This window comes from Thermodesulfovibrio sp. 3462-1, from assembly GCF_040451425.1.
In the GTDB taxonomy this organism is placed as follows: Bacteria; Nitrospirota; Thermodesulfovibrionia; order Thermodesulfovibrionales; family Thermodesulfovibrionaceae; genus Thermodesulfovibrio; species Thermodesulfovibrio obliviosus.
The window spans coordinates 1,262,503-1,318,093 of sequence record NZ_CP144374.1; the positions used below are offsets into that span (position 1 = coordinate 1,262,503).

The following is a 55,591-nucleotide window of genomic DNA, read 5'->3' on the forward strand; positions in this document are numbered from 1 at the left end:
ACCTGTGAGCATCTTCAATTATGATAAAATATTTAAATGCAGAGTTTAATTATAATTATTTTATTGCTTCTTCCATCTCTTATTTTTGCCAGTGAATCAGCCTATGTTTTTGTTATTGACGAAAACTATAATCCAGTGCAAGGTTATAAACTCCTTGAAACTCAGAGAGATGATATTTATATCAGTAAGATAGAACCTATAAAAAAATGGATTACTACTTTGCGTTCGCAATTAATTGTTGTACAGGATGGTTATATTTATCCTGTAAGAGATTCCATTATTGTGGATAAAAAAAAGGGAATTGCATTGCTACTGATTGATTTTTCACAGAGAAAACCTCTTTATTTTAATCCAGAAGAATTTTTAATTGACAGAGACATAAATGTGCTCATTGCAAATAAAAAGGTAACCTATTTAAAAGTTAAAACCCTATTTCCTTCAGAAATAAAGAAAGAAGCCAAAAAAGGAAAAATTTCTGATTATACTGCTTTAGCTGAACAATACGAAAAAACAGGGCAGTGGAACATGGCTTTATCAGTTTATGAAGACATACTCAAACAAAAGCAAGAGAGCAACATTATAAATAAAATTGGTGTTCTTTATTACCGTCTTGGCAATTTTAAGAAAGCAAGGGAATACTTTCAGATGCTTTCAAAGGATGAAAAGACTATTGCGAGGCTTGTTGGAATCTGTATTATTGAGAAAGATTTTGAAGAAGCTTTAAAACTTATCAATAACTCAGGCTTAAATTCTGCTTATATGCATTATCTTAAAGGTATTATTTATTATTTAATCGGCAATAAAGATAGAGCTTACATAGAAGTCTTCATGCTCATTCCTCTGAACAATGAACTTGCTCAAAACCTCAGAGATCTTCTGAGATAGGCTAATCTACAGGCTTTAAATCAAGAATTTTTTCCACATTGAAGTTTCTTTCCTCATTTCTGAGCATACAGAATGCTTTTAAACCAAGAAATGTCTTATCACCGTACTGCATTGGTCCTATGTAAATAGGCTTTAGCAGTCTTTTTGACTTTATATCTGTAGATTTAAGATAAACAATCTCTAATTTTTTCCCATTCTTTATGGCATTCTCTATTATTGAGATTTTTTCCTGAATGGGAAGATTTTTTTCTGCATGTTTATACTGAAATTGAGTGAGAAATCTCACAATTCTCCTGTCAAGAAGAACATGTTTCTGGCATACAGGTCTTTTTAATATCAGTCCGTCCAGAGAGCGACATCTTGAAAGTGCCACATAAAGCTGTCCATGAGAAAAAGTTCCTCTTCCTATGTCAAGTATTAATTTATCAAAAGTTAAACCCTGACTTTTATGAATTGTTATAGCCCATGCAAGCTTCAGCGGATATTGAGTAAACTGTCCAACAGTGTGAGTTAAAATTTTTTTCCTTTCTTTATCATAGTAAAATTCATACATCTCCCAGGTAAAAGGAGTAACCTCAACAGTTTCTCCATTTTGAAGTTCAACAACTATTATATCTGGTTCAATTTTTCTTGACTTTATCTCAACTATTTTTCCTATATCTCCATTTATCCATCTTCCTTTTAAATTATTATTAAGAAGCATTACCTGAGAGTCAACTTTAAGTATAAGTTCCTGTGATGTGGGAAGGTCCTGTTCTTTGAATTCTCCATCAACAAAGCCATAATACTTGAATTCTTTATTTTTTATCTTTGAAAGCTTCTCCGAATTTATCTTTTCTGCCATTTTATTTGTTGTCGTAAGATAAACATAAAAATCGTTCTCATCTGGCTCGAAATCAGGATTAAACCTTTTATTCAGTCTTTCAATGATTTCATCGTTAACAGTGTTGTTTCTTATTGAATTGAGAATTTCAAGGAATTGAATGTCAGACTGTCTATAAACCTTTTCAAGCTCAATGAATTCAAATTCAGATTCATTAAAAACACCGGAGCTAAAAAAATAGGGAGTTTTATAAAATTCTCTGAAAATGGTCTTTTCTTTTGATGTTACAACAGGAGGTAGCTGATATAAATCACCGATGAAAATCATCTGAATTCCGCCAAAGGGCTTCTTTTTCTTTGGACCATGGATTCTTAAAAAAGCATCAATGCAATCAAGAATATCAGCCCTTACCATTGATATTTCATCAATAACAATACAGTCAAGTTTTTTATAAAGATCTGGATGCCTTGGCTTTATCTCCTTTATTTTATGAATGGTGATGTCAGGTTTGAAATTAAAAAAAGAATAAATTGTCTGTCCTTTAACATTTACTGCTGCTACTCCTGTTGAGGCAAGAACTGCAACTTCTTTTTTTGTATTTTCTCTGAAATAATTTAAAAATGTTGATTTTCCTGTCCCTGCCCTTCCTGTTATAAATAGGTTTTTATCTGTGTTTTCCGCTAAGTTTAAAGCTTTAAGAAATTCATCATTTAACTCAATCTCATTCATGGCAGTATCTCTATTGTAGTCCCATCAGGAACCATCCTCCATATTTCATCCATTTCTTCATTTGTAACAGCAATACAGCCTTCAGTCCAATCATCAATTATGTGATATTTGCCAAGATATTCCACTTTTTTGGAAAGCCCATGTATCATTATTCCACCACCAGGGTTCACCTTCAGTCTTGCTGCCTGTTCAATATCTTTTTCATTGGGATACGATATCTTGAGTGCCTTATAAAAACTACTATTGGGATTTCTTCCCACTATGTAATATCTTCCTTCAGGAGTTTTTCCATCTCCCTGAGATGTTTTTCTTCCCGAAGGATTTTTTCCAAGAGCAACTCTATAGGCTTTGAGTATCTTACCCTCCTTCATGAGAAACATCACTCTTTTTGATTTGATAACAATAACTAAATCAGCTGTTTCATATGCAAAGGCATTGTTAAAAGAAAAAATGAAAATTAAAACGCTAAAAAGAAGCATTCTTAAGAGCATCTTTGCAAGAACAGTTCCTTTCATGGGGTAGTTTTTTGATAGTTTCTCTTATAAGTAAACCCAACGTATCAAGTGAATTTTTCATTGTTTCAACAACTTCTTTAACTGTGAGAGGCAGTTTTGATATTCCAGCAGCATAATTACCAACAACAGCAACTGCAGCATAGCAAATTTCTAATTCTCTTGCCAGCACAGCCTCTGGCATAATTGTCATACCAATAATATCAGCACCCATATTTTTAAAAAATCTTATTTCAGCAGCTGTTTCAAGTCTTGGACCAGTTACACATATGTATGTCCCATGGGGAATTACATCAATTCTAAATCTTTTTGCTGTTTCTAATAAATGCTCTCTCATTTCACTGCAGAACGGTTCTGTAAAATCTATATGAACGACCTTTCCTTCTTCATAGAAAGTATTAGGTCTCATTCCTTGAGTTAAATCTATTATTTGATGAGGAATCACAATACTACCTGGTGGTATGTTTTCGTTTAATGAACCTGTGGCAAAAACTCCGAATATCCTTTCTATGCCGCAGAGTTTAAATCCATAAATATTGGCTCTGTAATTAACTTTATGGGGTGGTATGCTGTGCCTTTCACCGTGACGCCTGAGAAATAGGACTTTTATGGTTTCAATTTCTTCTATTTCATAGGGAGAAGAAGGTTCACCATAGGGAGTTTTTATGGTGATTACTTCTTTTTTTACCTCTGATTCACTGAGTCCGCTACCACCAATTATTCCTATTTTCACCTGTTTTATGCTCTGCATTTATTTATAAATGCGCCCAGGAGGATTTGAACCCCCGACCTACGGATTCGTAGTCCGCCGCTCTATCCTACTGAGCTATGGGCGCTAAAAATATTATAACATAGTTTATTTACTCTCAGAGGAGACCTTTATTACTGTTTTTACATTTCCTCGTGGATTAAAATCACCTATTACCTCCAAGGCTCTTGGTTGAAGAAGGTTATATAGGTCTTCATAAATTTTATTTGTTACCGCTTCATGAGAGATGTATTTGTCTCTGTAGGAATTAAGATAAAGTTTTAAAGATTTAAGTTCAACAATTTTTTTATCAGGAATATAACTTATCCTTATTGTTGCAAAATCAGGATATCCAGATCTTGGGCATAAACAGGTAAATTCAGGAAAACTTATCTCAATTCTGTAATCCCTCTCTGGATATGGATTATCCCATGCTTCAAGTTTAGCTTCTTTTATAGCTTTTTCACCGTAAAGCATTTTCCATTTCTCCTTGTAAACATTCTAATACAAGATTTTTCAAAGCTTCAATGAATTTTGAAGAAGTATTCAATGAGTCAACCCGATAAAGTTGCAATCCTAAATCATTAGCCATTTTTTTATATACAAAATCAATCTCATAAAGAGTCTCAATATGATCAGAAACAAAACTTACAGGAACTATCAGAATTTTTCTTATTTCTGTTTTGGTTAGTTCTTTAATCACTTCTTCAGTTGAAGGCTTTACCCACTGAATAGGTCCTGTTGTACTCTGAAAGCATATTTTAAAATCTTTTAACCTCATTTTACTGGCAATGGCATTTACAGTTTTTTGCACTTCTGAAATATAAGGGTCTCCTTTTTTATGAAGGGAAAGAGGAATTCCATGGGCACTGAAAAGAACAAAACACTCACCACCATGCCTTTCAAATGCCTTTTCAATTTGTTCAATCCATGCCTCAATAAATAAAGGATAATCACACCAGGAACTTATTATCTTGAATTCAAAATTTCCCTTTGTAAGCTTCTTGAATCTCTCAACAGCTGAAGATGTAGTGGCACTGCAAAACTGCGGATAAAGTAAAACTGCCACAACTTTTTTTATGTTTGATTTTTTAAACTCCTCCACAGACTCTTCAATAAAAGGATGCCAGTATCGCATCCCAACGAGAACTTTAAATCCCTCTCCCAAGGCTTTCTGAAGAGCCTCTGCCTGTGCCTCTGTGATTTCTTTTAAAGGAGACTTTCCACCAATTTTTTTATAAGCTTTTTTTACTTTACCTGCTCTTACATTAGAAATAAGCCATGCAAGAGGTTTCTGCATAAATCCAAAGTTTGCTATGTAAGGATCAGTAAAAAGGTTATAAAGAAAAGGTTTAACTGCGGACAGGCTGTCAGGTCCGCCCATATTAAGTAACAACACTCCGATTTTATCCATTCCATCTCCTGTAAAGATTGTTTTCAATTCCCATGCTGTCAAGAAGTTTTCCCACTATAAAGTTCACCATATCATCAATTGTTTGAGGATTATGATAAAATGCAGGCATGGGTGGTACTATAATAACTCCAATTCTGGCAAGTTTCAGCATATTTTCAATATGAATGGCACTGAGGGGAGTTTCTCTTGGAGAAATTATAAGTCTTCTTCCCTCTTTAATTATTACATCAGCAGCTCTTGTTATTAAATTGTCAGCGTAACCAGTAGCAATTGCAGAGAGAGTTTTCATTGAACATGGAACAATAAACATCCCCCGGGTTTTATAAGAGCCACTTGCCACAGAAGCATCAATCTGATTTTCAGAATAAATTTTTATGTTTGGATCTCTAAACTTCTCTTTAAACTCATGTAAATTTTTAATTTCTGTCTCATGCTCCATTACCTTTATGGCAGAGCTGGATAAAATTACTAATACTTCAAAATTTTTAGAAATTTCCTCAAGAAGTCTTATTCCATAAATTATGCCTGAAGCTCCTGTTATTGCCAGTATTAATTTTTCCATTATTTTATCCTAACATATTGATAAACCTTCTTGAAAATAAATTAAAATAAAAGAGGCTGTTCAATAAAAATGATTAAATTATTATGTCATCCCGGGCGATGGCGAAGAATTATTTAGGCTTACAACTTCTTGATTTTTATGAAGTTGTAAATTTTTGAACAATCTCATAAAAACATTGGAGGAAAATATGGAAATTGATGCAAGAGGTTTAGGATGTCCAAAACCCATCATCCTTGCTGAAGAAGCATTGTCAAAGATAGAAGAAGGAATTGTAACAGTAATTGTTGACAATGAAGGTTCTATGGAGAATTTAAAAAAATATGCGACGAGATTTGGTTACTATTATGAAGTTGAGGAGAAGGAAAACTACTGGAAGGTAAAGATTGTTAAAGGTTATACCTGTCAGATTTCCCCAACAGTACAAAAGCAGACAAAAAAGGATTTACTGGTTATTATTTCATCAGATGTAATTGGTAAGGATGAAAAATTAGGAAGAATCCTTATGAAAGCTTATCTTGAAACAATGATAGCCACCCTACAACTTCCCCAGATGATTTTTTTAATGAATACAGCTGTTAAACTCTCTACCATAGATGAGGAGTTTATTCCACTTCTTAAAAAAATTGAAGAAATGGGAACAGAGGTATTCACTTGTGGAACATGCCTTAAGTATTACAATCTTGAAGATAGTTTAAGAGTGGGGTTCAGAGGCACAACAAATCATTTTGTTGAAGGAATGTTTGATTTTAATAAAACTGTATGGATCGGTTAATTTTTCTTGAAATAAAAATACAAAACAAAATAAAATTTAAATATGTCACAGGTAAAGAAAAATTTAAAATTTATAAAAAGAAAAAAACATGATATTGCAATTGCAAAATACACAAAAATAATAGAGAAAGAGCCAGATAATTATCAAGCTTATAAAGAAAGAGGGAATGCTTACTATAGAAAGAAACTTTATCACCTTGCAATAGCAGATTATACGAAGGCTATTGAGCTTAAACCAGATTATTTTCTTGCATACAATAATCGCGGAATAGTTTATTCAGTTTTAGGTCTATATGAGCTGGCAATTGCTGATTATAATAAAGCTATTGAATTAAAGCCAAACAATGGAATGCCTTACAACAATAGAGGATTCACTTATTTATTAATGGGCAAATTAGAAGAAGCTGAAAGAGATATTAGAAAATCAATTGAACTTAATCCTAACAATATATACGCATTAAACAGTATGGCAGAGCTTTTTGCCATGAAAGGAATGCCTGAAGAAGCCTGTAAATGGCTTATAAAAGCAATTGAGAAAGGTTATAACAATTGGAAATATCTTAAAACATCTAAAACATATGATCTTATAAGAAATCATCCGTGTTTTCAGTCTATTCTTGAAAAAATTTTTCATGGTCTTCCTACACTAAAATAACTAAATCCTGATTGTCTTACTTTCACTGGATCGTAAATGTTTCTGAAGTCAAAGAACAAACTTCCCTTCATAAGTTTTTTAATTCTTTCAAGATCAAGATTTCTGAATTGATTCCATTCAGTAACAACTACCACAGCATCAGCATCTTTTGCTACAGAGTAAGCATCTGAGCAGTAAATTATGTTTGGAAAAACTCTTTTGGTGTTTTCCATAGCCTGAGGGTCATAAACTTTAAGTGTTGCTTTTTTATTTAGCAGACTCTGAATAATATATAATGCAGGAGACTCTCTTATATCATCAGTATTGGGTTTAAATGATAAGCCAAGGATACCTATGATTTTTCCCTCAATTTTGTCGTTAAATGCTTTTATTATTTTTTGAGTTAATCTTTCCCTTTGATTTTGATTTGCCTCAATGGCAGCCTTAACAATGCGAAGCTCTACCCCTTTTTCTTCAGCAATTTTAACAAGTGCCATTGTATCCTTTGGCAAGCATGAACCACCAAACCCTATGCCTGCATGAAGAAATTTAGGGCCAATTCTTCCATCAAGCCCCATTGCCTTTGCTATTGTATTGACATTTGCACCCACTGCTTCGCAGAGTGCTGATATTTCATTAATAAATGAGATTTTTGTTGCAAGAAAACTGTTGGTAGCATACTTTATTAATTCAGCTGTAGCTATATCAGTGATTACAAAAGGAGTTTCTATCAAATACAAAGGTCTATAAAGGTCTTTCATTATGGCAACTGCCTGTTCACTTTCTGCACCGATTACAACTCTATTAGGACGCATGAAATCCTCAACAGCAGAGCCTTCTCTTAAGAATTCAGGATTTGAGACAATATCAAATTCAACGCTTTTTTCAAGATTTTTTTTGATAATTTCTTTTATCTTCAATCCTGTTCCAACAGGAACTGTGCTCTTCGTGACAATAACTTTGTAACTATTCATATTTTTTGCAATTTCTTTTGCAACTTCTTCAACATAATCAAGATTTGCAGAACCATCTCCCCTTGGAGGTGTTCCTACAGCGATAAATATTACAAGAGATTCATTAACTGCCTCATCAATGCGGGTAGTAAATTTTAACCTCTTTTCCTTTAAATTTCTTTTTACAATGTCCTCAAGCCCTGGTTCATAAAAGGGGATTATACCCTTTTTTAGTTTTTCAATTTTTTCCATGTCTTTATCAACGCATGTTACAAAAACTCCAAATTCAGCAAAGCATGCACCAGTTACAAGTCCTACATATCCTGTGCCGATTATAGCTATATGCATTAATTATCCTCCATAAAGATTGATAAATTATTATAACCCATTTTATTTATCAGTTTAAAACAGGTCTAATTGACTTTATAAATATTTTTATTTAAAATAAAGTAAAACTTACAAGGAGGTGAAAAAATGGCAATTTTTAAATGTAGCAATTGCGGGGCTACAAAAGAGGGAAAATGTAAACCTCAGAAATGTCCAAAATGTGGACAGAAAGGAACAATGCAAAAAGTATCATAAAAATGGAGGCTTAAATGATGGAAGAAAATAAGAAAAAACTAATATCTTACAGATGTTGTCACTGTGGATACATATATGAACCTTTAAAGGGATGTGAGAAAAATAAAGTAAAACCTGGAACATGTTTTGAAGAAGTACCACAAGATTACCGCTGCCCTGTATGCAAATCTAAAAAGTCAGGATTTGTTCCAGTAAAATAAAAAGCCGCAGATTTTCTCTGCGGCTTTTTAACGTCCCCAAGGGGATTTGAACCCCTGTTACCGCCTTGAAAGGGCGATGTCCTAGGCCTGGCTAGACGATGGGGACATATCAATGAGCCGCGTTGGATTCGAACCAACGACACCCGCCTTAAAAGGGCGGTGCTCTGCCTGCTGAGCTAGCGGCCCATGAATAACTTTAATAATTTAAACTTTTAAATAGATTTTTGTCAATCAACAGAATTAAATGGGCAGGGGCGGAATCGAACCGTCGACACGGGGCTTTTCAGGCCCCTGCTCTACCGACTGAGCTACCTGCCCATTTGAAACATCGTAGACTATTTAAAATAATACATTTTACCTTAAAAAGTCAAACAGAAACCCAGGGTTTGCTCATTAAACTCTGCCTTTAAATTTTTTCTTTAGTGCCTTTTCCACAATTGCAGGTACAAGATTTTTTACAGAGCCTCCAAAGTATACAATTTCTTTAACAATACTAGAGGAAAGAAAAGAGTATTCTTCAGAAGGCATTAAAAATACTGTTTCAGCCTCTTTAAAAAGTCTCCGATTTGCATGAGCAAGCTGAAGTTCAAACTCGTAATCTGATACTGCTCTTAAGCCTCTAACAATAGCTACCGCTTTTTTTTCTTTTAAAAAGTCAACGAGGAGACCATCAAAGGGTTCTACTTTCAAATTCTCAAGTTCCTTTGTAGTTTCTCTGATAAAATAGAGTCTTTCTTCAACAGTAAAAAGAGGATTTTTTTTATAACTTGACACAGCAACAGCAACTATAAGTTCATCAAAAATTTTAAGAGCCCGTTTTATTACATCAAGATGTCCATTTGTTACAGGATCAAATGTTCCTGGATAAACTCCTATTTTTTTCACTCTTGCCTCCTGTAAACTGTTAAAAGAGTATCTCCATATCTGTAACATTTATGTATTTTAAGAGTTTTAAGCTTTTCCCTTAATGATTCATTTTTGTAGTGCTGAAGTATCAACACCCCATTTTCTTTTACAATATTCTTTTTTTCAAGTATTTTAAACAGTCTTTCCAATTCTCCAGATTCATATGGAGGGTCTGCAAAAATTATATCATATTTTTGAGAACTATGGATAAGGAACTCTACTGCATCTGAGTTGTAAACTTTTGCTCTCTGAGAAAGTTTCTTTTTTTGAAGTGTATTTTTTATAAAAATGCATAAAACAGGGTCCTTTTCTACAAATATTACTTCACGGGCACCTCTTTTTAATGCCTCTATTCCAACAAAGCCTTTACCTGCATACAGGTCAATAAATGTTTTATCCTCTACATCCTGCAAAATATCAAAAATAGCCTTTCTCACTACAGAAGGAGTTGGTCTTACTGTATTTTGTGTTCTAAATTTATTCATTTCACTGTCCTAATTCAGGATTTGTAAAATGCTTTTGTGGAAGGCAATAGTTTAAAATTTTTACCTTTCTTCCCTCAACCTTAAGCCTTCCCTGAGCAAAAAGTCTTATTGCTTCAGGATAAATCTTATGCTCAAGTTTCAGAATTCTCTCAGAAAGACTTTCTTCTGTATCATCAGGATGAACTGGTACAGCTGCCTGAATAATTATAGGACCTGAATCAACTCCTTCATCAACAAAATGAACTGTGCATCCACTTATTCTAACTCCGTAATCAACTGCCTGTTTCTGTCCATGAAGCCCCGGGAAAGAAGGAAGCAAAGCAGGATGAATATTCATAATTCTCATTGGAAAAGCATCAAGCAATGGCTTTTTCACAATCCTCATAAAGCCAGCTAAAACTACCAGTTCAACTCCTCTTGCTAAAAGCTCATCCCTTATTTTTTCATAAAAGGCTTCCTTAGTAGGAAACTCTTTTGGATTGATGTAAAGATAAGGAATTCCATGCTTTTTGGCTCTTTCAATTGCGTAAGCCTCTGGATTATCAACTATAAGAATCTCTATCTTTGCTTGAAGCCTGCCAGCTTCAATCTCGTCAATTATTGCCTGAAAATTAGAACCTCTTCCTGATGCTAAAACTCCTATTTTAAGCATAGCAACCTCCTAAAACCTGAATTCATGAATAAAATCAACAACTTTTTTTAATACATCTACACTGGTATTAATATTAACTCCATGACCGAGATTAAAAATATGAGACTTTGCACATTGAGCTTGTATTAAAAGATTTTTAATTCTTTTAAAAATCTCGTTTTCTCTACCAAGAAGGACAAGCGGATCAAGATTCCCCTGAAGAGGCTGAAAGTTAAGAGTCAAGCATGCATCCCTGATATCACTTCTCCAATCAAGGCTTACAACATCTACTTCTAAATCTTTAATGTGATGAAGAAGTCCTGAAGTATTAGAGCAGAAATAGATTACTGGAACATAGGATTTTAACTTTTCCACAATTTTTTTTACATATGGTTTACAAAATACTTCATAATCATATGGAGAAAGAATTCCAGCCCATGTATCAAAAATTTGAATAGCATGAACTCCTGCTTTTGCTTGCTCAATAAGATACTGAATGGTTGCATCAGTAAGGATTTCCATGAGATTATGAAAGCTCTCTGGCTCAGAGAAAATAAATCTTTTTGTATTTATAAACTCTTTTGAGCTTCTACCTTCGATAACATATGTTGCAAGAGTAAATGGAGATGCAGAAAAACCTATTAGTGGGACATCAAGCTCTTTTGTCAAAATTTTGATTGTTTCAAAAACAAAGTTTATAATTGGTAGTTCCACAGGTCTTAAATTTTTTAAATCACTGCCTGTTCTTACTGTTGGTGAAACCTTTGGTCCAGAGGAATCAGCAAACTCAATTTTAAAACCCATTGCTTCAAGAGGAATCAAAATGTCGGAAAAAAGAATTGCAGCATCAACATTTAAAATTTTTACAGGCTGCATAGTTACTTCTGCAGCAATTTCAGGAGTTTTACACATTGTGAGAAAATCGTATTTCTGCCTTATTTTTTGATACTCTGGCATATATCTTCCTGCCTGTCTCATAAACCACACAGGAGTGTATGTAGGTCTAATGCCTCTGCAGGCTTGAAGAAATGCATCTTTCATTCATATCTCCTTGGAATGTATTTACACTGGGGATCTTCTTCCATGTAATCATCTTTTAGACAATATGCACGAGCTCTACATCCTCCGCATACATTTAAATATTCACAGACTCTGCAACGACCTTTGTAGGAAGCAAAGTCTCGTAAATCATTAAAAAGCTTTGAATTTTCCCATATCTCCCGAAAACTCTGTTTTTTTAAGTTGCCTGCTGAAAGTGGGAAATAACTACAAGGCATTACATCTTCATCAACATTTATAAGACATATAAGCTGAGCTGCCACGCATCCTTTGGCTCCTCCTGTGGAAAATTTAAGAGACCTCCTTTCAAACTTTTCACCTTCCTGTTTTGATCTCTGCAAAATAACTCTATAATACTGTGGAGCACATGTTGGTCTTACAAGTATATCCTTTTCATTTTTTTCCATATCATAATGCCATTGAAGGATTTTTTCATAGTCTTCTTCATCTATGAGCTCATTAAGTAAATTCTCACCTCTTCCTGTTGGAACAATCATAAACATATACCATGCAGTTGCTCCAAGCTGTTTTGCAAGACGATAGGTTTCAGGGATTGTATGCTGATTTCTCTTTGTAAATGAAGAATTTATTAAAAAGGGGATATCATATTTTTTTAAAAGCTTTGTAGCTTCAATGGTTGCAGTAAAAGCACCTTTTTGCTGCCGAAAGTTGTCATGGGTTTTTTCATCAGGACCATCAAGACTAAGAGAAATCATTTTTATATCAACATCTTTAATTTTTTTACAGACTTCGTCATTAATCAGTGTTCCATTTGTAGCCATACATACTCTTAAACCTTTCATCCTACCGTATTCTGCTATTTCAAATACATCCTCTCTTAAAAGAGGCTCACCACCTGTAAGAACTATAACTGGTTGAGCATATGAGGAGATGTCATCTATAATTCTAAAACATTCTTCCTTTGAAGGATCAGGGTGCTTCATCACTACTTCTTCTGAAGAGGAGCGGCAGTGAATGCAGTGAAGATTACATCTACGAGTTATTTCCCATGCTATCCATCTTGGCTCAAATTTCATTTTTTATTATAATATTTTTTATGCAACAGAGAGTATCATGGAATTCAAAATTAGGTTTAATTCTTGCTGCAGCAGGCAATGCTGTTGGATTAGGAAACATTCTCAGATTTCCTTCAAAGGCTGCCCTTTATGGTGGTGGAGCCTTTATGGTTCCCTATTTTGTTGCTTTAGTTCTTATGGGATTACCACTGATGATTATTGAATGGGTTATAGGAAGATATGCGGGCAGACATGGTCATGGCTCAATGACTGGAATCTTAGGACTTTTTTTTAATCATGCAAGCTGGGCAAGAGTGCTTGGCTCCATAGGAGTTGCTATACCTTTACTTATTTGCATGTATTACATATACATTGAATCTTGGACATTGGGTTTTGCTTTTCTTTCTCTTTTCGGCAAGATGCCAACTCCTGTAATCAATTCTGATGCTCATGAAGCAGTCAAGCCCTATGTGAATTTTTTTAAAGAATATACAAAGCCTTCTATTATGGCTTATTTTTTCCTTGTTTTAACTCTTTTAATTAACTGGTTTATCCTCCAAAAAGGTATAAGACGAGGAATAGAAATTACAGCAAAAATTGGTATGCCTGCAATAATTGTCTTTGGAGTTTTTCTTGGAATAATATGCATTTCAGCAAATAACTGGAAGGGATTTGAAGGTCTAAAATTTATTTACAATCTTAATTTTTCAGGAATTACAAATCCTGTTGTATGGGTTGAAGCAGCCGGGCAGATATTTTTTACTCTCTCTCTTGGAATGGGAGCAATTGCAGTATATGCAAGCTATGTCAATCCAAAAGAGGATGTTATAAAAGCAGGAATATGGACTGCTCTAATTAATGAATTTGTAGAAGTTGTTATAGGTGCTTCAATTGCAATTCCTGCAGCATTTGCAATGTTTTCTTCAGTAGTAATTCCTGAACTTGCTCAGGAAGGCACATTCAGACTTGGATTTATGACAATGCCTGCTGTGTTTATGAGTTTTCCACTTGGATGGCTTATTTCATTTATCTGGTTCATGTTACTTTTCTTGGCAGCTCTTACATCTTCCTTAGCATTGATACAGCCTCTAATAGCTCTTTTTGAAGATGAGATGAAGTGGGGGCATACAAAATCTGTCAGTGTATCAATGATTTTTGTGATCATAGGAGCTCATTTTTCAGCTTTTATACCAAATTTTATAGACGAGCTTGATTTCTGGGCAGGCTGTTTTATGCTTCTTTTATTTGGCTTGCTTGAAATAATTATTTTTATCTGGATTTTTGGAATGAATAATTTTTACAAGGAGCTCACACAGAATACTAAAATAATATTGCCAAAGGCTTTTTTTTATGTTGTAGCTGTTGTTTCACCATTTTTTATTTTTTCAATTCTTTATTTCTGGGTAGTTAAAGATTTTAAAAATATAGTTTTTACAGAGGAGCCTACGAAAATTGTAGCAAGACTATTTATTTTGTTATTTCTTGTATTTCTGTCAATCATTGCAGTAAAAAGTCGTAAGATTATCATGAGAGACATAAGATACACAAAGGTGATGAAAAAGTGATTGTAAAATTGCACTCAAAAGAGGAAGCATTAAATTTTTTAGAGAAAACAGATTTTTATGATTTGCTTTTTTTGGCAAATTCTGGAAGAAAAAAATACAAAGGCAACAAAATAGAGCTCTGCGCAATAGTTAATGCAAAAAGTGGAGCCTGCCCAGAAGACTGTTCCTTTTGCTGTCAATCTTTAAAATGGAAAACCCATGCTCCAGTTTATCCTTTGATGGACAGATATGAAATTTTAAAAAAAGCTCTGGAAGCAAAAAATTACAAAGTTAAAAGATTTTCAATTGTAATAAGTGGAATAAAGCCTTCAAAACAAGAAATGAAAAAAATTGCTGAGGCTATAGAGAGTCTTCGAAAAAATGGAATTAATAGTTGCGCTTCCTTAGGACTTTTAAACTATGATGAAATTTCATATTTAAAAGATTACGGACTTCAGAGACTTCATTGTAATATTGAAACTTCCGAAGAATTTTTTCCAAAAATATGCACAACTCACAAATTTTCAGATAAAGTTAAAACATTAGAAGCAGCTAAAAAAGCTGGTGTTTCAATATGTTCAGGTGGAGTTTTTGGAATGGGAGAGTCCTGGAAAGATATAGTTAGCATGGCATATTTTTTAAAAGAATTTAATGTAGATTCTGTTCCAATTAATTTTCTTACACCTATTAAAGGAACTCCTCTGGAAAACCAGCCTGTGTTGTCCCCTTTGGAAGCTTTAAAGATTATTGCAATGTTTAGATTGATTTTACCAGAAAAGGACATAAGAGTATGTGGAGGAAGACCATTGCTTGGTGAATTTTCTTCATGGATTTTTATTTCTGGAGCAAATGCTTTAATGACAGGTGATTATTTAACGACTCAAGGAAGAAGTTATATTGACGATTTGAAATTCATCGAGAACCACAATCTTGAGATTGATTATGTGGTCCCTTAGAATGAGAGCCTCAAGAATTGAAAACTCTAAAGAAATTCACATCTCTGGTGCTGAGGGAATTTATGAATTTTATGAATTAGAGAAGTTTCTTAAAAAATTTTTTAAAAGAGCCATTGAACATCCGAAAGGTTTACCTGACAAAATTGTTTTTACATTAGAGAAAATAAAGGAAGAAATTCAGCCTGTTGAAGCCCTTTCAGTAAAAACAGTGTTCTGCGAGTCTTCGGAGGAGGCTCAAAAAGTTATTAATGAGCATTTAATTAATCTTGGAATTTCAGAAAAAGCAATCACAGTAGCATGGAGTGTAATAAAAGGACAAAAAATGCGAGGAGCCACATTAATTGATTATTTAACTGCAGAGCGTCTTGAACCTGATAAAGAAAGAGGTGTGAGAGTTTCAAGAATTCAGATGGACAAAAAAAGAAGAATGCAGGTTTTAAAAAAAATAAAAAATCTCTCATCTGAGCCTCAAAGAGTTATTGAAGCAGTAACAATTGCATCAAAGGTAGCATTCTGTCCTGAAGTAGTAGCTGAAATTTGCGTTTCTGACAATCCAGATTATACCACAGGATATATTGCATCAAAGGAGCATGGATATTTAAGAATAACAAATATTAAAAAACAGGGAGAAAACACTGGAGGAAGAGCCTTTTTTGTTAAAACGCCACTGGATATTGAAAAACTGATAAAATTTCTTGAAAAAACCCCTGTAGTCGTCTTATGAAATACGAAAAAGTCTTTTTAATAGGAAATCCTATAGCAGGTGGAAGTGCTTTTAAGAAAATTACAAAAGCTGAAAATATATTGAAAAATAAAGGCGTTTCAGTAGAAACCCTGCTTACTGAAAAACAGGGGGATGCTGAAAGATTTGCAAAACAAATAAAAGGCAGTAAAATACTTGTTATTGCTGCAGGTGGAGATGGAACATACAATGAAGTTGTAAATGGGCTTGCTTTCTCTCAGATTCCAATGGCAGTTCTTCCCATGGGAACAACCTCAGTTCTTGCAAAGGAGTTGAAAATTCCTAAAAATACTGAAAAAGCAATTGATATTGCTCTTAAAGGAAGAGTTCAAAAAATTCATCTTGGAAGAATAAAAAATAAAGAAAAACAAAGACTTTTCATACTTATGGCAGGCATTGGCTTTGATGCACTGGCAGTATTTAATGTAGATTCACAGAAAAAGAGATATTTTAAGAAAATTGCCTATATTTTAAGCGGTATAAAAACTTTGCTTAATTACGCACCTACAGAGCTAAGAATTTCCAATTCAGAAATTAAAAAAGCATTCAGTGCTGTAGTATGCAATGCTTCATGCTATGGAGGCTCTTTTAAACTTGCACCAGATGCAGATTTAAGAAAACCCTGTTTTTACGCATTTCTTTCTCAAACTCGCTCTAAGTTTGAGCTTGCTCTTCAGATATCAGGAGTAATTTTTGGAAAGCATATCAAAATGAGGAATACTGAGTATTTTAGAACTGAATTCTTAGAAATCACAGGAGATGCCCATGTTCAAATAGATGGTGATTATTTCGGGAAAACTCCTGCCCAGATTGAAATAGTAAAAGATGCTCTTAACCTTGTTTTTCCTGAAGAGTAGAAACGCCCGCTTTTTGCCCCTTTTCAAACATTAAAATAATACTAATTCTACGATTTCTTGGATCTTTTGGATCATCCTTTATAAGTGGCATTGTATCAGCATAACCCACAACTCTTGCAATTTTTTCTGGTGCCACTCCATTTTTTTCAAGCTCTCTTCTTGCTGAAGATGCTCTTGCAGTTGAAAGCTCCCAGTTTGTAGTTTTACCTCCTTTGAAAGGCACAGCATCTGTATGTCCTTCTACTGCTATTTTTGCTGGTTCATCTTTTATGTTTTCTGCAACAACTTTTAAAATTTCCCGAGCCTTTTCAGTTGGCTCAGCAGAGGAAAGGGGAAACATTGGCTCACCTTCAAGGTCTACAATCTGGATTCTAACACCACCTTCAACTGTGTCTATCATAATGTGGTCTTTTAGTTCTTTAAGTTTTTCCTCGATTGACTTTTTCATCTGCTCTTTAAATCTCTCTGCAGGATTTTCTTTAACCTCAGGTTGTTTCATTTCTTCATGAATTGCTGATGTCTGTTGCATAAAAGACTGACCGGACTGAAAAAGATTAAAATTAGTAAAGTAATCGGCAATTGCAGCTCTTTTTGCAGGCTCAAGCATGGAAATTAACCACAGAAGTAAAAAGAAAGCCATCATGGCTGTTGTAAAATCAGCATAGGCTACTTTCCAACTACCACCATGATGGGCTTCATGTCCTTTTTTAATCTTTTTTACTATTATTGTTGTTTTAGATTTATCTGCCACTCTTTAATGCTCTTAGTTCTTCTTCTAATTCATGAAAACTGGGTCTCAAGTGCGGAGGAATATTTCTACGGGCAAACTCAACAGCAATCTGAGGAGCTGCTCCGCCTACAAAAGCTATTAATGCAGATTTTATCACCTGTAAATATTCTTTTTCATTATTTACACTTGCTTCAAGCCTTCTTGCAAGAGGACCAACAAACCCATAGCACATCAGCACTCCCATAAATGTTCCAACTAAAGCAGCTCCTACGGAATGGCCTATAACCTCTGGAGGCTCCTTCATTTTTCCCATAGTTAAAACAACTCCTAAAACTGCTGCTACAATTCCAAGACCTGGTAAACTGTCAGCAATATTAAGAAGATTTCTTACAGGTCCTGATTCTGTTTCATGGAGTGTTTCAATTTCACTGTCAAGAATGCTTTCAAGTTCATAAGAAGAAACAGTTGTTGTCATAACTGTTCTTAGTGTATCCGTAAGGAGGCTTAAAGCATGATGATTTTTCATAAATTTAGGATATTTAGAAAAAATAGCACTGTTTTCAGGCTCTTCCACATCCTGCTCAATTGAAATCAGTCCTTCTTTTCTGATTTTTGTAAAAAGTTCAGTTAAAAGTAATAATGTATCCATATAATCTCCTTTTGAATATCCGCCACCACCTGTGATTGTTTTAATTGTTCCTTTTATTACCCCCTTTAAAACATGAGGAGGGGAAGCTATTACAAGTGCGCCTATAGCAGCACCAAATATTATTATGACTTCTGCAGGCTGGAATAAAACTGAAAGATTTCCCTTTTCAAGAAGATAACCACCTACTATACTACCTAAGACAACCAGTCCTCCGACTATTACAAGCATTATATTTCCCTTTTTTGTCTTATTAGTTGTCTTTGACGATGGAAAACAAATCTTACAATATAGTCTCTGATATCTTCATCTATATTGATAAATTTTACAGCTATTTTATAGGAATTGTTTATTCTTTCACATTTTACAACTTCTCCGTAAACAAACATTGCAATAGATTGGGGGGACTCAAGAACCATTTTTAATTCAAGAATATCTCCTTTACTGTAGCATTCATGAGAGATAAAACTCATTCCACCTCCACTTATATTTACCTCAGTTAGTGGGAGTTCACAAAAACCTTCTTGTCTTAAGCTCCATAAACTAATTAGATAATCCAGTTTTGAATTGATTAACTTTATCCATTGAGCCAGTGCCTTATCAGCTGGTTCATCGACTGGAGCAGAAAAAAAACTTACTTCTCCAAAGATTCGTGCCTTTATCTTCTGTCTTTCTTCAGGACAAACCAATCTTACTTGAAGAGGTATAACAGCATCTACTCTTGAAAATTCTCTCATTTTCTGATATGATTCTTCCATATTTATCATTATACTTATCTCAGTATAATAAGTTCAACCCTTCTGTTTTTTGCCCTACCCTCTTCAGTATCATTGGAAGCTACAGGTCTGTATTCACCATAACCTGCAATCATGAATCTGTCTGGATTGAGTCCTTTTTGAAGGAGAAAATGAAGCACCGAGGAAGCTCTTGCTGCAGATAGCTCCCAGTTTGATCTGTAAACAGAAGAACTGATTGGGACATTATCCGTATGTCCTTCTATTGCCACTTTGCCTGGAATTTCTTTTAATTTTTCAGCAATTCTTGTAAGTGCCTCAGTGGCTTCAGGCTTTAGCTCAGCAGAGCCTGAACTGAACAAAAGAGTATCTGGCAGAGTTATTACTACACCTCTTGCATCTGACTTTATATTTATTCCTGAAATATCGTTCAAGAGTTTTTTGAGGTCTTCAATAATTGCTTTATTGCGATCTTCTTCAAAAGATATTGGTTCATCAATAACTTTAAATACTTTTCTTAACGAAGAGGTCATTTTTTCAGCCTTTGTAATGTCAACACTGGACAGAGCATAAAGAGCAACGAAAAATGTAAATAAAAGAGTTAAAAAATCAGAATATGATATGAGCCAACGATGAATATTCTCCTCTTCATTGTTATTATTTCTCTTTCTTACTCTCATATTCTTTCCTTCTGACGTTCTCTAAGGAAAGATTCAAGCTTTGTTCTTAAGAAGTAAGGATTCATTCCAGCTTCTATACCGAGAATTCCTTCCACCATGAGTTCCATAAGAAGAATTTCATCCTCAAGCTTGTTAATTATTCTTTTTGCTATTGGAATAAATATAAGATTTGCAGAACCAACTCCATAAATAGTTGCTACAAAGGCTGTTGCTATTCCTATACCAATTTTTGATGGATCAACAACATTTTTTAAAACATGAATGAGTCCCAAAATAGCTCCAATAATACCAATCGTTGGTGCATATCCACCAGCAGAATCATAAACTCTGGCAGATCTTCTTATAACTTCTTCATATGCATAAATTTCTTGTTGAAGTGACTCTTTAATAATACCAGGTGAAATTCCATCAATTACATATGTAATTCCTCTTTTTAGAAAGGGATCATCAATTCTGTCCAGCTCTTCCTGTAAAGCCAACAAACCTCTTTTTCTGGCTATAACCAGAAGATCAAGAATATCTTCTATACTTTTTTCAAAATCAATTTTTCTACTAAAAAATACAACCTTTAAACTAACAAAGGCTGTAATAAGGTCCTTAAAGGGAAAACTTAAGACAGTAGCACCAAAGGTTCCACCAAATACAATAATAGCTGCTGCAGCTTGAACAAGATGAGCTGTTGTGCCTCCTTCAGCAATATTTCCAGCAATAACAGCACCAATTCCTATCATTAAACCAAACAAAGCTATTAAGTCCATTGTTTAAATTATAAAGAGATTAATAAAATTTATCAATGGCTTTTCAAGTATAATAAATCCTATGGAAAGAAAAATTGTAATTCTTTTAGGTCCTACAGGAGTAGGAAAAACAGAAGTCTCAATCAGGCTTGCTAAGCTTTTAAATGCGGAAATAATAAGCTCGGATTCAATGCAAATTTATAAATATATGGACATTGGAACAGCAAAACCAACATTGGAACAAAGAAAACAAGTAGCTCATCATATGATAGATATTGTTAACCCATGGGAGTATTTTAGCACCGGAACGTATATTGAAAAAGTTAAAAAAATTATAGAAGAAGTTTTTCAAAAAGGTAAAATTCCATTGATTGTTGGTGGCACTGGGCTTTATCTCAGAGCTATGACAGAGGGAATTTTTGAAGGTCCTCAGGCTGATTGGCACTTAAGAAAAAAACTTTTACAGGAAGAAAAGGCACAACCTGGCAAACTTTATAAAATTTTAAAGGAAGTTGATCCTGAGTATGCTCAAAAAATTAATCCTGCTGATTTAAGAAGAACAGTAAGAGCATTAGAAGTATTTTTAAAAGAGAAAAAAAGCATAACTGAATTTCATAAAAAGTTTACAAAACCTCTGGTGTATGATTTTATAAAAGTTGGACTTACAAGAGATCGTAAGGAGCTTTATAAAATGATTGAGCAAAGAGTTGACAAAATGATTGAGGCAGGATTAATTGAGGAAGTGAGAAATGTTTTAAATTTAATAAAGAAAAATGCCTCTTCAGATATCGCGCTTCCATCGCTACAGGCAATTGGTTATAAGGAAATTGCAGGATATCTTGCTGATTTGTATTGTCTTGATGAAGCTATAAGACTTATAAAAAAGAGAACAAAAATGTATGCAAAAAGGCAGTTTACATGGTTTAAAAAAGAAAAGGATGTAAAATGGTTTGACATAACTGGAATTTATAATTGTCAAAGAATTGCAGAGAAAATTTTTCAATTTTTAAAAAGAGGATAAAAAGGCAGCATGACATCTACACCTTTAAGCCATGAAAAATGTCTTAACAAATAGATTGCAGTATAATCACCTCCTATTTTGCCTTTGATGGAGCAGGTTTGAACTGTAATTGACCTATTTCAAAGCTAATTCCATGATGTCTCTCGCCCCAATAGCTTGTATCTCCAACCGATGTGATTTCCTCATCTTCCTTACCAGATTTAGTCCCAATAAAAGTTCTCTTCCCAGGGTCATAACAAAGTTCAACCTTATTCCAGATTCCTGGGGCAAAATCAAGAGTGTTTTTAAATTCAAGCGTTCCAATTTTATACTTTTCTATCACTTCAATACTAATCGGGACTTTCTTGTATGATAGGAGCGGAATCTCAAATATTTGATCTTCGTATTCTCCTATTGCATTACCCCATATTCCATCTTTGTTGTAATCTTTCAAGGTTTTTGTATATGTTCTTCCATCAATATCAACAATAAGATCATAGCTTACGGGTACAATATCCAATTTCTCATTTCTTGCAGTGTAAGGGGTAATTCCGGTAATCTTGTTGATCTTTAGCCATACTTTATGGTCGCGTTCTGCAGGAACAGATATATTTTTATATGCAAAGCGAGGCTGATCAAATGTGAAGCCATCAAAATTGTAAAGTTCTATCTCGACTTTTTTTGAATCTATCCAATAATCGATTTCTCCCCAGATATAAAGTCTTCCTGCTAAAAGGGTCATATTGTTTTCCCCTATAACACTATATTTGAAATATGGTGGATTTGAATTTGTTAACTCCAACTGTCCAGTTAAACTTGGATTCCACTTAATTAATGTAAGTTCTCCTCCAACGCCTACAGAAACAATTTCATAACTAGCTCCCAATTCAGCATAGGCGTTTGCAGAAAGAGATGGGCTTAAGATTCCATTAGCATATGGCTCTAAGGAACAGATCCTCCCCAAAAAGCTAAGTTTAGCTTTCCCTTTAAAACCAATTTCTCCTACAATGTTAATAGGACCTACAGGGAACTCAATCTCTGTTGACCAGGCTACTCCCTTGTTAAATATTTCTTTATTAATATCAGCACACAAGACAATTTCTTCTTTATCTATTCCGACGGCCTTTAAGATGAGTGTGTCATTTTGTTTATCAATTTTTAAAACATCAATGTTCTCTCCAAATAGTGTAACCTCTGCATCTAAAAATGGGATAATATCTATCGTATTTTGATTATTCTTGCCTTTGTCTCCTTTAATCTTCATACTCGCGGCGAGATTAACCCCAAAATCGTCATTTCCAAAGGAAGCATTCCAATTCTTTTCCCAGTCAAGAGGCACAAAATCTTTTGGACCACTCGATGAAGCATCATATCCTTCTGAGTAACCTTCACAGGTAACCTGTGGAGGCGAAGGTATTGTTACCTTTTTCAGGAAATCCTTTGAAAGCATCTCTCTCTGAAGCTTAAACTGTTCTTTTGGATAAACATATTTAATTTTTATAGGTTCTTTATCTTTCAGAGTGTAACCCAATCCATTAAGCCACTCTTCTATAGCGTTTACTTCCTTTAGAAATTTTTCAACATCTATTGTCTTTGCTTTTCTGACAAGCAAAGGCTTTCCATTAACCATTATCGTTTTTTCTTTTAGAGTAATTGTCTTTTGCTCTACAGGGATTTTGAAATAGGAACGATCTAATGGGATAAACTTAATTGGAAACTTTTTTTCTATGAAAAATTTTTCAGCGGGTATACGCAGAATCTTCTTTGAGGAATATGCTGCCTCCGGTAATTTTGGTAGAGTTTTTGTTTCTGCTGGGCTTTCAGATTTTACAGGGGTTTTTGTCTTTTCTACTCCCTCTTTTATAGCCCCTTCAGGAATCTTTGGGACTTGGAGGCATTTTGGCTTGAAACTCTTTACATAGTCCCCTGATGGAAAACAACCTTTCTTGAGATAGTCAGGATCATTGTCCCCTTTTAAGGCATATCCATTTACATCCAGAGTAGCATAAATCTTAGCATCCCTGCATTGCAAAGGCTCTGTTGATGCCCATCCCCAGACATCTTTATAGCCCTTTTTTAAATCATTTTCTGTGACTACAAAGCCTATAACTGGAAATCCGCTGTAATCATAGGCACGAAAAGCTGGCGTGGGTCCGTAGTATTCAAGGAGATTGGTTTCTGTCTCTGAGTATTTAATACCGATTAGTCTCAAAGACATTGTCTTTGTCCAAACCTTTGCAAGATTGCCAGAAGGTCCTTCAAAGGCACAGTTGCAGAGTTTTGGACCTGGAGCGCCAGGAATTATGGTCATCTTTCTAAATTTAACCCTCACACCAACAGAGAGCTTTTGCCCCTGTTGAGGTTCCTTGGAGAAAAGAATGTCTTTTACCTCTGCGCACCAGTAAGTTTTTGATGGAATATTCGGCTTTACCTGGGCTGGAGTCTGTGTTTTCATTTGAGCATGGACAGTTGCAAACCCTAAAATTAAAAAGATTGAGATGAGAAAAACTGCTAATTTTTTCATGGCAACCTCCTTAAATTTTTGCCCAAAGTGAGTAAATAGTTTATTTACTTTCTCATGGAATGGGACAAATTAGAGAGTTTTTAAAGTCAAGCATGCTGTTAGTATTTGTAAATTCTTCAGGAGGGTATTTACAGCAATGAAAGAATGAAAGGTCAAAATTATAACAGAAAAAGAGTGAAATTTTGTCTGAATTGTCTTTACTAATCCTTATCCCGATTCCATGAAAAATTGTATCAAACCTTCTTTAAGTATGTCAATATCGTAGATATCTTTTTGGACATAAATTTTCCCATAACAGAGCATTCTTGAAATGTTTACAAAGTGAAGTAAAGGATTTGCCTGAGAAAGCTTTATTACAATTTCAGGCATGTCTTCAATGGGAAAAAATCCCTTAGAACAAGAAAAGAGGTGTAGCTGAAGACATTACAATAGCTCTTTTAAGGGCTTGTTTTTTACCAATGTCAAAGTATCTTGCATAAACAATAAGGTTTTCAAGGACATCAATGTCAGGGTCAAGATTGTTGTCCTGTGGAATAACTCCAATTTTTTTCTTAAGTTCTGGAAAAGTTTTTTCATCGGCTTTGATACCAGCTATTTCTATTTCTCCTGAAGAGGGTTTAATAAATCCATAAATCATTCCCATAAGGGTTGTTTTTCCAGCACCATTTGGTCCAAGAAAGCCAAAACATTCTCCCTGCCTTATTTCAAAACTGGCTGAATCAAGGGCTTTAAACTGTCTGTAATACTTTGTTAAATTTTTTCCTATAACTTTACCCACAATTTTTAGTATAATATTTTTGTGAAGCTGCTTAAAGTACTCATAGTTTTGGCACTTCTTTTTCCATTTAATTTGCATGCAGAAGTTTTACTTAACCAATGCAATGAAAGCGATATCAAAGGCAGTTTCAACTTAATTATATATTCAAACTCATTTATAAATGACCCTGAAACATTCATAATTCTTGATAGAGGTGATCAAATTAAAATAATTCCTTATGCGCCAAATTTTAAATACAGAGTAATTGAAAACTTGAATGAAAAAGAAGCTCTGAAAATCACCAATGAAATTTTAAAAGACAATTCATTTGTCAGTTTTATAAAATGTTCTGAAATATCTTTTAAAGGAAAAAATGTTGGCTATGAGCTGAAACCAATTTATTTTCCCTGGGTATTTGGACTTCTTGAACCGGTTGAAACAGTCTATAAAAAAGAAGGAGATTCCATCTTAATTTTTATAAGACTTAATCCAAATGTAGAAAGACAGCTTTACTTTGGTGGAGATACAGAGAGAGATAATTAGGTTCGAATAAATTCTCCGCTTTTTCCTCCTGATTTATAAATAAGCTTTATTTCTCCAATTACCATCTCTTTGTCAACTGCCTTACACATGTCATAAAATGTAAGAGCAGCTATTGAGGTAGCAACCATTGCCTCCATTTCAACTCCTGTTTGCGCTGTTGTTTTTACAGTGGTTTTTATTTTTACATGAGAGTTTTCTTCATCAGGTTCAAAATCAATCTCCACTGATGTAATTGGAAGTGGATGACAGAGCGGTATAAGATGGGGAGTCATCTTTGAAGCCATAATTCCAGCAAGACGGGCAACCTGAAAAACATCACCCTTTGCAATTTCCTTATTTAAAATCATTTTTAAGGTTTCAGGCTTCATCTTTACAATACCTTCAGTGATAGCAATTCTCTCTGTTACAGGTTTTCCTGTAACATCAACCATCCGTGCTTGTCCTTTTTCGTCAAAATGAGTAAGTGTCATCTTTCCTGCTCTGATGGCCTTATAAGTAGTTCATTTACACTGACATGCTCGGGCTGAGTTACCGCATAATAGATTGCCTCTGCAATATCGTGAGCTTTTAATGCTTTCATAGCACCTCTACTTTTTATCCATTCCTCTGGCATGTTTTCACCCCATTCAGTTGCAACAACACCTGGTTCTATTACTGTAACACGAATATTGTATTTTATCAACTCCTTACGAATTGATTCAGAAAAACCTATAACTGCCCATTTTGTAGCACAGTAAACAGACCATCCCGGAATCCCAACTCTTCCAGCTACAGAAGAAATATTCACAATATGACCACTTCTCCTGGGAATCATCATTTTTACAGCTAAATGAGTACAGTAAATAAGCCCTGTAAGATTCAGATCAATAACTTCTTTCCATTCTTTTGGTGAGCCATTTTCAATGTAATTAAAAATTCCTCTTCCAGCATTGTTAACTAAAATATCAAGCCTTTGAAAATAATCTTTCAATACTTTAAAAACTCTTTCAACTTCCTCAGGTTTTGTAAGATCAGCAGGAACATTGATCACATTTACTCCATAAGTTGTCAGCTTCTCAGTTACATTATTCAATAATTCCTTTGACCTAGCTACTAAAACAAGATTAGCTCCCTCATTAGCAAACTTTTCAGCAGTTGCCAAGCCAATTCCCTTTGATGCACCAGTTATAAGTGCAACTTGCCCTTTAATGGATTGCATCATGGGTACCTCCTTTCTTTTTATAAGTTGGTCTCCGGAAAAACATAATTGTTACAAGCATTGAAAGCATTCCAACACTGAGTATCCAGAAGGCTTCATTAAAAGCAATTGCCTGAGCCTGCCTTATGAGTTCTCTATAAATTGCTCCTTCAGGTGGCAGTAGCGTTCTTGGCTGAAGATACTCATTCAGTTTTTCCACAGCTATCTGATAGGGAATGTCATAGGGAGTGAGATTTTCTATAAGTCTGAACTGATGAAACTGAGCTCTCTGAGATACAATTGTTGTAACGATTGCTGTTCCAACAGATCCTCCAATGTTTCTTATCACTGCACTCAATGGTGTTGCATCCTGCATTTTTTCTTTTGGAATATAGGCTACTGTCATTACTGCCAGAGGAGTTATAACAAAAGCCATACCCAGGGCAAGAACAGCTCTTGGATATACAAAATCCCAAAACCCTGCCTGAAGATTGAATAAACTCATAATATGGGTTGAATATGCACACATTATAATTCCAAAGGCAAGAGGAATTTTTGGATTGATTTTATCTGATATTTTACCACTTAGTGGAAAAGCTATAAGCTGGACTATTCCTGCTGGTCCTAAAACCAGTCCTGCCAAGAATGCTGTATATCCCATTAAATTTTGAACATAAATTGGCAAAAGAATAATGCTTCCAAAAAGATTTACAAAGGTAAAAAACATCACTAAGTTGCCAAAAAAGAAATTTTTATCTTTAAAAAGCCTGAAATTAACAACAGGATGCTCTGCTTTCTTAAGCTCCCACCAAATTAACAATACTAAGCTTACAAGACTTATGATTGATAAAATGATAATAAATTTTGAGTCAAACCAATCTTCTCTTTCACCTTTATCAAGAACTATCTGAAGACATCCAATGCCGAGAGCTAAAAATATAATTCCAGGATAATCAATACGAAGCTTTTCTCTCTTTAAATATGGAGGATCCTCTATCACAAGATATGTCATCAGAATGGATACAATACCAACTGGAATGTTTATGTAATATATCCACCTCCATGAAAAATTATCAGCAATCCATCCACCTGCTATTGGACCAAGAATTGGTGCCATAATTATACCCATTCCATAAATTGCCATTGCTGTGCCGTATTTTTCTTTTGGAAAAATCTCAAGAAGTATGCTCTGACTCAGAGGCTGTAGTCCTCCTCCACCAATTCCTTGAAGAACTCTAAAAAATATAAGAGATGTAAGACTCCACGATATTCCACATAAAAAGGAAGAAATTGTAAAAAGAGCTATTGAAAAAATAAGATAATTCTTTCTTCCAAAAATCCTGCTTAACCATCCAGCCATTGGAATAACTATTGCATTTGATACAAGATAGGAAGTGATTATCCATGTTGATTCATCAACGCCTGCTGAGAGGCTTCCCTGAATGTGTCTCAATGCAACATTATTTATAGTAGTGTCAAGAATTTCAATAAAAGTTGGCAGCATTACTGTGAGAACTATCCAGAACCGTTTCATTTGAATATTATATAAAAAAATGAGTGTAAGTTAGCAATAACTTTATTAAGTCCACGATTGTCATACGGAATTTTCAATTTTTCGTATTTCTTCTTGTCTCGCTCCCGCCGCAATCCCTTTTAAATGAGGTCATGTTTCCAACGGTAGCCTTTCTAAGGCTTTGATTTTAAAAGCTTTTAAAGCCCATTTCGCGTTACCCCATTTTGAAGAAGGCAAAATGTAAGCGGTTATTTTCAATTTTTACCCCTTTTTAAGGGAGAACTTACTGCACAAAAAGTGCATAATTTGTAATTTTAAAGGAGAGTGTGATGTTTCATAAACCCTTGATAATTCTTGATGGGCGATACAGGGATCGAACCTGTGACCTCTTCCGTGTGAAGGAAGCGCTCTCCCACTGAGCTAATCGCCCAAAACTTTTGAAATATAACTGTTTTTATACATCTAAGTCAACTATTTTTTCTCAATTTTAAGAGGCTTCCTAAAATTGTTGATACAAAATTTACTTTCGCTTCGTTAGGAACTGTTACCAAAAAACGCTGCAGTCGCTTAAGACAGTGATTTTCTAATGGCAATCTGAAGAGGTTTGCAAATATTTGTTGGAATTTGCTATATTGCTACACAAATGAATAAAAAGCAAAAAGGATATCAGGATCATATTGTAAGTGAGCATAAAGTATTTGAAAGCTTTCTTAAAAGCAAAATAAAATTCAACAGAATTCAAAAGTTTTATCAGGGAATAAAAGTCAGAATTATCAATCTGAACCTGATTCCTAATATTAAATCTGCAAAGAAAATTTTAGATATCGGATGTGGTGAGGCAGAAACCTTAAAATTTATAAGACAACATATTAACTCTGATGCTGAGTTTTACGGTGTGGATTTAGAAAAAAACAAGAATCTACCTCCTTTTGTTAACTTTTATGAAGTTGATATAGAAGAACAAAAACTTCCCTTTGAAGATGATTATTTTGATATAGTTATTTCTACATTTTTATTAGAACATTTACAAAATCCACAACAATTTTTCTTTGAAACTAATAGAGTTTTAAAAAAGGCAGGTCATTTCTACTGTGTTACTGAAAATTACACTTCAGTTTTTTTACCAGGTAGATTCAATTTTTTCTCTGATCCAACCCATGTAAGACCCTGGACAAAAAAAAGTCTAAAAGCTCTTGCTGAGATGTCAGGGTTTAAAGTATTAAAAATTGGTCACTTTAGACCTGTAGAGTATTTTCTTCTTATTCCATTTGTGCCTATTCTAAGCCTGATTTTTGGTTCAGAATGCTTCATAGTGATTTATGAAGTATTTTTTGGAAAAAGTATTTATTGTCTTCTGAGGAAACCTTGAAAGTTAAAAATTCATTATTAATTATGTATGTTTAAAGATATATCTTCTGTCACGCTTGCCTTTGTTTATGTGAATATTCTTGGATATGTTTTTCATTCTGCTGTAAGCCGAAGTCTTGGTCCAGCTGTTTATGGAGAGTTTATGGTTTTGTATTCTTTTATGTTAACAGTGGGAAATATTACAGTGCTTCTTGGAACTGTAAGCATCAAAACTATAATTGAAAACTATCAAAGTAGATTTAACTTTTTTAATTCATTAAGATTAATGGGATTTGTAATTGGTGCAGTATTTGCTCTTTTAGTGTGTGCTTTCTCATCTTATCTTAAGGATTTTCTACATGTAACTGAATACTACTACTTCTTTATAATTGCTTTAGCATGGCTTGGAATGTCTTTAGTTGCTGTGGAAAGAAGCTTTCTTCAGGCAACTGGTAAATTCCCTCTCTTTGCCTTCTCTACAGCAATGGAGCTAACACTTAGATTAATTGCAGCATTAGTAGCAATTTATGTAGGGTTAAAAGTGGATGGAGTCCTTTTTTCTACAGTTGTTGGAGCATTTGCTGTATTAATAATTCTTCTTATAATAAATGGAAATCTTACAGTCAAAAGAGCACAATTAAATATAAAGAAAATGTTAATCATAGCTCTTTATGCTTCTCCTATTGGTTTTTTTATCTATGCAGATAACATATTTATAAAAAGAATACTTGATGAGCATACTGCAGGAATTTACTCAGCAGTATCAATTGTTGGAAAAGTGCTTGTATGGTTTATTTTAACAACTCTTGGCGTTTATTTCCCGAAATTTGTAGAAGCAAAAAAATCAGCATTTTTTAAAAAACTGGTATTTCATATGTTAGCAATAGTAATTGTCTCTGAAGTAATGGCTCAAATAGCCTGCCTTTTAATTGGTAAACCCTTATTTTTACTGCTTTTTGGAACGAAGTTTGAACCAGCTTTAAAATTCCTTCCCATTTATTTTATTGCTTTACTACCTCTTCTTTTCAACATAGTTTTTATCAGTATGGCAGTAGCCTTAGAGCGATATTTTTACATGATTTATGCGCATCTTTTTCTATTTTATGCAGGATTTCTTATGTTTCCCTTGAGAAGCATTTCTGATTATTTAGCTTACATTTTTTGCATAAATGCCTTTTTTGTTTTATTATATTTATTGAGATTTAAAAAGGAGTTAAAATGAATGTCCTCGTAATTCTGCCAACATACAATGAAGCGGAAAATGTAGAAAAATTGATTCCAAGACTGCTTGAGCATGAAGTGGATATTCTTTTTATTGATGATGCATCTAAGGATAATACAGCGGAAAAAATAAAAAAGTGGATAAAACAGTCCGAGAGAGTGAACTTAATACAGAGACCTGCAAAACTCGGACTTGGAACAGCTTATGTAACAGGCTTTAAGTGGGCTTTAAACAGGCATTATGACTGTATATTTGAAATGGATGCAGACCTATCCCATGACCCTGGTGATATTCCAAAATTCATAGAAAAATGCAATGAAGGATATGACCTTGTAATTGGCTCAAGATACACTCGTGGTACAATAAGCGTTGTAGGATGGGATTTTCGAAGGCTGCTGCTTTCAAAATTTGCCAATAAGTATGCCATAACAATATTGGGACTCAAATTTCTCACCGATGTAACAAGCGGATATCGCTGTTACCAGAGGAGAGTGCTTGAAGTTATAGAGCTTGACAGTATTAAATCAAATGGCTATGCCTTTCAGATAGAAATGATTTATAGAGCCTATAAACTGGGGTTTAAAATTACCGAAATCCCAATAATTTTTTATGAAAGAAACAGTGGCTCCTCAAAGATGAGTAAAAAAATCGTCAGAGAAGCAGCAATCATGGTGTGGAGATTGAGATTTGGTAAATAAAAAAGTGTTATAATTCAATTATGTTTAAGTATGAAAAAGATTCCCTTAAAAGAATTACAGAGAAGTTAAAAAATATCTTTTCCCACAGGCTTAAAGCTGTTGTGGCTTTTGGTTCAAGAATAAGAGGTGATTTTAACAGTGAGCTTGCAAATTATAGAATTAATGTGAAATCTGGACTTGTTGAGAATAAATATGTTGAATATTTTAAAATTCTGCTTAGCGGAACAACAGATGTAGACTATGGAGATTTTGAAGTTATTGATAAAGAAAGGGCTGAAGATTCTTTAAATAAGGCTTATGAATTTTTAATTATGGCAGAGAGCCTTCTGGAAAAATTAATGCCAGATGAGTAAAATTTTAATTGACGGATATAATCTTATCGGAATTTTTCACAGGGATTTAAAAAAAGCCAGAGATGAACTAATACAGGCACTTATTCAGTATCGCAACAAAAAAGGACATGACATTACCGTTGTCTTTGACGGATATAAAGAAGGACCTGGGAAAGAAACTGTGGAGTATCGTGCAGGAGTGAGAATAATTTACTCTGGAGCTAATGAAAAGGCTGATGATATAATAAAAAGAATACTTAGCACTGAAAAGTTTTCTTGGATTGTGATAACCTCTGATAAAGAAATAGAAAAAGCAGCATGGAAAGAAAACTGCGTTGCTGTTGATTCTTCAGTTTTTTTTGATATTCTTAATGGTGAAGAGTTTTATTTTGAGCAAAAAAGAGGTATGACTTTATCAAAAAAGCAGAAGGCAATACTAAAGGCAATATCAAAACTCTAATGATAAAGAGACTGTTCAGGCTTCAACCAGCATTTCAACTAAATATTGTTTTTTTTACATTTCTGTGCCTGATCTTGCTTATTTTTTCAGACAGACTGCCTTCTTTCAATTTTTTTATAATTTATGCCTCCATAGTTATATTCCAGATTTTTCTTTGTAAAGTTCCAGAAAATGCCTTTCTTTCTTTCATAAAAAACATCGGATTGCCTGTTTTTTCTGTTTTAATAGCCTTTGATACAATTGGGGAGCTTATTGCTTACATAAATCCAAAAGATATTGATGCAGTATTGCTTAAATTTGATTATTCAATCTTAGGATTCTATCCCTATGTGTATTTTGATAAAATAGCAAATCCTGCATTAACTGAATTAATGCAGCTTTCCTATTGTTTTTATTATATTCTGCCCTTTATGATTGGGATTTATCTAATTAAGAACGGAAATAAACAAGAATTTTATAGAGCCCTCTTTCTTGTGCTTTTCTGTTATTATCTTTCCTATATTGGATATATGCTATTTCCAGCACTTGGTCCAAGATATAGCATTCCTCATATGTTTCAAAATGAATTAAATGGATTATTTCTGGCTCATAAAATTAAAGATTTGCTGAACTCCCTTGAAGGGATAAAAAGAGATGCCTTTCCAAGCGGACATGTGGCTGTGTCATTGGTTGTATTAATTTTAATGTTAAAATATTCAAAAAAGCTATTCCTGCTGAGTTTTATTCCTGTGATATTTTTGATAATCTCCACAATATACTGTAGATATCACTATTTTACAGATGTTTTAGGAGGAATTTTACTCACAGTTGTAACTTTGCTTGTAGGTAATTTATACTATAGTTTTTGGTTATCAAAAAATGGAAATACCGTTATCAAAAGATAAAGATGGTTATACATTAAAAGTAATAGTCAAAACAGGAGCCAGAACTGCTGGAATAGAGGGAATTGAAGGAGATGTATTAAAACTGAAAATTAAATCTCAACCTCATGATGGATTAGCAAATAAAGAACTTGTTGAAATGCTTTCTGAGATATTGAATGTTCCAAAATCAAAAGTTGAAATAATCAAGGGTAAGACTTCAAAACATAAAGTTATTAAAATAAAGGAGAATTAGATTGATAGAAAGTCTTACAGGATACGGATTTTCTGAAAAAGGAACATTCAGAGTAGAGGCAAAATCTTTAAATCACAGGTTTCTTGAGATAAATTTAAAACTGCCTCAAATACTCTCAAAACATGAAATTGAAATCAGAAATCTTATAATGAAAAAATTTCACAGAGGCAAAATAGATGTTACTGTAACGATCAATCAGAAAGAAAAAACAGGCAGGGTTTATCTCAATAAAAATCTTGCAAAGCAGCTTTATGAAGCATTTATTGACTTAAAAAAAGAGTTAAGCATTTTAGGCTCTATTGATATTTCAATGTTTTCAAACTTCAGAGAACTTTTTATATATGAAGAACAACAGCCTGATGTAAATACCCTTATGCTTACCGTATCAGAGGCTCTTGAATCACTTCATGAGATGAGAAAAAAAGAAGGACAGATAATTAAACAAACTTTAACAGAAATTGCTGATAATCTTGAAAAGGATATAGCAACTTTAGAGAGTTTTGTGGATTTAGGTTATAATAATTATATTAACTCTTTGAAAAATAGAGTAAAACAGTTGATAACTGAAAACAACCTTGATGAAAAACGGATCTTAGAGCAGATTATTTTATATGCCCAGAAGACAGATATCAAGGAGGAAGTTGATAGACTTCAGAGTCATATTATTCAGTTTAAAGAAAATATCATGAAAGGTGGCAATGTGGGGAAAAAACTGGATTTTTTACTTCAGGAAATGAACAGAGAAATAAATACAGTGCTGGCAAAAACAGAAGATTTTCAGGTCAAAACTCTTGCGATTGAGATAAAAACAAACATTGAAAGACTTAAAGAACAGATTCAGAATATCCAATGAGTTTCATAAACATAGGTTTTGGCAATATAGTGTCTTTATCAAGAATTGTTGCAGTGGTGAATCCTAACTCTTCGCCTATGAAAAGAATGAAAGAGGAAGCAAAAAAAAGAGGGAAACTTATTGATGCAACTGAAGGAAGAAAAACCCGTTCAATTATAATTACTGATAGTGACCATATCATACTCAGTGCCTTACAGGTTGAAACAATTTTCCAAAGAATTAATGAAGCAAACACGGTGAATGATGGAACTTTATAAAAGAGGAAATATTTTTGTTATTTCTGCTCCTTCAGGCACAGGTAAAACAACATTATGTGAGAGACTGCTTAAGGCATTGCCTGATTTAAAAATGAGTATATCTCATACAACAAGAAAGCCAAGGCCTGGAGAGACAAATGGAGTTGATTATTTTTTTGTAGATAAAAAAACTTTTGAAGAAATGATATCTAAAGAAGAATTTATTGAATGGGCAGAGGTTTACGGAAATTTTTATGGAACATCAAAAAATGTTATATCTCAACTAATGAAACAGGGATATGACATACTGCTTGATATTGACACGCAGGGAGCAAAAAATATAAAAAAACTTTATCCTGAAAGTATTCTAATTTTTATTCTTCCACCTTCTATGAAAGAACTTGAGAGAAGACTTTTACAGAGAAATGAAGATAAGGATACAATAAAAAAGAGAGTGAGCAAAGCAGGAGAGGAAATCTCACAGTATAAACTTTATGACTACATTGTAATAAATGATAATCTTGAAAAAGCATTAAATGAACTGCTCTGCATAGTCTGTGCTGAAAGACTTAAAACAAAAAGAATAAAACATAATGAAATAGAAAAAATCTTTACAAAATAAGGAGGAAATAAAATGGAAAAAAAAGAACAAACTCTTGATATTATCTCTCTACCAATAGAAATTGACAGGACAAAAATTGATTCAAGATATCGTCTTGTGCTTATAGCAGCTCAAAGAGCTGCTGAACTTTCTCTTGGTGCTACATCAAAATTAGATAAAAAGGCAAAAAAAGTTACGACCACAGCAATTCTTGAGGTTTTATTAAACAAAGTAGAGTACATTACAGGTGAAGAAGCGTTGAAAGCCAAAGAAAAGATTAATCAGATTGATGTTAAAAAACTTCTTGAAGACAAAAGAAAAACAATTCCTGACCTCAGCGAACTTGAAAAGGATCTTAAAGTTTACTTACACGGTAAGGAATCTGCTGAAAAATTGCTTGAAGAATTATTTTCAGAACAACCAGAACAGCATTCTGATGAACAAGAATGATTAAAAGTGAAGGATCTTTTAAAAAATAAAAAAATTCTTATAGGCATAACAGGAAGTATTGCAGCATACAAAGTTTTTGAAATCATCAAGCTTTTAAAAGAAGCAGGAGCAGAAGTCTTTCCTGTTATGACTGAAAAAGCAACTTATTTTGTTACACCTCTAAGCATTGAAATATCCTGTGGCAACAGAGTTTTGATTGATATGTTTCAGGAACCTCTCTCTCATATTGAGCTTGCAAAAAAATGCGATCTCTTTTTAATAGCACCAGCCACTGCAAATTTAATCAATAAATATGCCTGTGGAATTGCTGATGATCTTCTTACAACCACTCTTCTTGCTTTTCGTGGTCCTGTAATTATAGCTCCTGCAATGAACTGGAGAATGTATCAGGCTGCACAGGTTCAAAAAAGCATTGATTACTTAAAAAGCATAGGAGTTGAATTTATAGGACCTGAACAAGGATCTCTTGCCTGTGGTGAAGAAGGGACAGGAAGGCTTGTAAGAGCAGAAAAAATTTTTGAAGCAGTGGTTTCAGCTTTAACTGAAAAAGATTTAAAAGGACAGCATGTCCTTGTCACAGCAGGACCTACACGGGGATACCTTGATGTCATAAGATTTATAACGAACAGATCATCAGGTAAGATGGGTTATGCCCTGGCAAAAGTTGCAAAAAGAAGAGGTGCAAAAGTAACCCTTATAAGTGGTCCTTCAAATATTGAACCTCCAGAGGTGGATAAATTTTTCAAAGTTGAAACAACTGAGGAAATGCTTGAAAAAGTCATGGAAAGTATAAATTCTGCCACAATTCTTTTAATGGCGGCAGCACCAATTGATTTTGAACCTGAAAAGATTTTTAATACAAAAATTGAAAAAAACTCAATAAATTCCATATCCCTCAGGCTATGTCCTGATATACTTAAAGAGATTTCAAAGCTCAAGAAAAAGCCTTTTACAATAGGCTTTTCTGCTGAAGCAGGACTCAATACAGAAAGAGCAAAGATTAAGTTTAAGGAAAAAGCCCTTGATATGATTGTTTTGAATGATATAATGAAAAAAAACACAGGCATGGAATCTGATACTAATGAAGTAATAATTATTTATAAAAAAAGAAACAAATTTTTTGAAGAAAATACATCCCTGCTTTCAAAAGAAGAAATTGCCAGCCTAATTTTATCCAAAGTTAAGGAGTTAATGCTTGAAAAATAAATATGAAAATAGGATCAAAAAGGTTTTTGACAAAATTAGTTCAAACTCTGAGGCATTTTTAATAACCAATCTTAAAAATATAAGATATTTAACTGGCTTCAGAGGAAATTTTGCAGTAACGCTTTTAACTCCTCAGGGATGCTTTCTTTTTGTTGACTTTCGGTATGTGGAGCAGGCAAAGAAAGAAGCTGTGGCTGAAGTTGTTTTTTTTAAAGACTCCTGGATTAATGCTGTGATGAAATTTATTAAAGATTTCGATATAAAAAGGCTTTCCTTTGAAGTTACCTGTCCCTTCGAGACTTTTCACAAACTAAGCAGCATTAAAATTGAAGTTGTTCCCCAGTACTATATTGTTGAGCATTTGAGAGCAGTTAAAGAACAAGAGGAAATTGACAAAATCAAAGTAGCAGTTAAAATTGCTGAAGAAGCTTTTTTAGAAACTAAACATTTTGTAAGAGAAGGTATTTCAGAAAAAACAATAGCAAGAGCTCTTGAAAATGAGATAAAAAAATACAGTGATACTTTACCTTTTCCTGTGATTGTAGCATCTGGAGCCAATTCTTCAATGCCACACTGGCGAAACTCTGACAAAACACTAAATTATGGTGATTTTGTTATAATTGATTGGGGCGCTGAGTATGAAGGTTATTTTTCTGATATGACAAGAACATTTATAATAGGAAATGCTGATAATAAAAAGAAAGAGATTTATGAAATAGTAAATAAGGCTAGGCAGGAAGCAATCATGGCATGTAAGGCAGGAATGCTTGCAAAAGATATTGACCATGCAGCAAGAAATCTGATAAAACAATCAGGTTATGAAGAAAATTTCGGGCATGCTACAGGTCATGGAGTTGGGCTTGATGTTCATGAATTTCCAAAGATAAATCATCAATCTGAAGAAATAATTGAGCCTGGCATGGTTTTTACTGTAGAGCCTGGAATTTATATGGAAGGCTTTGGAGGAGTGAGAATAGAAGATATGGTCGTTGTAAAAGGGAATTCAGTAGAAATTTTGACAACACTTTCAAGAGATTTAGAAATTTTATAGGAGGTAGAGCATGATTTCAACATCAGAATTTAAAAAAGGCTTAAAAATTGAATACAAAGGAGAACCATATGAAATAATTGACTTTCAACATGTAAAAATGCAACAAAGAGCACCAATTGTAAGAACTAAAATAAAAAATCTTAAAACAGGAAGGGTTCTTGAGGAAAATTTCCCTGCCGGAGAAAAATTTGAAAAACCAGAGCTTGAAGAAAAGCAAATGCAATATCTTTACTCTCAGGGAGACTCTTATGTTTTTATGGATATGGAAACTTATGAGCAGATTTCTATATCAAAAGATAAAATTGGAGATGCTTTGTATTACATAAAAGAAGAAATGATTGTTGATGTGATTTATTACAAAGGTGAAGTCCTTATTGTAGAGCCACCGATGTTTGTTGAATTAAGAGTTGTGGATACTGAACCTGCCTTTAAGGGCGATACAGCTTCAGGAGGAACAAAACCTGCCCGCCTTGAGACAGGGCTTACAGTAAAGGTGCCTTTTCATATTCAGACAGGTGATTTATTAAAAATTGATACAAGAACAGGAGAATACATTGAAAAGATAAAGGAGTGAATAATGGAACTTGAAGAAATAAAAGAAATAATATCTTTTTTGAAAAATACGGATGTAACAGAGTTAAACATTGAAAAAGAAGGTTTTAAAATTAGAATTAAAAGGGGATATGTCTATGCTCCTGTAGAAATTGCAACCCCCCCCAAACTATCAGCAGAATCTTCACAACCTTCTTATCATGCAGAAGTTTTAAAGGAAGAAGAAGTTCTTCACACTATTACCTCTCCATTGGTCGGAACATTTTATAGAGCCTCTTCTCCTGATGCTCCAGCATTTGTTGAAGTAGGCACAAAAGTTGAAAAGGGACAGGTCTTGTGCATAATAGAAGCAATGAAAATTATGAATGAAATTGAAAGTGATGTTTCAGGAATTGTAAGAAAAATACTTGTTGAAAACGGACAGCCTGTTGAGTATGGAGAGCCATTATTTTTAATTGAGGTAACTAAATAATGGAGTTATTCAAAAAGATTCTTATTGCAAATAGAGGAGAGATAGCTGTAAGAATTATCCGTGCCTGTAGAGAACTTGGTATAAAAACCGTTGCAGTTTACTCCGAAGCTGATAAAGAATCTTTACATGTGAAACTTGCAGATGAGGCAATATGTATAGGACCTGCAAGTCCTGCTCAAAGCTATTTAAATCTCACAGCAATTCTTTCTGCAGCAGACATTACAGATGCTGAAGCAATTCATCCAGGATATGGATTTTTGTCTGAAAATGCCCAGTTTGCAGAGGCTTGCGTGAACTCTGGAATAGTTTTTATCGGACCAACTCCTGAAAACATCAAAATTGGAGGAGATAAAGCAAAGGCAAGACAGATACTTAAAAGAAAAGGTATTCCTGTAGTTCCTGGAAGTGATGGACCGGTGAAGGATGAAGAATCCTGTATGAAGATAATCAAAAAAATTGGACTTCCTATAATATTTAAGGCTTCTGCTGGTGGTGGTGGAAGAGGAATGCGCATAGTAAATGACGAAAAAGATATTGAACAGGCTTTTTTCATGGCTCAGAGAGAAGCACTTGCAGCGTTTGGAAACGGAGAGCTTTATATTGAAAAGTATTTCCCGAAAGTAAGGCATATAGAAGTGCAAATACTTGCTGATAAACAAGGCAACATTATTCATCTTGGAGAAAGAGACTGCACAATACAGCGTAGACATCAGAAATTGCTTGAAGAAGCTCCTTCTCCAGTTTTAAATGAAAAACTAAGAAAAAAAATAGGTGAATATGCAGTAAAAGCTGCCAAAGCGTTGAAATTCAGAAATATAGGCACCTTTGAATTCATTGTTGACGATGAATTAAATCCCTATTTTATTGAGATAAATACCAGAGTTCAGGTAGAACATCCTGTAACAGAGGAAATTACTGATATTGACATTATCAAAGAGCAAATAAAGCTTGCGAAAGGATATCCTTTATCTTTCAAACAGCCTCAAATTAAATTTCGTGGACATGCCATTGAATGTAGAATTAATGCAGAAGATCCAGAAAAGTTTATTCCATCTCCAGGTACTGTTGAATTTATTCACTTTCCTGGTGGTCCTGGCATAAGAGTGGATAGCTATCTTTATCAGGGATGCAAGGTATCTCCCTACTATGATTCACTGGTAGCAAAAATCATCGCCAAAGGAGCGAACAGACAAGAAGCAATAGACAGAATGAAAAGAGCTCTTCAAGAGACAGCAATAAAAGGGATACAAACAAATATATCTTTATTTCTGAGAGTGCTTGAAAATCCTGATTTTATCAAAGGAAAATTTTTTACAGATTTCATCCAATTAATGAACAATAACAACAAATCCTGATTTAAATAAAAGCTCTATATGGCATTCCTCAGTGCGAGAAATCTCTGACTACCTTCAATGTCAATAAAAAGAAATGGTCATCAAGCTTCTTAAAAAATGCTTCAAGGGTCTTGATATTGATAAAAATAATTTGCTATTCTTTTAATAAAGCTTATGAAAAAAAATCTTGCAGATATTATTGACAATTTGTCCCGCACAAAAAGCACAGGATTGTTAACTATAAATTTTTCTTCTGAAAAGAATCTATTAAAGTTTTATTTAAAAGATGGAGAGATTTATCACATATCTTTCGGATTCAAAAAAGGATTGCAATGCCTGGATGATTTAGCTTCAAGACAACCTGTTTCATGCAGTTTTATTCCTCAGATTTCACTTGATATGACAAGCGATGATATCCCTTCCACTGAAAAATTAATAAAACAGTTAAAGGAGATGAACAAATTTATAGATTCTCAAGACTCAACATCTCTTTCTTCAGATTTTGCAAAAATAAAAGATGGCATAAAAACTGCATTAATCAGGCAAATTGGACCAATTGGAGGAAAAATTACAGAAAAATATATAAGTGAAAGATGGGTTCCTTCCAACCCCCCATCAAAAGAGGATTTTCTCAATTTGATTGATATGTTAAAAGAAGAGATAGAAGATCCCCAATCAAGAAGAGAATTTTTGCAAGAGGTCAATAAATTATTGGAGGTTTATAAATGAAAATAGAACTTGGATTAAGAGCAGGAATAGCTTTACCTCTTTTAGCAACTTTAATTATAGGAATGGCTGCTTTAGTTGTTTTCAATTATATCACACAGGTAAATCTTTTAAAGGAAGAAGAAAACCGAAACATTGAGGTATCAATCAATACAGCTCAAATTTTACTTGAAGCATCAACGATTCATTATCAACAAATGGCTCACTTAGTGGCACAAATGTCAGATGTTCAGGAGGCTGTTAATAAAAAAGACAGAAACCGCTTGATAGATAAATTCCTGCCTGCTTTTAATTCTTTAAAAGAAAACTTTGCTCTTGCTCAATTTCACTTTCATATACTTCCTGCGGTTTCTCTTGTAAGGCTTCATGACCTTAGTCATTTTGGTGATGATATCTCAAAGGAGCGTAAAACTGTAGTGCAAGTACAAACAACCCATAAAGGTGTAAGAGGTATTGAAATAGGTATTGGTGGAGTAGGATTAAGAGGTGTTGAACCAATTTTTTACAGAGGGGAGCTCGTGGGAAGTGTGGATGTTGGTGGTGGGTTAAAACTAATAATTGACCAAATTAAAAAAGCTATAAATACTGATTTAGGTGTTGTTATTTATAAAGATTTACTATCTGGTTGGCCTGGCTTAAAAGATATAAAACATACTTTTGGACAATGGGTTTCGCTTTATTTTACCCAGCAGAATCCAAAAATGTTTATATCTGAAGCTTCTTTAAAAAACGCTGCTCAATCAAAACAGAGATACTATACTGAAGTAGTGCCTCAGGCAGGGAAAGAGTATATTGTTGCTTATAGCCCTCTTAAGGATTTTTCTGGTCGAACTATAGGTTTTATATATATTGTAAAAGAAAGAATTCTCAATCCTGTTAAAGTTTTTACAATTCTTGGCATAAATGTGCTTGTTTATATTATAATGCTTATCATAATAGCTCTTTTAATTGGCTATGGTATGAATAAATATGTAATAAATCCTATAGTTGAACTTACAAAAATTACAGATGAAATATCAATGGGTAAAACATCTCAAAAAGTAGAGATCAAAGATGCTCGTGGAGAAATAGCTACACTGGCAAGGGCTGTGGAAAGAATGCGTATAACCATGAAAAAACTTCTTGAATAAGGAGTAAAAAAATGGCAGGGGAAAAAATATTAGTAATGGATGATAGCCCACTTGTAAGAAAGCTTGCAGAGGTTTCTTTACAAGAAGCAGGATATGAAGTCTATACAGCAAGTGATGGAGAAGAAGGACTGAAAATTGCAGAACAAATTAAACCTGATTTAATTTTAGTTGACTTTATAATGCCCAAAATGACAGGCTCGCAGGTTTGCAAACTCATAAGGGAGAATGAAACTCTTAAAGATATTCCCATTATTCTAATCACTGGAAAAGGTGAGACAGTAGGACAGGCATTGATTGAAAAATATGGAATTCTGGATTATTTTATAAAACCTTTTAAATCAGAAGAACTGGTAGAAAAAATCAATCAAGTGTTGAGTAAAGCACCGGAAGTTAAAAAAATTCCAGAAGAAATCCCTGTTTTTACTTATGAATCACCGGAAACAGAAATAAAGGAAGTGGAAGAAATAGAGCCTATTGTATTACCTGAAACAGAAGAAGAAGTATTCTCAGTTGAAGAAAAGGGAATTGAATTAACAAAAGAAATTGAATTAAAGGAAAAAATATTTGAAGAGCCAGAACCAATGCAAAAAACCCAGGATTTATTTGAAACACCAGAAATTGAACTCCCAGAAATGGAACTGCTGGGAAAAGAAGAAAGCTTTGGAACACAAGAAATTGAATCTATCCAGGACATATTGGAAGAGCCTCCAAAAACAGAAATTGAAGAAATTAAGCCTGCTTTTGATTTAACCATTCTGGAAAAATTAATAGACAACAAATTTAATAGCTTTTATGAAAAAATTATCCCCTTACTTGACAGCTCTGTTGAAGGAGTATTAAAAAAATACGGTTTGATAAAAGATTCTTCTGTGATTCTCTCTGGCAATTTAAATTTCTTTAAAGTTCAGGAAATTTTTACTCTAATTAATTCTAATAGTTTAAATGGTATCTTTTATGCTTACAGTAATGCAATAGCATACGAATTTTTATTTATTAGTGGAAAAATCATCTATGGAATCTCAAACCTTCAGAAACAAAAAATTGGTGCTAAACTATTAAATGAAATGGACCAGGAAGAAATTAAGGATATTACCATTGAAGCATTGAATTCTTTAAAGAATCTTCAAAATGGAAATTTTATTTTTGAAAAGAAAGATTTTTCAGATAGCTGGTTGCTGAATAAAACAGGCTATAATCCATTAGAGCTTGTTAAAGAAACATGAAAATGATATAATGTAAAGTTAAGGGAAGTTTATGACTAAAGTTCTTGTTGCAGAAGATTCAGTTACAGATGCAAAATATATTGAGTCCATTCTTAAAGAAGGTGGATACGAGCTTTTTTTTGCAAAAGATGGTGAAGAAGCTGAAGAATTGATAAAAAAAGAAACTTTTGATCTTGTTATTTTAGATGTGGTTATGCCTAAAAAAAATGGCTTTCAAATTTGTAGAGAGATAAAGAAAAATGAAAAAACTAAAGATATACCTGTAATTCTTGTAACTTCTAAAAAAGAAGAAGCTGATAAATTCTGGGGCAAGACGCAAGGAGCAGATGAATACATTACAAAACCTTTTGAACCAATTGATCTTTTGGTGGCTATAAAGAAATGTCTGAAGAAATAAAAGAAAAAACAGAAAAATCCTATTGTGTCTTAGGCGTAGGAGAAAGAGAGTTTCTTGTCCCAAAAGAAAGCGTTGTTCAGGTTTTGGATATTACGCGAATATTCCCCATTCCAGGAGCTCCTGATTACATTGTTGGAGCTTTACCTGTAAGAGGCAAAATCATTCCTGCTGTGGACCTGGCAAAGATTTACAATATTGAAAGATTAAACTATTCTGATAATAAATTGCTGGTTATTGAAGTAAAAGGTGAAAAAATAGGAATTTTATCGGATATTTCGCCCTTTTTTGTTAGTTTTGAATCCGATATAGTTGTTGAAGATTTTATTGATCCTGAAAAATTATTTGAACAACTTAAAGTGAGTTATCAAAAACCCGCTGAAAATCTAAAGAGTGGTTTTGCTGGTGAAACCAGCACAGGAAAACAGGAAAAATGACAAAACTCAGAAAAGATGATAGACAAATCTGAGCTTATAAAATATTTTTTATTGGAAGCAGAAGAACATGTAAATACCTTAATTGAAGGCACAGAGGAGCTTGAAACTAAAGGATACAACAAAGAAACAATAGAAAGCCTTTTCAGAGCAACACACACTTTAAAAGGTTCTGCCTCAATCGTTAAATTCAATAAAGTTGCTACACTATCCCATCGCCTTGAAGACCTTTTTGAAGCTCTTTTGAATGAAGAAATAAACTATGAAAATTCTCTTATTTATCCCATTAAACAAGTTATTAATGCAATAGTGGGATTTGTAAATGAAATACACAAGACAGGTGAGGAAAAAAGCGAGCTTGATGAGAAAGTTATAAAATCAATTGAAAATATTCTACATAAAAAACAAGCATTTGTTGAAGAATACGAACCTGTAGCTTTTAAAACCTTTCCTGTTAGCAACACTGTCAGAGTTGAGCTTGAAGTAATTGACCATATTCTCACTTCTCTGGGAGAAACTCTTGTTCAGAAAAATACGATAATGGACAAAGAAAAAGAACTATTAAACATTGTAGAAGAAATACACAACAGTGGAAAAAAACTTCTAAAAGAAATAACTGATTTTTCAAACAGATACTACTTATCTACGCAAAATAAAGATGAAAAAGTTATAGACAGTTTTTTTGTGGAGTTCAGTGATCTTGAATTTGACCGTTATGATGAATACCATATTTTTTTAAGAAAAATTCAGGAGATAACAAATGATATAACAGAGGGTATAAATTCATTGTTTACTTTTTCTGAAAATCTTTCATATCATTTCAAATCACTCAACAAAGAAATCAATTATTTAAAAGACAGCCTGGTTGAAATAAGAATGATCCCAATTAGCAGGCTTTTACACAGGCTTTCTGAAGCTGTTAAAGATACAGCAAAAGCTCATGGAAAAATTATTGAAATAGAGATTAAAGGAGCAGAAACAAAAATTGACAAGCCAATTTTTGACTCCCTGTATGAGCCAATTCTTCATATTCTTCGCAATGCTGTACAACATGGAATTGAGTATCCTGAAGAAAGAATAAGAAAAGGAAAAGACCAGACAGGTCACATACAAATTAATTTACAAAAAGAAGGGAGATATATTGTAATAAGTATCAAAGACGATGGTAAAGGGATTGATATTGATAAAGTTAAACAAATAGCTATTCAGAAAAAATTTATCGCGCCTGAATATGCTCCCTTTGTTTCAAAAGAAGAAATTCTATCTTACATATTTGCTCCTGGCTTTTCCACTGCAGAAGAGGTAGATTTCCAGAGTGGAAGAGGCATAGGACTTAATATTGTTAAGACAGCCATCTCAAAACTTAAAGGAACAATAGAAGTCTCTTCAAAGCTTGATAAAGAAACGACTTTTGTAATAAAAATTCCGCAGTCATTAACTATAAGCAATCTTTTAGTATTCAATTCCCATAATCTGGATTTTGCCATACCTATTAACTATATTGAAGAAATTTTAACACTGGAGGATTTTCCGCAGGCAATAATAGAAAGAAAAATTAATCATAAAAATAGAATTATTCCTTTGAAAGTATTTTCAGAAGTTTTCTTCTCTGTCAACGGTAAAAAAATTGAAAAAGGGTTTATAATTGTTTTTAATTTTTCAGGAATAAGAAAGGGACTTATTGTTGAAGAAATTCTGGGACACGAGGAAGCGACAGTTCATAGTTTTGGAAAATTTCTTGAAGGATTAACTCAATATCTTGGTTATTTTATATGTGGCAAAGGCTCTCCAAGATATGTAATTGATCCATTAAAACTATTTGAAGAAGAATTTATATTTACAACTACATTGTCTGAGAAAATTAAAGAACCTTTTACGTACAAAGGTTCTGTCCTGATTGTGGATGACTCTATAAGTGTAAGAAAGAGCTTACAAAGTATTCTTGAAGATAAAAAACTGAAAGTATATACTGCAAAAGATGGCGCTGAAGCATTAAATTTGATAGAAAAGGAAAAAATTGACCTTGTAGTAACTGACCTTGAAATGCCTATAATGCATGGCTATGAACTCATCAGCAGAGTAAGAAAAGATCCAAGATTCAAAGATTTACCAATTATAGTTCTTACTTCAAGAGGGACAAAAAAACATGAAGAAAAAGCCATTGCACTTGGAGCAGATGGCTATATTGTAAAGCCCTTTGACGAAAAAGCCATACAGGAACAAATTCTTAATCGCCTTATTTATTCAGAATTGCGTTAAATTCTAAATTTTTCAGTTACATTAACGAATTCTTTTGAAGTATCTGATAGAGAACGGGATATATCAATAAGCTCATGGCTTATTTCATAAATATTTTCAGTCACTTCTTTCACTTTTTGAGCTGAACTTACCTGCTTATCGGTTATTTCTTTTTGTTTCATAGTATATTCATTAATGTCATCTATAACTTGTCCTATTCTTTTTATGATTGAATCAATCTTTTCAAATATTTCTGTTGTTTGATTTACCATATTTGTTCCTATCTCAACATAGTTTGTTTCTTCTTCAAGATTTTTTGTAACAGCCGTTGCCTCTTCCTGAATTGCTGTAATAATTTCTGCAATATTCTTAGATGACTTAGCTGTTTTTTCAGATAAAGTTCTTATTTCTTCAGCAATAACGACAAATCCTTTACCCTCCTCACCTGCTCTTGCTGCTTCAATTGAAGCATTAAGTGCGAGAAGATTTGTTCTATTTGCAATATCACTGATTATTGTTGAAATTGTTCCTATCTCCATTAATTTTTCTGAAAAAAGTTTCATTCTTCTATTTATTCCCTGAACAGCTGTTCTGATTAATTGCATGCTGCTAATTGTCTCTGTAACAATTTCATTACCCTTCAGGATTGCATCAATGGCTTCTTTTGAAACATCTGTTGCAGCAGAGGTTTTATCTTTTGTTTGTAAAGCAATTTCTGAAGCATCTTCAATAAGGGATACTATTTTTTCAATCTCCTGTTTTTGTATTTCTGCGCCTGTTTGTAATTTTTGAATTATTTCATTGAGAATATTGCTTTTCTGTCCTACATCCTCTGCTGTATTTTTAACTTCTCTGACAAGCTCACTCAATCCATCTGTCATGAGATTGAAGGCATCTGCCAGAGAACCAAAAACATCTGGTGTGACTTCTGCTTTCTGCGTGAGGTCTCCTTCAGCTGCCTGAGTCATTATCTGTAGAAACTTTATAATATTGTTCTGCATCTCTTTTCTCTGTTCTTCTGTCTGAATGAGTGTAGAAAGTTTATCCATCATTTGATTAAAAGCATCTGCAATTGTTTCAAATTCATCACCTGTTTTCAACTTTATTCTTTTTTCAAAATTTCCTTTTCTTATAGCTTCTACTACATCTTCAATTATTGAAAGTGGAGATATAATCTGTTTTCTAAACCATAAAACATTGGCTGTTGATATCCCTATCAATGCTAAAACAAATATTGCAATAACAGGAGCAAATTTTAAAAGAGTATTTATAATTCCCATTTTTTTCATAATAAATTCTTCGCCATAAATTTCATATCCAGTAATAATGAGTCCAGCAATAAGAATAATGGTTGAAAGAACAATGGATAGATTAAATACAATAAGGAATTTTCTATAAAGACCTTTTGGTTTTTTAATTTTTGATTTAACTACCTCAGGCATAATTTCCTCCTATGTAAAAATTAAGTTTATACAGTATGTAAGAAAAATATAGCAATTGTCAATATTTTATTATAGCTAAATTCCAATTACTTTACCTGTTTGTAAATCCACATCTATTCTTCTGAAATTTGGATTTGAGGCAGTTCCAGGCATCAGATTTATCTCACCTGCTACAGGAACAATAAGTTTTGCTCCTGTAAAGATTAAAATATCTCTTACAAATAACTGCCATCCTCTTGGAGCACCTCTTAATTCTGGATTATCTGAAAGGCTTAGATGAGTTTTTGCCATACAAATGGAAAACTGAGAGAATTCAGGATTGGAGTTGATATTTTTAAGCTTCTCTAAAGCCTCGGAGGACAATTCAATAGAATCCGCTCCATATATCTCTCTTGCAATTAATTCTATCCTTGAAATATGAGGAAGATTGTTATCATAAAGAAATTTAAACAATGATTTATTTCTGCATGCATCAATAACCATGTCAACAAGTTCCAGAGCTCCAGCACCTCCTTTTTCATAGTGCTCTGAAATTGCCACTGGAATCCCTATTTCTTCACAGGCTTTTTTAACAAATTCCAGTTCATCATTATCATCTCCATAGAATTTATTTAAACAAACAACAGGATTCAACCCTGCCTTTTTAACAATATTGATATGATGAAACAGATTTTCAAGACCTTTTTCAAGCCATTTAAGATTTCTTTCAAAATACTTCTCTGGTATAGGATTTCCTGAAACAATCTTTGGAGCATCTTTATCTGCTCCATGATATTTTAATGCTCTTAGAGTGGCTACTAAAACTGCTGCATCAGGTTTTAATCCTGAAATTCTGCATTTTATGTTCCAGAATTTTTCAAAGCCAATATCTGCACCAAATCCGCTTTCTGTAATGTGATACTCACTGAGTTTGACTCCTATCCAGTCAGCAATAATTGAAGATTGTCCTATTGCTATATTAGCAAAAGGTGCGGCATGAACAAACACTGGTTGTCCTTCCATTGTCTGAATTAAATTGGGATTTATTGCAGGAAGCATAAAAGCTGTCATAGCTCCAGCAACTTCAAGGTCTTCAGTTGTTACAGGATTCCCTGATTTTGAATATGCTACCACAATTCTGCCAATTCGCTCTCTTAAATCCTTCAAATCTTTTACCAGTGATAAAATAGCCATCAATTCTGAAGAAGTGGCTATATCAAACCTTGATTCCATTGGTATTCCGTCTTTTTTTCCACCGATTCCAATTACGATTTTCCTCAATGCCTGAGCGCAGAAGTCAATAACCCATCCAATCTGCACTCTTTTTGGATCAATATCAAGCCTTTTTAATCCTTTTTTATTGAGAATCTCATCTGAATAGTTGGATTCATGAAGCATTCTTGCAGTAAGAGCTACCATTGCAAGATTATGGGCGTTCATAACAGCATTTATATCTCCTGTAAAGCCCAGGGAAAATTCTGTTCTTGGAATGCACTGGGAAAACCCTCCGCCTGCAGCGCTTCCCTTTATGTTCATTAATGGACCCGCTGAAGGTTGTCTTATAGCACAGCTTACTTTTTTACCTCTTTTCCCTAATCCCTGGGTTAATCCAATAGTTGTTGTTGATTTTCCTTCTCCAAACGGCGTAGGAGTTATTGCTGTCACAACAATATATTTACCATCAGGATTATTTTTGATTCTTGAGTAAAGTTTTTGATAATCAATTTTTGCCATGTAATAACCATATGGAATTAATTCATCCTTTTCAATACCTACTTCATCGGCAAGCTGAAATATTGTTTTCATCTGCTTTTCAGCTTGCTGAGCAATTAACCAGTCTGCAACCTCAGCAGGCATAAACTCTCCTGAATTAATTTTTTGGGTTTTATTCTGAAGGATTATCTATATCTGCAAGATAATCTTTAAGTTTCTCAATTAATGAATCCGGTAAAATCTCATCATAAAGTAAAGCATTCATTTCTTCAATAGTGAGTTTTTCTTTTATATCTCTTGGAAGCATTCTTACAATTGCAATTCTTTCTTTCAAAGGCTGTTTTTTCTCCTCCATTTTTTTCTCCTTTCTAACAGGTTAGATGAAAAGCACCTGCTACAGCTTTCCCTTCAGCTAAAAGTTGATTAAATACTGCTACAGCTTTTTCTGTTTCGTAAACAAAGGTTTCAATTCCCCTTTGTTTGAGCTCTTCTATTAAGCTCTGGGGCACCTGCATTCTTTCATAAGCTCCTGTTCCGACAACAAGAATTTTAACATCTTTTTTTAATACTTCTCCGAGGTCTTCTATACAAAGTGAATGTCCCTGTTTTCTCCACCATGATGGGAAAACAGAATCATGAAAAACAATAATATCCTGAGTGTATTCATTTCCATTAATCACAATTTTTCCAAAGGAATAATGAGTTATTTTCATTTCTGTCCCCTCCATTACAAAAGCTGGCGGGAGTGTGTGGGAATCGAACCCACCCTGCCTGCTCCTCGCAGGCAACACTGGATTTGAAGTCCAGGAGGGACACCAGAACCCCATACACTCCCAGTTATAGAATTTTACAGGATTTTAAGAAATTTTTCAAAACCTTTTTAATATGATAAAAACTTATCTCGTAAATATCTAAGAATATCATCATATGCTGAGGGAACAACAAGGAAGATTTCTATATCCTTTGAAAGGGAAAGCTTAATTCTGTCCTGATCCCTTAAAATTAAAACTGCTGATTCTCCTTCCTGAAGTTTATCTGAAATTTTATTGCTTATCTCTTTTATTCGCCTCTCGGTCACTTGATTAAAATAATCAAAAACTTTCTGCATTACGGCATTTGTTTTAACAACTCTGAGGCAATTCCCCCAATCAATAAATTCTCCAAATATTTCAGGATCTTCAATCCCTATAACAGTAGCTCCTTCAGAAACTTTCTTCTCTATAAATGGATAAAGATAAGGATTGGTCTCTCTTATGACATCAATTGCTTCTTGCCCTTCAATGAATATTGTTTCCACAAATATCTTGGTAACAAAGCCTAATTTTTCAAGCTTTTCAACATGAAGACTTGCTTCCTGCCAGTATCTCTCAATTAAATCTTTAAGTTTTTCATCTTCCTCATCAACAACAAAAATATTGGGAACGCAAAAAAGTCTTTTTTTGCCCTTGAATTCATCTACGCTGAGTCTCTGTATTTTACCTAATTCAGCCATGCTTAATTTAAGTTAGAAAACTTTTTAAATTCCTCAAATTTCCTGTAAGCTCTGCCGCTGTAAATGGATTCTCTGGCTATTTCAACTCCTTCTTTAAAATCTGATGCAAAGCTGCTCAACTGAAGTGCTCCAGAAGCATTAATTAAAACCATATCTAGACATGCAGATTTTTCACCTTTAAGAACACTCAAAAATATTTTGGCGCTCTCTTTTTTATCAAAACTTTTAATGTCCTCGAGGGATGCTTTTTTTAAACCCGCCTCTTCAGGACAAATCACGGTTGATTTTACCTCTCCGTTTTTAGCTCTTACAATGTATGTCTTCCCTGTAACTGTTATTTCATCAAGTCCATCTTCACTGTGGACAATCATTACATCCTCGGAGCCAAGTTTTTGTAAAACCTTTGCAATTGTATCCATGTATTGCCTTGAAAAAACGCCTAAAAGCTGACGTTTAACCTGTGCAGGATTAAGCATTGGACCAAGAATATTAAACATCGTCCTTATTTTAAGCTCTCTTCTTATAGGAGCAACTCTCTTCATAGCAGGATGATAAAGAGGAGCAAACAGCACCGTAATTGCACACTCAAAAAGACATCTCTCAGCAGTCTCAGGAGGCATATTAACATTTACACCAAGCTCCTCAAGAACATCAATACATCCACACTGGCTTGAAGCAGAACGATTGCCATGCTTTGCCACAGGCACACCAGCTGCAGCAACAACAAAGCTTGTTGCAGTGGAAACATTGAATGTTCCTGAATGGTCTCCCCCTGTTCCAACAATATCAATAGTATTTTCAGGAGCTTTAATTTTTATTGCATATTCTCTAAAAAGCTTTACTGCTTCAAGAATCTCTTCTTCTGTCTCACCTTTAATAGAAAGCCCCATAAGAAAAGCTGCAATTTGAGCCTCTGATGCCTTACCTTCAATAATTTCAATAAAGCTTTCTCTTAAGAGCTCAGGCTCTAAGTTTTCTTTTTTGCTTAATCTAAGTATTGCCTCAGCTATCATAGTCTTAAAAAATTCTTTAATAAATCCTTTCCAACTTTTGTAAGAATACTTTCAGGATGAAACTGCACTCCCTCAATTATGTATTCTTTATGCCTTATACCCATAATTATACCATTTGAGGTCCATGCTGTGATAGTAAGACAGTCTGGTAAACTTTCTTTATCAATAATAAGGGAATGATATCTTGTTGCCTCAAATGGATTGGGAAGACCGTTAAAAATCGTTTTACCATCATGATAAATGAAAGAGGTCTTACCATGCATTATTTCTGGAGAAAGAACTATTTTTGCACCAAAGGCTGCACCAATTGCCTGATGACCAAGACATACTCCAAGAATTGGTATTTTACCTGCAAAATGCCTTATTACATCACATGAAACTCCCGCTTCTTTTGGAGTACACGGACCTGGCGAGATTATTATTCTTTCAGGATTAAGCTGTTCAATCTCTTCTATGGTAATCTGATCATTCCTGTAGACAACAATATCTGGATTAAGCTCCCCAATGTATTGATAAAGATTGTATGTAAATGAGTCATAGTTATCAATTAAAAGAATCATTTTCCTCCTTAAACTCTAAAAAACTTACTGCTTTAAGCATGGCAGTTGCCTTATTAACTGTTTCAGTATATTCCTTTTCAGTAACTGAATCTGCCACAATACCAGCACCTGCCTGAACGTATACTTTTTTATCCTTTACAACAAGCATTCTTATGCCTATGCACATATCCATATTTCCACTGAAACCAAAATAGCCCACTGCTCCAGCATAGGGGCCTCTTCTGGTTGGCTCAAGTTCTTCAATAATTTGCATTGCTCTTACCTTGGGCGCTCCTGTTACAGTTCCTGCAGGAAAACAGGACATAAAAACATCAAAAATATCAAGCCCTCTTCTCAGCCTGCCTTCAACATTGCTCACAATATGCATAACATGACTGTATCTTTCAATTGTCATAAGCTCTGTAACCGTAACACTGCCTATTTCTGCAACCCTGCCAACATCATTTCTTCCAAGATCAACAAGCATAATATGTTCAGCCTTTTCTTTTTCATCACTGAGAAGCTCTCTTTCAAGAAAGAGATCTTCCTCTTCAGTTCTTCCTCTCGGACGGGTTCCTGCAATGGGTCTTAAAGTAATTTTTTCATCTTCCACTCTTACAAGAATTTCAGGAGATGAGCCAACAAGATATCCTTCCTCTGTATCAATATAAAACATGTATGGTGAAGGATTTATTATTCTCAAAGCCCTGTAAATATCAAAGGGATGAACTTCTGAAGTAGTTTCAAATCTTTGAGAGATAACAACCTGAACAACATCACCTGAAAGAACATAGTCTCTTGCTTTTTTAACAGCTTCTATAAAATCTTCCTTTTTAAAGTTTGAAGTAAATCCGAGTAATGGTTCTTTAAACTGGCTTTCTGAAACATATAAATAGGATCTGAATCTTTCATCCTGATGGTTTTTAAGCTCTTTTATTATTGTGTCTATTTTATCCTGAGCTTTTTCATAAGCTTCTGCAGCATCTTCAGAATTAAGGAAAGCATTGTAAACGATTTTTATTGACTGTTTGAAATTGTCAAAAATTAAAAGGGTTTCTGGAATCATGAGAAATATATCAGGCATATCAAGATCAGAACGAGCAAGGTCTGGAACTTTTTCAAAAAGTTTTACAGTATCATAAGATATGTAGCCGACCATGCCTCCGAAAAATCTCGGAAGTGATGGTTCTATGTATGCTTTAAATTTTTTGAAAAACTCTTTTAAAAAATCAAAGGGATTTACATTATCAATGCGGGTTTGGATTGAACCTTCCAGAGTTATGCTTCTTTCCTTTGATTTTATTATAAAAGCAGGATTAAATCCAATAAAAGAATACCTTCCCCATTTCTCACCTCCTACAACGCTTTCAAGAAGGAAAGAGGGCTTTTTATCAAGTTTTAAAAAAGCACTCACAGGAGTATCAAGGTCAGCGATTATTTCTCTGTAAAGGGGAATAACATCGTACTGTCTGGCTAAAGACAGAAATTCCTCACGCCTCAGATTCATAAAATAGTTTAAATAATTAGCTTCAAAAAAGGCAAACTAAGCATGAATCTGTAAATATCTTCTTTCTCTGAATTCCTCTTTTTTACCATCATTCCAGTTATCCACAGGTCTAAGATAGCCAACAACACGAGAGTAAACCTCTGTAGTCTTGCCGCATTTTGGACAAATTTGATGTTGTCCTTCAATGTATCCGCACTCGGGACAAATGCTAAATGTAGGAGTAATACTTATGTATGGAAGTTTATATCTTTCAAAGACTGCTTTTATAAAGTTTTTAAGTTTTTCAGGCTCTGGTTGCTCTCCCAGAAACAGATGAATAACTGTTCCTCCTGTGTACCTACTCTGAAGTTCATCCTGATGGTCAAGTATATAGGAAATAGATTCCGTAAAATTCACAGGTAACCATGTTGAGTTAGTGTAGTATGGATGCTCAATACCCTGTGTAATTATATCAGGATATTTTTGTTTGTCTGCTCTGGCAAGTCTGTAACTAGTTCCTTCTGCAGGAGTCGCCTCAAGATTATAGAGATTGCCTGTTTCTTTCTGATATTCCATGAGTTTTTCTCTAATAAAATCCATTACTTTCAAAGCAAAGGCTTTGCCATGTTCTATCCATATCCCTTTTGCATTGAGCCACTTGGCGTTTGCTACTGCCTCATTCATCCCTATTATGCCAATTGTTGAAAAATGATTGCTCCAGTAAGCTCCTGTGCGCTCCTTAACTGCACTAAGATAATGCTTTGAATAAGGATATAACCCTGCCTCAGTAAATTTCTCAAGTGCCTTTCTTTTTATTTCAAGTGATGTTTTAGCTATATCCATAAGCTTACTTAAACGGTTAAAAAAGTCTTCCTCTGACTCACTTAAATAACCTAACCTTGGCATGTTAAGTGTAACAACACCAATAGAACCTGTAAGAGGATTTGAACCAAACAGTCCCCCACCTCTGTGTTTAAGCTCACGGGTAGTAAGTCTCAGTCTACAACACATTGAGCGGGCATCCTCAGGTTTCAGGTCAGAGTTTACATAGTTTGCAAAATAAGGAATTCCATATTTTGCTGTCGCCTCCATGATTAAATCAACAATACTGCTACTCCAGTCAAAATCCTTTGTTATGTTAATCGTAGGGATAGGAAATGTAAAGACTCTTCCCTTTGCATCTCCTTCACATAAAACCTCAAACAATGCCTGGTTAAACATATCCATCTCTTTTTGAAATTCACCATAGGTAGCCTCTTGAGGCTTACCACCAATAATAACAGCCTGGTTTTTCAAATGCTCAGGCACTCTGAGGTCAAGGGTAATGTTAGAAAAAGGTGTCTGAAATCCTACTCTTGTAGGCACATTTAAATTAAAAACCCATTCTTGAACTGCTTGCTTTACCTGTCTCTGGTTAAGCCCATCATAGGCAATAAAGGGAGCAAGGAGAGTATCTACATTGCTAAATGCCTGTGCACCTGCAGCCTCTCCTTGAAGTGTAAAAAGAAAGTTTACAGCTTGACCAAGGGCACTACGAAAATGTTTTGCAGGTTTGGATTCCACTTTTCCTGTTACTCCACCAAAACCCCTGATTAACAAATCCATTAAATCCCAACCAACACAATATGGTGCTAATACATTTAGGTCATGGATATGTAAGCTTCCATTTATGTGAGCCTCTCTTACCTCAGGTGGATAAATCTTATGAAGCCAGTAGCTTTTACTTATCTCACTTGATATGTAGTTATTCAATCCCTGAAGAGAAAAGCTCATGTTGGAGTTTTCTCTTACCCGCCAGTCAA

Annotated in this window: 65 protein-coding genes and 6 tRNA genes (1 of these 71 cut by a window edge); 33 read left to right on the top strand and 38 right to left on the bottom strand. The window is 34.0% G+C overall.

All coding sequences use genetic code 11. The features are described from left to right. Positions 1-36: 36 nt before the first annotated feature. Positions 37-885 carry a tetratricopeptide repeat protein gene (locus V4D31_RS06375; protein ID WP_353685621.1) on the top strand — a complete coding sequence of 283 codons (849 nt, stop codon included), beginning with the start codon at positions 37-39 and terminating at the stop codon, positions 883-885. A 1-nt stretch (position 886) separates the two neighbouring features. Here V4D31_RS06375 and V4D31_RS06380 read toward each other — a convergent pair whose 3' ends face one another. The 7 genes from V4D31_RS06380 to V4D31_RS06410 form a co-directional block, all read right to left on the bottom strand. Further along, positions 887-2,437 (bottom strand): AAA family ATPase, encoded by a 1,551-nt coding sequence (locus V4D31_RS06380; protein ID WP_353685622.1) that lies wholly within the window; start codon positions 2,435-2,437, stop codon positions 887-889. Continuing rightward, positions 2,434-2,952, bottom strand: coding sequence for a L,D-transpeptidase family protein (locus V4D31_RS06385; RefSeq protein ID WP_353685623.1), 519 nt, complete (start codon positions 2,950-2,952; stop codon positions 2,434-2,436). Before V4D31_RS06385 ends, V4D31_RS06380 begins: the two co-directional genes overlap by 4 nt. Continuing rightward, a complete protein-coding gene (mtnP, locus tag V4D31_RS06390) occupies positions 2,903-3,682 on the bottom strand; it encodes an S-methyl-5'-thioadenosine phosphorylase (RefSeq protein ID WP_353685624.1) in 780 nt (259 codons plus the stop codon). Before mtnP ends, V4D31_RS06385 begins: the two co-directional genes overlap by 50 nt. 29 nt (positions 3,683-3,711) lie before the next feature. Further along, positions 3,712-3,785: transfer RNA gene (locus V4D31_RS06395), tRNA-Arg, on the bottom strand. A gap of 20 nt (positions 3,786-3,805) precedes the next feature. Then, positions 3,806-4,174, bottom strand: a complete 369-nt coding sequence (queF, locus tag V4D31_RS06400) for a preQ(1) synthase (protein ID WP_353685625.1) — start codon at positions 4,172-4,174, stop codon at positions 3,806-3,808. Continuing rightward, positions 4,161-5,153, bottom strand: coding sequence for a ferrochelatase (gene hemH / locus V4D31_RS06405; RefSeq protein WP_353685626.1), 993 nt, complete (start codon positions 5,151-5,153; stop codon positions 4,161-4,163). The genes queF and hemH overlap by 14 nt, the downstream gene beginning before the upstream one ends. Further along, a complete protein-coding gene (locus tag V4D31_RS06410; RefSeq protein WP_353685627.1) occupies positions 5,104-5,673 on the bottom strand; it encodes a flavin prenyltransferase UbiX in 570 nt (189 codons plus the stop codon). Before V4D31_RS06410 ends, hemH begins: the two co-directional genes overlap by 50 nt. A 187-nt stretch (positions 5,674-5,860) precedes the next feature. Between V4D31_RS06410 and yedF the strand changes: the two genes are divergently transcribed. Together yedF and V4D31_RS06420 are read left to right on the top strand one after the other, a co-directional pair. After that, positions 5,861-6,445, top strand: coding sequence for a sulfurtransferase-like selenium metabolism protein YedF (gene yedF, locus V4D31_RS06415; RefSeq protein ID WP_353685628.1), 585 nt, complete (start codon positions 5,861-5,863; stop codon positions 6,443-6,445). 42 nt (positions 6,446-6,487) lie between these two features. After that, complete coding sequence (locus V4D31_RS06420; protein ID WP_353685629.1) at positions 6,488-7,099, top strand: tetratricopeptide repeat protein; 612 nt, start codon at positions 6,488-6,490, stop codon at positions 7,097-7,099. On the opposite strand, the gene V4D31_RS06425 is transcribed toward V4D31_RS06420, so the two are convergent. Continuing rightward, a complete protein-coding gene (locus V4D31_RS06425; protein WP_353685630.1) occupies positions 7,075-8,379 on the bottom strand; it encodes a UDP-glucose/GDP-mannose dehydrogenase family protein in 1,305 nt (434 codons plus the stop codon). The genes V4D31_RS06420 and V4D31_RS06425 overlap by 25 nt on opposite strands. A 126-nt stretch (positions 8,380-8,505) precedes the next feature. Here V4D31_RS06425 and V4D31_RS06430 point away from each other — a divergent pair, with 126 nt between their 5' ends. Both V4D31_RS06430 and V4D31_RS06435 read left to right on the top strand, forming a co-directional pair. Further along, on the top strand, positions 8,506-8,613 hold the full coding sequence (locus tag V4D31_RS06430; protein ID WP_059175495.1) for an RCKP-type rubredoxin-like domain-containing protein: 108 nt from the start codon (positions 8,506-8,508) through the stop codon (positions 8,611-8,613). 14 nt (positions 8,614-8,627) lie between these two features. After that, entirely contained in the window at positions 8,628-8,813 is a 186-nt protein-coding gene (locus tag V4D31_RS06435) for a rubredoxin (RefSeq protein ID WP_353685631.1), read from the top strand. Positions 8,814-8,844: 31 nt separating this feature from the next. On the opposite strand, the gene V4D31_RS06440 is transcribed toward V4D31_RS06435, so the two are convergent. From V4D31_RS06440 to V4D31_RS06475, 8 genes are all read right to left on the bottom strand, one after another. Continuing rightward, positions 8,845-8,919, bottom strand: a tRNA-Glu gene (locus tag V4D31_RS06440). 7 nt (positions 8,920-8,926) lie between these two features. After that, a tRNA-Lys gene (locus V4D31_RS06445) sits at positions 8,927-8,999 on the bottom strand. A gap of 59 nt (positions 9,000-9,058) precedes the next feature. Beyond that, positions 9,059-9,131, bottom strand: a tRNA-Phe gene (locus tag V4D31_RS06450). A gap of 75 nt (positions 9,132-9,206) precedes the next feature. After that, positions 9,207-9,698 carry a pantetheine-phosphate adenylyltransferase gene (coaD, locus tag V4D31_RS06455; protein ID WP_353685632.1) on the bottom strand — a complete coding sequence of 164 codons (492 nt, stop codon included), beginning with the start codon at positions 9,696-9,698 and terminating at the stop codon, positions 9,207-9,209. After that, on the bottom strand, positions 9,695-10,204 hold the full coding sequence (gene rsmD, locus V4D31_RS06460; protein ID WP_353685633.1) for a 16S rRNA (guanine(966)-N(2))-methyltransferase RsmD: 510 nt from the start codon (positions 10,202-10,204) through the stop codon (positions 9,695-9,697). Before rsmD ends, coaD begins: the two co-directional genes overlap by 4 nt. A gap of 1 nt (position 10,205) precedes the next feature. Further along, positions 10,206-10,856, bottom strand: a complete 651-nt coding sequence (purN, locus tag V4D31_RS06465) for a phosphoribosylglycinamide formyltransferase (protein WP_353685634.1) — start codon at positions 10,854-10,856, stop codon at positions 10,206-10,208. 9 nt (positions 10,857-10,865) lie between these two features. Next, positions 10,866-11,876 (bottom strand): uroporphyrinogen decarboxylase, encoded by a 1,011-nt coding sequence (gene hemE / locus V4D31_RS06470; protein ID WP_353685635.1) that lies wholly within the window; start codon positions 11,874-11,876, stop codon positions 10,866-10,868. Continuing rightward, the gene (locus V4D31_RS06475; RefSeq protein WP_353685636.1) at positions 11,873-12,931 is read right to left on the bottom strand and encodes a radical SAM protein; all 1,059 of its coding nucleotides are present in this window, start codon (positions 12,929-12,931) and stop codon (positions 11,873-11,875) included. The genes hemE and V4D31_RS06475 overlap by 4 nt, the downstream gene beginning before the upstream one ends. A 20-nt stretch (positions 12,932-12,951) precedes the next feature. Here V4D31_RS06475 and V4D31_RS06480 point away from each other — a divergent pair, with 20 nt between their 5' ends. The 4 genes from V4D31_RS06480 to V4D31_RS06495 are packed head-to-tail and all read left to right on the top strand — an operon-like array spanning position 12,952 to position 17,009. After that, entirely contained in the window at positions 12,952-14,475 is a 1,524-nt protein-coding gene (locus V4D31_RS06480; protein ID WP_353685637.1) for a sodium-dependent transporter, read from the top strand. Further along, positions 14,472-15,410, top strand: a complete 939-nt coding sequence (bioB, locus tag V4D31_RS06485; RefSeq protein WP_353685638.1) for a biotin synthase BioB — start codon at positions 14,472-14,474, stop codon at positions 15,408-15,410. The genes V4D31_RS06480 and bioB overlap by 4 nt, the downstream gene beginning before the upstream one ends. A gap of 1 nt (position 15,411) precedes the next feature. Continuing rightward, on the top strand, positions 15,412-16,134 hold the full coding sequence (locus tag V4D31_RS06490; protein WP_353685639.1) for a 6-carboxyhexanoate--CoA ligase: 723 nt from the start codon (positions 15,412-15,414) through the stop codon (positions 16,132-16,134). Next, complete coding sequence (locus tag V4D31_RS06495) at positions 16,131-17,009, top strand: diacylglycerol kinase family protein (protein WP_353685640.1); 879 nt, start codon at positions 16,131-16,133, stop codon at positions 17,007-17,009. The genes V4D31_RS06490 and V4D31_RS06495 overlap by 4 nt, the downstream gene beginning before the upstream one ends. Here the strand turns inward: V4D31_RS06495 and V4D31_RS06500 are convergent. The 5 genes from V4D31_RS06500 to V4D31_RS06520 are packed head-to-tail and all read right to left on the bottom strand — an operon-like array spanning position 16,984 to position 20,557. Further along, positions 16,984-17,760, bottom strand: a complete 777-nt coding sequence (locus V4D31_RS06500; protein ID WP_353685641.1) for a flagellar motor protein MotB — start codon at positions 17,758-17,760, stop codon at positions 16,984-16,986. The genes V4D31_RS06495 and V4D31_RS06500 overlap by 26 nt on opposite strands. Beyond that, positions 17,750-18,616 (bottom strand): flagellar motor stator protein MotA, encoded by an 867-nt coding sequence (motA, locus tag V4D31_RS06505; protein ID WP_353685642.1) that lies wholly within the window; start codon positions 18,614-18,616, stop codon positions 17,750-17,752. The genes V4D31_RS06500 and motA overlap by 11 nt, the downstream gene beginning before the upstream one ends. After that, positions 18,616-19,152 (bottom strand): PilZ domain-containing protein, encoded by a 537-nt coding sequence (locus tag V4D31_RS06510; protein WP_353685643.1) that lies wholly within the window; start codon positions 19,150-19,152, stop codon positions 18,616-18,618. The genes motA and V4D31_RS06510 overlap by 1 nt, the downstream gene beginning before the upstream one ends. A 5-nt stretch (positions 19,153-19,157) precedes the next feature. Further along, positions 19,158-19,799 (bottom strand): OmpA family protein, encoded by a 642-nt coding sequence (locus V4D31_RS06515; protein WP_353685644.1) that lies wholly within the window; start codon positions 19,797-19,799, stop codon positions 19,158-19,160. Then, a complete protein-coding gene (locus tag V4D31_RS06520) occupies positions 19,796-20,557 on the bottom strand; it encodes a flagellar motor protein (protein ID WP_353685645.1) in 762 nt (253 codons plus the stop codon). Before V4D31_RS06520 ends, V4D31_RS06515 begins: the two co-directional genes overlap by 4 nt. Positions 20,558-20,618: 61 nt before the next feature. Here V4D31_RS06520 and miaA point away from each other — a divergent pair, with 61 nt between their 5' ends. Further along, positions 20,619-21,557: a tRNA (adenosine(37)-N6)-dimethylallyltransferase MiaA gene (gene miaA / locus V4D31_RS06525; protein ID WP_353685646.1), complete on the top strand. Its 939-nt coding sequence runs from the start codon at positions 20,619-20,621 to the stop codon at positions 21,555-21,557. 73 nt (positions 21,558-21,630) lie between these two features. On the opposite strand, the gene V4D31_RS06530 is transcribed toward miaA, so the two are convergent. The 3 genes from V4D31_RS06530 to V4D31_RS06540 all read right to left on the bottom strand — a co-directional run bounded on the left by V4D31_RS06530 (position 21,631) and on the right by V4D31_RS06540 (position 24,838). Further along, entirely contained in the window at positions 21,631-24,060 is a 2,430-nt protein-coding gene (locus V4D31_RS06530) for a hypothetical protein (protein WP_353685647.1), read from the bottom strand. A 207-nt stretch (positions 24,061-24,267) separates the two neighbouring features. Then, positions 24,268-24,429: a hypothetical protein gene (locus tag V4D31_RS06535; RefSeq protein WP_353685648.1), complete on the bottom strand. Its 162-nt coding sequence runs from the start codon at positions 24,427-24,429 to the stop codon at positions 24,268-24,270. A 22-nt stretch (positions 24,430-24,451) separates the two neighbouring features. Further along, positions 24,452-24,838 (bottom strand): ATP-binding cassette domain-containing protein, encoded by a 387-nt coding sequence (locus V4D31_RS06540; protein ID WP_353685649.1) that lies wholly within the window; start codon positions 24,836-24,838, stop codon positions 24,452-24,454. 21 nt (positions 24,839-24,859) lie between these two features. On the opposite strand from V4D31_RS06540, the gene V4D31_RS06545 reads away from it, so the two are divergent. Further along, positions 24,860-25,360: a hypothetical protein gene (locus V4D31_RS06545; protein ID WP_353685650.1), complete on the top strand. Its 501-nt coding sequence runs from the start codon at positions 24,860-24,862 to the stop codon at positions 25,358-25,360. Here the strand turns inward: V4D31_RS06545 and moaC are convergent. From moaC to V4D31_RS06565, 4 genes are all read right to left on the bottom strand, one after another. Further along, on the bottom strand, positions 25,357-25,830 hold the full coding sequence (gene moaC, locus V4D31_RS06550) for a cyclic pyranopterin monophosphate synthase MoaC (RefSeq protein WP_353685651.1): 474 nt from the start codon (positions 25,828-25,830) through the stop codon (positions 25,357-25,359). The two genes, V4D31_RS06545 and moaC, sit on opposite strands and share 4 nt — an antisense overlap. Beyond that, positions 25,827-26,561, bottom strand: coding sequence for an SDR family oxidoreductase (locus V4D31_RS06555; protein WP_353685652.1), 735 nt, complete (start codon positions 26,559-26,561; stop codon positions 25,827-25,829). Before V4D31_RS06555 ends, moaC begins: the two co-directional genes overlap by 4 nt. Next, a complete protein-coding gene (locus V4D31_RS06560; protein WP_353685653.1) occupies positions 26,545-28,071 on the bottom strand; it encodes a DHA2 family efflux MFS transporter permease subunit in 1,527 nt (508 codons plus the stop codon). Before V4D31_RS06560 ends, V4D31_RS06555 begins: the two co-directional genes overlap by 17 nt. Before the next feature lie 337 nt (positions 28,072-28,408). Further along, a tRNA-Val gene (locus V4D31_RS06565) sits at positions 28,409-28,480 on the bottom strand. 213 nt (positions 28,481-28,693) lie between these two features. Here V4D31_RS06565 and V4D31_RS06570 point away from each other — a divergent pair. From V4D31_RS06570 to V4D31_RS06675, 22 genes are all read left to right on the top strand, one after another. Then, on the top strand, positions 28,694-29,419 hold the full coding sequence (locus tag V4D31_RS06570) for a methyltransferase domain-containing protein (protein ID WP_353685654.1): 726 nt from the start codon (positions 28,694-28,696) through the stop codon (positions 29,417-29,419). A 27-nt stretch (positions 29,420-29,446) separates the two neighbouring features. Continuing rightward, a complete protein-coding gene (locus V4D31_RS06575; protein WP_353685655.1) occupies positions 29,447-30,619 on the top strand; it encodes an oligosaccharide flippase family protein in 1,173 nt (390 codons plus the stop codon). Then, the gene (locus V4D31_RS06580; RefSeq protein ID WP_353685656.1) at positions 30,616-31,317 is read left to right on the top strand and encodes a polyprenol monophosphomannose synthase; all 702 of its coding nucleotides are present in this window, start codon (positions 30,616-30,618) and stop codon (positions 31,315-31,317) included. Before V4D31_RS06575 ends, V4D31_RS06580 begins: the two co-directional genes overlap by 4 nt. A gap of 20 nt (positions 31,318-31,337) precedes the next feature. Next, the gene (locus V4D31_RS06585) at positions 31,338-31,670 is read left to right on the top strand and encodes a hypothetical protein (protein ID WP_353685657.1); all 333 of its coding nucleotides are present in this window, start codon (positions 31,338-31,340) and stop codon (positions 31,668-31,670) included. Further along, on the top strand, positions 31,663-32,109 hold the full coding sequence (locus tag V4D31_RS06590) for an NYN domain-containing protein (protein ID WP_353685658.1): 447 nt from the start codon (positions 31,663-31,665) through the stop codon (positions 32,107-32,109). The genes V4D31_RS06585 and V4D31_RS06590 overlap by 8 nt, the downstream gene beginning before the upstream one ends. Beyond that, positions 32,109-32,993, top strand: a complete 885-nt coding sequence (locus V4D31_RS06595; protein ID WP_353685659.1) for a phosphatase PAP2 family protein — start codon at positions 32,109-32,111, stop codon at positions 32,991-32,993. Before V4D31_RS06590 ends, V4D31_RS06595 begins: the two co-directional genes overlap by 1 nt. After that, positions 32,968-33,225, top strand: coding sequence for a DUF167 domain-containing protein (locus V4D31_RS06600; RefSeq protein ID WP_353685660.1), 258 nt, complete (start codon positions 32,968-32,970; stop codon positions 33,223-33,225). The genes V4D31_RS06595 and V4D31_RS06600 overlap by 26 nt, the downstream gene beginning before the upstream one ends. Position 33,226: 1 nt before the next feature. Next, a complete protein-coding gene (locus tag V4D31_RS06605; protein WP_353685661.1) occupies positions 33,227-34,078 on the top strand; it encodes a YicC/YloC family endoribonuclease in 852 nt (283 codons plus the stop codon). After that, the gene (locus V4D31_RS06610; protein ID WP_353685662.1) at positions 34,075-34,335 is read left to right on the top strand and encodes a DUF370 domain-containing protein; all 261 of its coding nucleotides are present in this window, start codon (positions 34,075-34,077) and stop codon (positions 34,333-34,335) included. The genes V4D31_RS06605 and V4D31_RS06610 overlap by 4 nt, the downstream gene beginning before the upstream one ends. Then, a complete protein-coding gene (gmk, locus tag V4D31_RS06615; RefSeq protein WP_353685663.1) occupies positions 34,319-34,936 on the top strand; it encodes a guanylate kinase in 618 nt (205 codons plus the stop codon). Before V4D31_RS06610 ends, gmk begins: the two co-directional genes overlap by 17 nt. A gap of 12 nt (positions 34,937-34,948) precedes the next feature. Next, positions 34,949-35,365: a DNA-directed RNA polymerase subunit omega gene (rpoZ, locus tag V4D31_RS06620; RefSeq protein WP_353685664.1), complete on the top strand. Its 417-nt coding sequence runs from the start codon at positions 34,949-34,951 to the stop codon at positions 35,363-35,365. A gap of 6 nt (positions 35,366-35,371) precedes the next feature. Continuing rightward, a complete protein-coding gene (gene coaBC, locus V4D31_RS06625) occupies positions 35,372-36,571 on the top strand; it encodes a bifunctional phosphopantothenoylcysteine decarboxylase/phosphopantothenate--cysteine ligase CoaBC (RefSeq protein ID WP_353685665.1) in 1,200 nt (399 codons plus the stop codon). Beyond that, complete coding sequence (locus V4D31_RS06630) at positions 36,561-37,622, top strand: Xaa-Pro peptidase family protein (RefSeq protein ID WP_353685666.1); 1,062 nt, start codon at positions 36,561-36,563, stop codon at positions 37,620-37,622. The genes coaBC and V4D31_RS06630 overlap by 11 nt, the downstream gene beginning before the upstream one ends. A gap of 10 nt (positions 37,623-37,632) precedes the next feature. Further along, positions 37,633-38,196 carry an elongation factor P gene (gene efp, locus V4D31_RS06635; RefSeq protein ID WP_353685667.1) on the top strand — a complete coding sequence of 188 codons (564 nt, stop codon included), beginning with the start codon at positions 37,633-37,635 and terminating at the stop codon, positions 38,194-38,196. A gap of 3 nt (positions 38,197-38,199) precedes the next feature. Further along, entirely contained in the window at positions 38,200-38,646 is a 447-nt protein-coding gene (gene accB / locus V4D31_RS06640) for an acetyl-CoA carboxylase biotin carboxyl carrier protein (RefSeq protein WP_353685668.1), read from the top strand. Further along, complete coding sequence (gene accC / locus V4D31_RS06645) at positions 38,646-40,001, top strand: acetyl-CoA carboxylase biotin carboxylase subunit (protein WP_353685669.1); 1,356 nt, start codon at positions 38,646-38,648, stop codon at positions 39,999-40,001. Before accB ends, accC begins: the two co-directional genes overlap by 1 nt. A 153-nt stretch (positions 40,002-40,154) precedes the next feature. Beyond that, positions 40,155-40,709 carry a hypothetical protein gene (locus V4D31_RS06650; RefSeq protein WP_353685670.1) on the top strand — a complete coding sequence of 185 codons (555 nt, stop codon included), beginning with the start codon at positions 40,155-40,157 and terminating at the stop codon, positions 40,707-40,709. Further along, on the top strand, positions 40,706-41,836 hold the full coding sequence (locus V4D31_RS06655; protein WP_353685671.1) for a cache domain-containing protein: 1,131 nt from the start codon (positions 40,706-40,708) through the stop codon (positions 41,834-41,836). Before V4D31_RS06650 ends, V4D31_RS06655 begins: the two co-directional genes overlap by 4 nt. 11 nt (positions 41,837-41,847) lie before the next feature. Continuing rightward, complete coding sequence (locus V4D31_RS06660) at positions 41,848-43,059, top strand: response regulator (RefSeq protein WP_353685672.1); 1,212 nt, start codon at positions 41,848-41,850, stop codon at positions 43,057-43,059. Between the two features lie 31 nt (positions 43,060-43,090). Next, entirely contained in the window at positions 43,091-43,456 is a 366-nt protein-coding gene (locus V4D31_RS06665) for a response regulator (RefSeq protein WP_353685673.1), read from the top strand. After that, positions 43,441-43,890, top strand: a complete 450-nt coding sequence (locus tag V4D31_RS06670; protein ID WP_353685674.1) for a chemotaxis protein CheW — start codon at positions 43,441-43,443, stop codon at positions 43,888-43,890. Before V4D31_RS06665 ends, V4D31_RS06670 begins: the two co-directional genes overlap by 16 nt. Positions 43,891-43,905: 15 nt before the next feature. Beyond that, complete coding sequence (locus V4D31_RS06675) at positions 43,906-46,146, top strand: response regulator (RefSeq protein WP_353685675.1); 2,241 nt, start codon at positions 43,906-43,908, stop codon at positions 46,144-46,146. Here the strand turns inward: V4D31_RS06675 and V4D31_RS06680 are convergent. The 10 genes from V4D31_RS06680 to V4D31_RS06725 all read right to left on the bottom strand — a co-directional run. Beyond that, on the bottom strand, positions 46,143-47,567 hold the full coding sequence (locus tag V4D31_RS06680; RefSeq protein ID WP_353685676.1) for a methyl-accepting chemotaxis protein: 1,425 nt from the start codon (positions 47,565-47,567) through the stop codon (positions 46,143-46,145). The two genes, V4D31_RS06675 and V4D31_RS06680, sit on opposite strands and share 4 nt — an antisense overlap. Positions 47,568-47,642: 75 nt before the next feature. Further along, positions 47,643-49,403: a formate--tetrahydrofolate ligase gene (locus V4D31_RS06685; RefSeq protein WP_353685677.1), complete on the bottom strand. Its 1,761-nt coding sequence runs from the start codon at positions 49,401-49,403 to the stop codon at positions 47,643-47,645. Between the two features lie 28 nt (positions 49,404-49,431). Further along, positions 49,432-49,614 carry a hypothetical protein gene (locus tag V4D31_RS06690; RefSeq protein WP_353685678.1) on the bottom strand — a complete coding sequence of 61 codons (183 nt, stop codon included), beginning with the start codon at positions 49,612-49,614 and terminating at the stop codon, positions 49,432-49,434. A gap of 13 nt (positions 49,615-49,627) precedes the next feature. Continuing rightward, a complete protein-coding gene (locus V4D31_RS06695) occupies positions 49,628-49,972 on the bottom strand; it encodes an Mth938-like domain-containing protein (protein WP_353685679.1) in 345 nt (114 codons plus the stop codon). 24 nt (positions 49,973-49,996) lie between these two features. Beyond that, positions 49,997-50,094 (bottom strand) — tRNA-Sec (locus tag V4D31_RS06700). A 45-nt stretch (positions 50,095-50,139) separates the two neighbouring features. Continuing rightward, positions 50,140-50,751: a hypothetical protein gene (locus tag V4D31_RS06705; RefSeq protein ID WP_353685680.1), complete on the bottom strand. Its 612-nt coding sequence runs from the start codon at positions 50,749-50,751 to the stop codon at positions 50,140-50,142. A gap of 2 nt (positions 50,752-50,753) precedes the next feature. Further along, complete coding sequence (trpD, locus tag V4D31_RS06710) at positions 50,754-51,764, bottom strand: anthranilate phosphoribosyltransferase (protein ID WP_353685681.1); 1,011 nt, start codon at positions 51,762-51,764, stop codon at positions 50,754-50,756. Further along, positions 51,761-52,324, bottom strand: coding sequence for an aminodeoxychorismate/anthranilate synthase component II (locus V4D31_RS06715; protein ID WP_353685682.1), 564 nt, complete (start codon positions 52,322-52,324; stop codon positions 51,761-51,763). The genes trpD and V4D31_RS06715 overlap by 4 nt, the downstream gene beginning before the upstream one ends. Then, positions 52,308-53,810: an anthranilate synthase component I gene (gene trpE / locus V4D31_RS06720; protein WP_353685683.1), complete on the bottom strand. Its 1,503-nt coding sequence runs from the start codon at positions 53,808-53,810 to the stop codon at positions 52,308-52,310. Before trpE ends, V4D31_RS06715 begins: the two co-directional genes overlap by 17 nt. A gap of 36 nt (positions 53,811-53,846) precedes the next feature. Further along, positions 53,847-55,591 carry the 3' portion of a ribonucleoside triphosphate reductase gene (locus tag V4D31_RS06725; RefSeq protein WP_353685684.1) on the bottom strand. 337 nt of this gene lie beyond the right edge of the window, so the window shows 1,745 of its 2,082 coding nt (coding positions 338-2,082); the start codon falls outside the window, past its right edge — the gene reads right to left on this strand; the stop codon is at positions 53,847-53,849.

Excerpts from the sequence above, each read along its gene's own strand:
- V4D31_RS06375 (WP_353685621.1), top strand. The coding sequence starts at position 37 with ATGCAGAGTTTAATTATAATTATTTTATTGCTTCTTCCATCTCTTATT.
- V4D31_RS06380 (WP_353685622.1), bottom strand. The coding sequence starts at position 2,437 with ATGAATGAGATTGAGTTAAATGATGAATTTCTTAAAGCTTTAAACTTA.
- V4D31_RS06385 (WP_353685623.1), bottom strand. The coding sequence starts at position 2,952 with ATGAAAGGAACTGTTCTTGCAAAGATGCTCTTAAGAATGCTTCTTTTT.
- queF (WP_353685625.1), bottom strand. The coding sequence starts at position 4,174 with ATGCTTTACGGTGAAAAAGCTATAAAAGAAGCTAAACTTGAAGCATGG.
- V4D31_RS06410 (WP_353685627.1), bottom strand. The coding sequence starts at position 5,673 with ATGGAAAAATTAATACTGGCAATAACAGGAGCTTCAGGCATAATTTAT.
- yedF (WP_353685628.1), top strand. The coding sequence starts at position 5,861 with ATGGAAATTGATGCAAGAGGTTTAGGATGTCCAAAACCCATCATCCTT.
- V4D31_RS06420 (WP_353685629.1), top strand. The coding sequence starts at position 6,488 with ATGTCACAGGTAAAGAAAAATTTAAAATTTATAAAAAGAAAAAAACAT.
- V4D31_RS06425 (WP_353685630.1), bottom strand. The coding sequence starts at position 8,379 with ATGCATATAGCTATAATCGGCACAGGATATGTAGGACTTGTAACTGGT.
- V4D31_RS06430 (WP_059175495.1), top strand. The coding sequence starts at position 8,506 with ATGGCAATTTTTAAATGTAGCAATTGCGGGGCTACAAAAGAGGGAAAA.
- V4D31_RS06435 (WP_353685631.1), top strand. The coding sequence starts at position 8,628 with ATGATGGAAGAAAATAAGAAAAAACTAATATCTTACAGATGTTGTCAC.
- rsmD (WP_353685633.1), bottom strand. The coding sequence starts at position 10,204 with ATGAATAAATTTAGAACACAAAATACAGTAAGACCAACTCCTTCTGTA.
- purN (WP_353685634.1), bottom strand. The coding sequence starts at position 10,856 with ATGCTTAAAATAGGAGTTTTAGCATCAGGAAGAGGTTCTAATTTTCAG.
- hemE (WP_353685635.1), bottom strand. The coding sequence starts at position 11,876 with ATGAAAGATGCATTTCTTCAAGCCTGCAGAGGCATTAGACCTACATAC.
- V4D31_RS06475 (WP_353685636.1), bottom strand. The coding sequence starts at position 12,931 with ATGAAATTTGAGCCAAGATGGATAGCATGGGAAATAACTCGTAGATGT.
- V4D31_RS06480 (WP_353685637.1), top strand. The coding sequence starts at position 12,952 with ATGCAACAGAGAGTATCATGGAATTCAAAATTAGGTTTAATTCTTGCT.
- V4D31_RS06490 (WP_353685639.1), top strand. The coding sequence starts at position 15,412 with ATGAGAGCCTCAAGAATTGAAAACTCTAAAGAAATTCACATCTCTGGT.
- V4D31_RS06495 (WP_353685640.1), top strand. The coding sequence starts at position 16,131 with ATGAAATACGAAAAAGTCTTTTTAATAGGAAATCCTATAGCAGGTGGA.
- motA (WP_353685642.1), bottom strand. The coding sequence starts at position 18,616 with ATGCTTGTAATAGTCGGAGGACTGGTTGTCTTAGGTAGTATAGTAGGT.
- V4D31_RS06510 (WP_353685643.1), bottom strand. The coding sequence starts at position 19,152 with ATGATAAATATGGAAGAATCATATCAGAAAATGAGAGAATTTTCAAGA.
- V4D31_RS06515 (WP_353685644.1), bottom strand. The coding sequence starts at position 19,799 with ATGAGAGTAAGAAAGAGAAATAATAACAATGAAGAGGAGAATATTCAT.
- V4D31_RS06520 (WP_353685645.1), bottom strand. The coding sequence starts at position 20,557 with ATGGACTTAATAGCTTTGTTTGGTTTAATGATAGGAATTGGTGCTGTT.
- miaA (WP_353685646.1), top strand. The coding sequence starts at position 20,619 with ATGGAAAGAAAAATTGTAATTCTTTTAGGTCCTACAGGAGTAGGAAAA.
- V4D31_RS06530 (WP_353685647.1), bottom strand. The coding sequence starts at position 24,060 with ATGAAAAAATTAGCAGTTTTTCTCATCTCAATCTTTTTAATTTTAGGG.
- V4D31_RS06535 (WP_353685648.1), bottom strand. The coding sequence starts at position 24,429 with ATGCCTGAAATTGTAATAAAGCTTTCTCAGGCAAATCCTTTACTTCAC.
- moaC (WP_353685651.1), bottom strand. The coding sequence starts at position 25,830 with ATGACACTTACTCATTTTGACGAAAAAGGACAAGCACGGATGGTTGAT.
- V4D31_RS06555 (WP_353685652.1), bottom strand. The coding sequence starts at position 26,561 with ATGATGCAATCCATTAAAGGGCAAGTTGCACTTATAACTGGTGCATCA.
- V4D31_RS06560 (WP_353685653.1), bottom strand. The coding sequence starts at position 28,071 with ATGAAACGGTTCTGGATAGTTCTCACAGTAATGCTGCCAACTTTTATT.
- V4D31_RS06570 (WP_353685654.1), top strand. The coding sequence starts at position 28,694 with ATGAATAAAAAGCAAAAAGGATATCAGGATCATATTGTAAGTGAGCAT.
- V4D31_RS06575 (WP_353685655.1), top strand. The coding sequence starts at position 29,447 with ATGTTTAAAGATATATCTTCTGTCACGCTTGCCTTTGTTTATGTGAAT.
- V4D31_RS06580 (WP_353685656.1), top strand. The coding sequence starts at position 30,616 with ATGAATGTCCTCGTAATTCTGCCAACATACAATGAAGCGGAAAATGTA.
- V4D31_RS06585 (WP_353685657.1), top strand. The coding sequence starts at position 31,338 with ATGTTTAAGTATGAAAAAGATTCCCTTAAAAGAATTACAGAGAAGTTA.
- V4D31_RS06590 (WP_353685658.1), top strand. The coding sequence starts at position 31,663 with ATGAGTAAAATTTTAATTGACGGATATAATCTTATCGGAATTTTTCAC.
- V4D31_RS06595 (WP_353685659.1), top strand. The coding sequence starts at position 32,109 with ATGATAAAGAGACTGTTCAGGCTTCAACCAGCATTTCAACTAAATATT.
- V4D31_RS06600 (WP_353685660.1), top strand. The coding sequence starts at position 32,968 with ATGGAAATACCGTTATCAAAAGATAAAGATGGTTATACATTAAAAGTA.
- V4D31_RS06610 (WP_353685662.1), top strand. The coding sequence starts at position 34,075 with ATGAGTTTCATAAACATAGGTTTTGGCAATATAGTGTCTTTATCAAGA.
- gmk (WP_353685663.1), top strand. The coding sequence starts at position 34,319 with ATGATGGAACTTTATAAAAGAGGAAATATTTTTGTTATTTCTGCTCCT.
- rpoZ (WP_353685664.1), top strand. The coding sequence starts at position 34,949 with ATGGAAAAAAAAGAACAAACTCTTGATATTATCTCTCTACCAATAGAA.
- efp (WP_353685667.1), top strand. The coding sequence starts at position 37,633 with ATGATTTCAACATCAGAATTTAAAAAAGGCTTAAAAATTGAATACAAA.
- accB (WP_353685668.1), top strand. The coding sequence starts at position 38,200 with ATGGAACTTGAAGAAATAAAAGAAATAATATCTTTTTTGAAAAATACG.
- accC (WP_353685669.1), top strand. The coding sequence starts at position 38,646 with ATGGAGTTATTCAAAAAGATTCTTATTGCAAATAGAGGAGAGATAGCT.
- V4D31_RS06650 (WP_353685670.1), top strand. The coding sequence starts at position 40,155 with ATGAAAAAAAATCTTGCAGATATTATTGACAATTTGTCCCGCACAAAA.
- V4D31_RS06655 (WP_353685671.1), top strand. The coding sequence starts at position 40,706 with ATGAAAATAGAACTTGGATTAAGAGCAGGAATAGCTTTACCTCTTTTA.
- V4D31_RS06660 (WP_353685672.1), top strand. The coding sequence starts at position 41,848 with ATGGCAGGGGAAAAAATATTAGTAATGGATGATAGCCCACTTGTAAGA.
- V4D31_RS06665 (WP_353685673.1), top strand. The coding sequence starts at position 43,091 with ATGACTAAAGTTCTTGTTGCAGAAGATTCAGTTACAGATGCAAAATAT.
- V4D31_RS06670 (WP_353685674.1), top strand. The coding sequence starts at position 43,441 with ATGTCTGAAGAAATAAAAGAAAAAACAGAAAAATCCTATTGTGTCTTA.
- V4D31_RS06675 (WP_353685675.1), top strand. The coding sequence starts at position 43,906 with ATGATAGACAAATCTGAGCTTATAAAATATTTTTTATTGGAAGCAGAA.
- V4D31_RS06680 (WP_353685676.1), bottom strand. The coding sequence starts at position 47,567 with ATGCCTGAGGTAGTTAAATCAAAAATTAAAAAACCAAAAGGTCTTTAT.
- V4D31_RS06685 (WP_353685677.1), bottom strand. The coding sequence starts at position 49,403 with ATGCCTGCTGAGGTTGCAGACTGGTTAATTGCTCAGCAAGCTGAAAAG.
- V4D31_RS06690 (WP_353685678.1), bottom strand. The coding sequence starts at position 49,614 with ATGGAGGAGAAAAAACAGCCTTTGAAAGAAAGAATTGCAATTGTAAGA.
- V4D31_RS06695 (WP_353685679.1), bottom strand. The coding sequence starts at position 49,972 with ATGAAAATAACTCATTATTCCTTTGGAAAAATTGTGATTAATGGAAAT.
- V4D31_RS06705 (WP_353685680.1), bottom strand. The coding sequence starts at position 50,751 with ATGGCTGAATTAGGTAAAATACAGAGACTCAGCGTAGATGAATTCAAG.
- trpD (WP_353685681.1), bottom strand. The coding sequence starts at position 51,764 with ATGATAGCTGAGGCAATACTTAGATTAAGCAAAAAAGAAAACTTAGAG.
- V4D31_RS06715 (WP_353685682.1), bottom strand. The coding sequence starts at position 52,324 with ATGATTCTTTTAATTGATAACTATGACTCATTTACATACAATCTTTAT.
- trpE (WP_353685683.1), bottom strand. The coding sequence starts at position 53,810 with ATGAATCTGAGGCGTGAGGAATTTCTGTCTTTAGCCAGACAGTACGAT.